Raw genomic sequence first — 57671 nt, forward strand, 5'->3', positions numbered from 1 at the left:
CCGGCGCGAAGATGCCCTGCGAGCCGCGCACGCCGGTGAAGTCGATCTGGCCGGGGCGGTCCAGCGCATTGCCGACCTGCGTCCACGTGACCAGGTCCTTCGAATGCATCACCGGCAGGCCGGGGAAATTCGTGAACGACGACGCCACCATGTAGTAGTCGTCGCCGGCGCGCACGATCGACGGGTCCGGGTAGTAGCCGGCCAGGACCGGGTTGACGAATTCGCCTGGCCGCGGCCTGGCCCGCTCCTGTGTCTGGCCGCTGTAGCTGAAGCGCTCGAAGCGCGCGCTGGCGGCCGGGTTGTCCGCGCCGTGCGCCGGGCCGGCCAGGAGAAGCGCTGCGAGGGATGCTGTTGGAAGTCTCATCGATGTAAACCCGAAAAAAAACGCGGCCCCGTGATGGCAGGGGCCGCCAACTCGCCGGAGCGAGACCATGAATCGTTACAGTGAAACTTGAAACTTGAAACTTGAAACGTGAAACTAGAACGCCGTGCGCAGCGACATCGTGTAGCTGCGGCCCGGCTTGTACTCGTCGTAGATCGCGTTGCTGAACTGCGTGTAGGTCTGGCTGATCGCGTTGTTCAGGTTCCAGGCCGACAGCGTCACGTCGGTGTTGTAGGCGAAATTGAACATGCGCTTCAGGTTCATGCTCAGCGACAGGTCGACCTGTTTGCGTTCCGTCGTGTAGGCATAGGCGCCACCCGGCACGGTGATACCCGTGCTGGTGTTGACCACGTGCGCGGCGGTGTGCTGGCGCGACACGCGGGCCGACAGGCCGTTGCGCTCGTAGTACAGCGTGAAGTTGTTGGTACGTGGCGGCACGCCGGCCACCGGCGGCGCATCCGCTGCCTCGTCCGTCTGCTTGGTATAGGTGAAGTTACCGGTAAAGCCGAAGCCTTTCACGGGCAGCATGTCCAGCGGCTGCTGCCACGTCAGTTCCACGCCGCGCACCTTCAGCTTGGTGTCGATGTTGTAGGGTTCCGTGACCTCGACCAGGTGGTTGGCCCGGCCGCCGCTGGCGGTGACGGCCTGCTGCTGCGCATCCGTCAGGCCGATTTCGCCATACAGCGCATCGAGCTCGGACAGCGTGTACTGCAGCACGCGCCTGCCGGGGCGGCTAGTGATGTCCTTGGCGAAGGCGCTGGCCGCCACGTAGGCCTCGCGGCTGAAGTAGTACTCGATGCCGGCATCGAGGTTGTTGGCGGCGAAGGGTTTCAGGTTCGGGTTGGTGAGGTTGCCCTGGCGCGCGCCCTGGTCGCCGATCGACAGGCGGGTCTGGCGCAGGTCGGCCGGGTTGGCGCGCGTCAGCGATTTCGAACCGGACAGCCGGAAGATCGTGTTCGGCGTGATGTTGTAGGCCAGCGTGGCCGACGGCAGCGTGTTGCTGTAGCGCGTCGTTTCATAGGCCCACGAGTCCAGGTTGGGATACAGGCCGCCATTCTGCAGGCCGGCGTTGCGCGGGTCCGCCACGAACGACAGGTCGCCGATGGTCTGTTTGGTGCGCGCGTGCCGCAGGCCGGCGTTGTAGCGCAGCGTACGGCCGAACACCTCGGCGCGGCCATTGATCTCGGCGAAGGCCGACGTCACCACCTCGCGGATATAGCCGCCGCTGCCGCTGTTGAAGCCCTGGTAGATATTGTCGCGGAAGAACTGGTAATCCGTGTCCTTGGCGAACTTGGGCCAGTCGACAGTAATGAAGCCGTGGTTGCTGGGGTGCGCGTACTGGGGCACGGCGGCATTCGGCACCACCGATCCCAGGTAAGCCAGCGGCGCGCCGCCCGCCGTGACGCCGGTACCGTAGCCGGGGTAGGCCGTGGCGGCATCGGCGATCGCCCCGGGCGTGCTGCGGCCGTCGCAGCCTGGGGTGCGCAGCTGGGTGTTCGGCGCGAACAGGCGTGCGTTGACGTTGTTGCCGCAGGCGACGTTCATCCACGCGTCAGCCACGCTGTAGCCGCGGTAGCGGCGCTCGATGTCGTCCCATGCGCCGCCCACTTTCAGCGCGAAGTCGCTGTCGCCCCAGTTCACGTTCAGGCGCGAACCCTTGGTGGTGTTGGTGCGCTCGTACAGGTCCATGCGCAGGCCGGACAAGCCCTGGCCGGCCTGGTACCAGCCGAAGTTGGCGGCGTCGTTCACGTCCAGGTTGCCCGTGTAGGTCGGCGTCTGTCCCGCCGTCGTGTTGTCGTAGGTGATGACGGAATTGGCCGACGGGGTGGCCAGCAGCACGGTCGGCATGTCGCGCCAGAACGTGCTCTTGGTGTAGTTGACGTGGCCGTCGATCGTCCACTTGTCCGCCGGGCGCCATTCGAAGCCGGGGTTGAAGCTGCGGAACACGGTTTTTTCTTCCATCGGCCGGAATTCCAGCGACCAGAACGTGTTGGCGAAGGTGCCCTTGGTGATCACGCAGCCCACGGTGCAATCGCTGCGGTCGAATTCCAGCCCGATCGGGATCGGCGTGTTGGCGCGGGTGCCCACGTTCATGCCTTCGGACAGCATGCTGTTTTCCTTTTGCGCGAACAGCGTGTCCAGGTAGATATCCCACTGGTCGTTCGGCTGCCACTGCACGCTGATGACTTCACCGGCGCGCTTGCGTTCGCCCTGGTAGACGATGTGGCGGCCCAGGCGGCCCATCAGCCCGTTGTCGATCTGCTGGAGCGTGGCGCCGGGGTTCAGCGCCAGCAGCATGTTGCGGTCGATCTGCTTGCCCGGCACCAGCAGCGATTGCGCATACGAGGGCAGGGAGGCCAGCGGCAGGCCTGACGGCACCGTGTCCGGCGTCGACTGCGAGCCGCCGCCGGTGCTGTTCGGCTTGTCCGCGGCGGTGGCCTGGAAGCCTTTCAATTGCAGGTTGCGCATGTCCACGGTCTGGAACGCGTCGGTCTTGTACTTGGTGTTCCCCCAGGCCACGCCGCCGAGGATGCCGAAGCGGCCGAAGGTGCTGCTTTTCCACGTGTTGCTGATCAGGGCCGAGCCGGTATTGCCCCATTTGCCATCCTGGTCGCGGTAATTGCCCGACAGCGTGAAGGCCGAGCGCAAGCCCGCCTTGTCGAACGGGCGCACGCTGCGCATGTTGACGGTGCCGGCGATGCCGCCTTCGATCACGCTGGCCTGCTGGCTCTTGTAGACGGTGGCGCTGCGGAACAGTTCGGACGGCAGGAAGTCCATGTCCACTTCGCGGTTGGCGCTGATGTTGCCGCCCCAGCTGCCGGCCGACGCCGACGCCATCGGCGCGCCATTGAGCAGCACGCGGGTGAACGCCGGGCCCATGCCGCGGATCGAGATGTTCATGCCTTCGCCGTCGATCGACGCGCGGGTGACCTGCACGCCGGGAATGCGCGACAGCGCGTCGGCGATGTTCGGATCGGGGAACTTGCCCATGTCCTCGGAGAACACGGTATCGGACAGGCCGATGTTGTCGCGCTTTTCAGCGGCCGACAGGCCCAGGGAGCTGCGGTAGCCGCTGACGGTCACTGTCGGCACGACCGGGGCCGTCGCGCTGCCCGCCACGCTTTGCGCTGCCGCGCTGGCACTGGTGCCGGCCGTGGTGGTCGCAGTGGTGCTAGCGGTGGCACTGGTACTGGCGGTGCCTTCCGCGCCAACCGGACCCGGCAACGTGCCAGCCTGCGACTGGGCATACACACTGCCGACGATGGTCGAGATAACGCTCAGCACGAGCGCGTCGCGGCCCAAGCGGCGCCGGGCGGCGCCTGCAACTTTTTTGTTCATCCATGTCTCCGTTATTGTGTGCCTCGAGGGCGCTGTCGGCCGGTGGTACCGTGCCGCATGTTTTTACTGGATTTCTATTGCTGGATTAACAACATCTTTGTCCGATAGTGCTGGTGTTCTTGTGTGGTTCCTTTCGTTTCGAATACGAGGGGTGATAGCGTTGATCAAAAAATGATATGCGCAACCATCAATCATCCGTGTGAGCGGTTGGCTTCCGTGGAGAAGGATTTTCAGCACACTGAAATATTTGCTGGCCGTGGAAGCGAATCTAGACCTTGTTTTATCGCTAATCCAATAACTTATAACGCCGGATCGATATTGAAATCGATATCAGCCTGCCTGATTCGCTGGTATCGTGGCGTAAGTCCATGGATTCAAATGAATAGCGCAATCATCACTTTTGGTAGCGCTTCCAAATTCTTTTTGCGCGACGAGTGTTAGATGACGTGTTTTTGCAACATCGTGCATGCTGTAAGCTCATGCTTTTGCACCAATATCATTGCAAGCCACCCATGCTGATCAACTGCGTCGCCTACCAGGAAGGCAAGAAACTGACCGATGTCCCCGTGGTGGACATCAGCGAGTACCTGAAAGAACCCGAGACCTTCGTATGGGTCGCCCTGCGCGATCCGGGTGTCGATGAAATCGCCGTCATGCAGGATGAGTTCAGCCTGCACGAACTGGCCATCGAAGACGCCGCGCGCGGCCACCAGCGGCCCAAGATGGAAGAGTACGGAGCGAGCATCTTCGTGGTGGTGCACATCGTGGAAATGGACCGCGACGAATTGACGGTCGGCCAGCTGGCCGTGTTCGCGGGTCCGAACTATGTGCTGTCGGTGCGGCGCGATTCGCACCAGGATTTCCTCGGCGTGCGTTCCCGGGCCGAGCGCGAACCGCACCAGCTGAACAAGGGCGCCGGCTTCGTGCTGTACGCGCTGGTCGATGCCGTGGTCGACCGCTACTTCCCCATCGTCGACATGCTCGAATCGGAGCTCGAATCGATCGAGGACCACATCTTCAGCCAGAAGGACGAGCAGCGCGCCAACGTCGAGCGCCTGTATGCGCTCAAGCGCAAGGCACTGGTGTTGCGCCACGCCGTAATGCCGCTGATGGATGCGGTGGGCCGGCTGCACGGCGGCCGGGTGCCGGCCGTGGTGGCGGAAACGCAGGACTACTTCCGTGACGTGCACGACCACCTGTTCCGCATCGCCGGCCGGCTCGACGCGGTGCGCGACACCATCAACACGGCGATCCAGGTGACGCTGTCGATGGTGGCCATCGAAGAAAACGACATCAGCAAGAAGCTGGCGGCGTATGCCGCGATCTTCGCCGCATTCACGGCCTTTGCCGGTGTCTGGGGCATGAACTTCGAGTACATGCCGGAGCTCAAATGGAAGTACGGCTACCCGTTCGCGCTGTGCACGATGGCCGTCGTGTGCGGCTACCTGTTCCGCCGCTTCAGGAAGGCCGGCTGGCTGTGATCGGCCGGTAGCGTACCCATTTGGTCGGAAAAAACCCTTTATGATGTAAGGAAATATTTACTATTTGTCATAAATCCGTCATACTTCGAACCCTCCAAGCAATGCTCCAGACGCAGCACTGATAACGCTAGCAGCACCGGTCATCGGAGCAGGTAGCCGTTCGGAAGATCCCCGCAGGCGCGACTCCCCACACCTCGTGTGGCCGCGCCGGGGCGCTCGCTGAGGAGGTCGAAGATGAGAACAATGGTATTGGAAGTGGTAGTAGCCGACGCGCCGGTGGACGAGGCGTGCCGGCGTGTCATGCAAAAACTGGTGGCGGCGGGCTGTGTGCAGGCCGACGTGCCATATTCCCTGGAACCCTTCCAGGTGGCGGAGCCGGACCTGCGCTACCTGTTGAACCACGGTGAAGTCTACGAGCCCGGCACCTCGCTGGTGATGCCGGTGCTGCGCTCGGTCTCGGTGGAGAAGAAGGGCGCCGACGTGGGAAAGGTCGCTTTTGTGCTGGCGGTCAATTTAAGCTGAACTAAGCTGGCTGACCCGAGCTGAGCCGAGCCGAACTGCGCTCAGCCGCAACGCGCCGCGCAGCTCCCTTCCTGGAACATCAATCCTTCGACGCAAGCCCGAACCGGGCCGGCCATCTCACGCCGCAGCGCGGCCGATGTCGGTCACGTGCTGGTGGATGGCGTTCTTCTCCAGCATGTGCAGCGGCAGGCTCACGAAGATGCCCATGCGCGCGCGGATCTGGTGGAATGCCCGGTGATAGGCGGCACGCCTGTGCTCTTCGGTACCCGTCGCCGCGGCGGGATCCTCGACATCCCAGTGCGCCGTGATCGGATGGCCCGGCCAGTACGGGCAAGCCTCGCCGGCCGCATCGTCGCAGACGGTGAAGATGAAATCCATCTCCGGCGCGCCCGGCTCGGCGAATTCGTCCCAGCTCTTGCTGCGCAGCTGGTCGAGCGGATAGCCGGTCGGCCGGATCTGCTCGAGTGCCAGCGGATCGACGCTGCCGGCCGGGTGGCTGCCCGCGGAAAAGCCGCGGAAGCGGCCGTTGCCCATTGTCGCGACGAGCGCTTCGGCCATGATGCTGCGCACCGCATTGCCGGTGCAGAGGAACAGAACGTTATAAACCTTTTCTTCCATCGGGATTCCTTCGGGATTGCGCTGCGCGGCAACGGGCGGTGCTCCGCCTCGTCATGCCGGCAACGGATTGCCAAAGGTAACCCGCGATCTTGACCGCGTGATGACATGCGCCACGCCTGCCCGCAGTCTGGCCGGGCCACGCTGGTGGCGTCAGATGCGCAGGTCGGGGTAGCGACGGAAGATGCGCCGGTACCACGGCAGTTGCCAGAACAGGCACCCGGCAGCGCGCAGCGCCTCGCGCTCGGGCATGCCGGCCGCGATCAGGCTGTCCGCGGCGCGCAGGTGGGCGACCAGCCGCAGCCCGTCGCGCAGCAGCCAGGCCGCCGCGGCCGATACCATGCCGAGCGCGATCCAGGCCATGCCGCCCGCGGCGGCGAGTTCGAGTCCGATCCGGTCCATGCTGGGCTGCCTTGTCGGTGTGGAGCAACCATGCCAGCGTAGGCGACGAATATGACGGCCGGATGACATGGCGGCGGCGCCCCGGCATCCGGTGTGCTCTGCTGATAGCGTTCGCCACAGATGAATCAAGTCCGCCATGAACCTACAAAGTCTGACGCAATAACTGAGGTCGAGGTCTCCGTCGCTGCTCCGCATTTCTGGCCTGAAGTGATGTCCGAATATGTCCCAATCGAGGACGTGACTGGACAGTGGTGCTGCGTTATCGTTCCTTCGGTACCGATCAACGTAGGAGGAAACCATGACGAAGCAGATGAAGGCAGGCACGGGCAAAGCAGCAGTGGGCAACATACCGATGACGCAGGATCGCGCCTCCGCTATCCAGAGCCGCACGATGAAAGACAAGGGCACGGTGTCAAAAGACGATTTCGCGGCCCGCGCTGCGCGCGCGGCGGTCCGCAATGGCAAGGCCAGTGGCGGACGATGAGGGGGCGAGAACGAGACGATGCCGAAAGACACTATCCAGCTGAATTCAGACAAGGTCCGCCTGCGGATCGCCATGGCCGGCGGGCCGATCAAGGCTCACGCCGTCGGAATGAGTGAAAAGACCATCCACCGCATCATGAAAGGGGCACGCACCAGCTTGGCTACGGCGCACCGGCTGGCAGCGAACCTCGGCACGACCGTCGAGGATCTGCAACTGCTGCCCGCACGTGACGAGGTGGAACGGCAGTTGCCACGTAACTGGCTATACGAGAGCGTCGCGCCGTTTGGGGACGTGCGCCGGCATATCCCAGCGCAGCTCGCCATCGGCGGCGACCACGATGGCTACATCGTCAACCGACCGCCGTCGGGCTGGCTAGACCCGCTCGACGCGTTGCTGAAGTGGCGCCCGCAAGGCGGCAGGAAGATCATCTTGCGCCGTGCGGCACATGCCTACGTGGTGGAGCTGCACTATTTCGAGTACACGACAGACCGCGAACAGAAACTCGAATATTACGGGGCGAGCGCCTGTCGATTCTTTGCGCTGGCGCGCGCTGGCGACGAGTTCAGGAAAGCGGCGTTAGATGACTTCAATGCCGACTGGATCTGGAGCGACCTGCAGCGCCTGGCGTTGGAGAGGGCCGATGTCGTCGATGTGGAGGGTTGCGTCGCCCCCGCGCACCCGCGCGACTACGTGCCGGTTGCACGCTTCTACGGTGGCCTGATCGTACGGCGCAGGATGGAAGGCGTGCGTGTGTTCGGCCAGTTGCATCGTGACTTCCGCCGGGCGCTGATCGAGTATCTAAAAGGACAGGATCCGCGCCGGGTACACGTGTCGACGTGCGGCTTGGGCATCCAGATCCGTATCACCCCCGTTCGGCCGGCGGAGTACGACCGGCATTGGCAGGACGCCGAATTGTGCATCGAGGTCGACCTCGCGTGGTGGACCCCGGATGGCCGCCTGGCACCCGCGCCTTGGCGCCGGGAACACCGCGAAAGCATCGCCGCCGCGCTCGGCGAGCGTAATTGGGCGTCTGTCTACTCCCCTGGCATTCCGCTGGCGTACCCGACGGAAAGTCCAGCCGACGACGAGGATCCACCGCTAGCGCCCGACCCGCACGTCCCGGTGCGAGTGGTCGAGGCGGTGAGGGCCTTGTACTGCCCGACGTCCGAACAGTAGGAGGTGTCCGTTGCTGCCGCGGCAGCGCTGCCAGAATCTTGTCCGCTACAACTGCCCTGCAACTTGTTCTGGTAGCAACGAGCTTCTATATGGGATTCTTCATCATTCAAATCTCATATCGTAAGCACCGGTCAATCCATCAGATCCTGCTTCGCCAAATATTTACAAGGTTCTGCTATGCAGCTGTCAAGGAAGGAAGAATTTGTCGAATAGCAGCGGTTACAACTGGAGCGCTGCCATTTCGCATTGCCCTGACCACCCACTGCTCGAACTTATCTTTGGTTGTCCCTTTTGCTTTCGCAGCGATCGCTAATAGCCCTTTGTTGTCGTACCACTTTAAAAGCTCGACCGCATCGCGATTATTGATGGCTTCAGCCAATGAGGTGTTGATCTCTCTAGCTAAGGAAGAAATGTTCAGCTCAGACGTTTTCTGAAGATAGATAACCTCCAGAGCGGCGATATCTTGAACATCGCTCAGGTCAATTTTTTTCAGGGCTCTGTCGATCCGACGTCTGCAATAGCGCATGACGCTGTCAAGCTGGTTTTTTGGCAGTGTTGCATGCGTGAACAACTCGTCGAGCATTCTGCTAATCAATTCCTCTAGGCTGCCCCCAGTATATCCCTCCGTCATTGCTATAGCCTCTAATACATTTGGCAGGAGGAACAGGTTCTCGATTTCGGAAACAGGCAGTGTCGCAATACCCTTGCTAATTAAAAATTGCTTATCGCCTTCGCTATAGTCGTCGGCATCAACAATGCCTGCACAGGTGACGCGCGTCAGTGAGCGGTTTGCTCGCATCGTAATTACGGCATGCATTACCTCTTCGCAAGATGCACGAGGAACGACGGTCCAGCCTGGATAACATGCTCGGTAAATAGCGCTGTCGAGACTACCTTCGGTGCCCTCAACGAATAAAATTGGCCTACGGCTTCCTAGAATTAGTGTCGCAACCTCTTCGGAAAAACCTGTTTGCTCAGGTACCTCTTCAATCTTCCACCCCGACTGAGGGCTGAATTCACGTAGAACATATTTCTGACCCGAGCGAGATGCAACGAACTCCAGATCGTGAGAAATCATAAGCAATGCACAGTCTTGGCGCGTAGCCTCCAATTCATCCCAAAGGCGAGACATTACAGCACGATGGATATGCAGTTCTGGCTCGTCAAAAATAATTAACGTATCGGCCGGCGCAGTAAGTGTTTGCCCAAGCAAGTAGAATATTGCGCGTTCACCATCGCTCATTTGGGAGCCGGAATAGTCTCCATGCCCCCCTGGTGCCTCAACCAAAACGTCGTCGCCGGTAATATTTAACTTTCGATGAGGTAGGATCTTGTCCCAAATCTCCGTCAGTTGTTCAAACTTGGTGCTTTTGGGGGTGGAATTATCCCCAGCCCTGGCATTTTTGTGTGTAATCAGAGAAGTATTTGCTTGATCGGCAAATAACGCTTGAAGCATAAAATCATAGTCATTCAGTAGGGCAACGGTTGGCCTGTTTCCCCAGCGATTTCCCTGTCGAAAGTGCACTGCTGATTGCTCTTCGGCGTATCCGTACCGAAGGCCGCGTAAAGCTCGCTGTTCGCTCACCTTTGGAATATCTGGATTCAAAGTTAAGGCACGATGAGCCGAAATTCTATGGCATCGCTCACCGAGAATTTCTTCGATCCTCACGGCGAGCCTGGTTTTTCCGCCACCATTTGCTCCTACGAAGTATACCGATGTCCCTGGATCAATAGAAAATTGTTTATCGCCTGCCGCGGTTTGTATTGAGAATTGAAAGGGCATATGCTTACAAAAGATTACGCTTTTAAGTATTAAATAGAGAAAATGCAGAATACATTATAGGAACATAACAAATTCCGTTAGTCCCATAGTTTCTTGATGTACTGTTTAAGTGGCCGAGAAGGACTGGAATCGTAAAAAGATTGCTTTAGAAAAAATTCTCCTACTCAGCAATGTCCGGTTCGAGCGGTGGCAGACTTTCACGAACCGCACGTGTCCACCAAGCTGTCGCAAACCTCATGTTGCAAGCTGCCGATCGAGACCGGTACTCCGAGCATCCGTAGCAAACATCAGCTGCGCAAAGAAACTGGCAAAAGCGGCCCGCCTCAAAGGGGACCTCGTGGCAAACCATATCGTCTGCCTACATCTGGGCCGTGCTTCACACTTCACACTTCACACCTCACACCTCACACTTCCCACTGCATCTTGACGGTCAGCGAGCCGTTGACCGCATTGCCCTCGCTGGCGCGGTCCCGAGAGTAGCCGACCGACAGCGAGCGGCCATGCCGCCACAGGTGCCGGTACAGCAGCGAGCGGTGCGAGCCCCGGTCGGCCGACGGCGCCAGCCCTGACACGCCATCATCGCGCCGCGACGACGAGGTGTTCTGCGCCAGCAGCCGCAGCGAGTCGCTGGCGGTGAAATGCAGCATGCCAAGCCAGCGCCAGCCGTTATCGGCGAAGGCGGGGCGGCCCTGCGTGCCGTCGATCCATGCGCGATTGACGCGCACATCCGATTCGATCGCCCAGGCGCGCCCGGCCGGGGCGAGCGGGAAGGGAAAGCGGAAGCCCGCATCGACGACGACGTTGCCGCCATGGCCCACCCGGTCGGCATCCACGTCGAGCTGCCGGCCCAGCGTGACCTCGGCCTTGAGGACCGGCATCCACGGCAGCGGCGACGACGCGAAGCCGAAGTGCAGGGCGCGCGTATCGTGCAGCTGGCGCCGCCGCGCGCGCGCTGCCGGTCGAAGCCCAGGTTGGCCCACAGGTCCGTCTGGCGACCGGAGCGGAACCAGATCCCGGGCTGGATTTTGCGTTCGACGATCTCGTTGGCCTGCTGCTCCAGCGTGGCATCGGACAGCGTGCGGATCTCGTGCAGGCCGAGGTGCGCCTCGAACTCGTACAGCTTCAGCGGCATGGCGCCGAACGGCACCTCGTGCTCGCCGAGGCGGCGATTCAGGTTGATGTCGGTCTTGACGACGCCGGCCTGCGGCACGAAACCGTTGTCGTTGACGAAGCCGGGCCCGATCGCCTCGATCTTCGCCTCGTTCCACCAGTTGTCGTTGATCTGCACCACCCGGCCTTGCGCGTAGCTGCCGTGCCGCACCGGCACCCTGACGGTGCGGGCGTGCGGCTCCTCGACAAAGCCGGCGCTGTTCTGCGAATGCATCAGCAGCCACGACGCCTGGTGGCCGTTGCCGCGCCACTGGCCGTCGAAGCCGGCCACCTCGTTGCTGCCGCCATCGCCATAGCCGCGCTGCGACACGAACGCGCCCAGCAGCATGCCGTCGCCATGCCAGCGCGCCCGCGCCATGCTGGCCAGCGTGCGCCGCGTCTGCGTATACTCGGCCGTTTCATACACGCGCCCGCGCATCACCACGCCGCCTTCCTCGTCGCGCAGGCTCACCGCCGTCGCATCCGCCTGCGCATTGCGCCACGTGGCGCGCAAGCCCCATTGCGGGCTGGCGATCGTGCGCGAGTAGAACGCCGACAGGGTCAGGCCCAGCACGTCGGCGCTCTCCAGGAAGAAGCCGCGCTTTTCCGGCAGCGACAGCGCGATGCGGCTGGCGCCGGTGGGCATCGGCTCGTCGATCTCCACCTGGGAAAAATCGGGATTGAGCGTGGCGTTGAAGACCCAGTCGGCGCGTGGCCGCGCGTTGATTTCCAGCCCCGCGCTGGCCTTGTTCGCATGCCGGCGGCCGGTGTCGTCGCGGTCGCGGTTGGCGCGCACGGTCAGTTCGGGCTTCAGTTCGAGGAACGACCGGTCGCGCACGGCCTGCACGGTGCCGGCCATGCCGCCGATTTCCTGCAGCGCGTCGATGTAGCTGAGCGAGCCGGTCTTCAGCGGCGTGCTGGTGAGCCGCAGCCCGCCCGCATGCGGCACGCTGCGCTCGACCATCAGGCGCCACGTCTTGCCGTCTTCGTACGGAAAGCGCAGGTTCGACATGGGCCAGCGGATTTCCATGCTGTAGCCGTCCGGCAGGCGCCGCACCGCCGCATCGATGGGGAAGTCCGGACCCAGGTCATCCTCGTCCTCGTCGGCGCGGTACATGCCGTCGCTGAGCACACCGTCGATATTGACGCGCACGAACTGGGCGGCGCGGCCATGGCCGGTGGGATCTAGCCAGATGCCGATGAAGTCCTGGTCCTGCGCCACCTTGTCGCGCCGCGCCAGCGAGCTGCGCATGCTGGCCGGCGTGCCGTCCCATGCGCGGATCCCGAAGATCAGCGCATCGCCATCGATCAGCAGGCGCACGGTGGTGCGCAGCCCCGGAGGCAGCGGCTTGCCGTTCTCCGGCAGGAACTGGTGGAAGGTGCCGAACTCGGGTGCGTCCTGCCACACGGTCTCCTGCAGGTCGCCATCCACGGTGACGAGCTGGTGGCGGTCGAGCAGCAGGGCGGGCAGCGACGCCAGCACCGCGCCGTCCTCGGCATGGACGGCGAGCGGCAGGGCGAGGAAGCAGGCGAACGAAGTGGCTTTCTGGATGAAATTCATGAACTGGAATGAGTGCGTACCGTCGGGCTGACGCGGCGCGGCAGTCTAGCATTAACTTTTTCATCATTCCATGTATAAATTGTCGCCAGGTGTCGGCGGTTCGAGCATGGCGTCCCGCTGGCCTATACTCGCGGTTCACCACCCAGCAAGGAAATGCCATGGCCAGCAGTGCACCGATCCGCATGCGCAAGGTCCTCGCGGCCGCTGATGGCGCGGCACCGCCGGGATTTCCGGATGGCGTGCGCGTCGTGCCGTTCCTTCCCGGGCTGCACGCTCGGCCCGCCCATGCGCTGCTGGCCGCCGCACACACGGACCGCGGCGAAAGCTTCGACGAGTGGTGGACGGCGTTGCGCGGCGACGCCGAGTTCGACGCCGACACCGTCTTCATCGCCATCGATGCGCAGGATTGCGTGGCAGGGGTCGCGATCTGCTGGAACGTGCCGTTCGTGAAGGACGTAGTGGTGGCGCCCGCATGGCGGCGCCGCGGCCTCGGCGCGGCACTGATGCAACACGCGTTCGCCTGGTTCGCGCGGCGCGGCCATCCGCATGTCGACCTGAAGGTCGACGGCGGCAATGTGGATGCACGGGGCTTGTACCGCCGCCTCGGCATGCGCGAGATGCCGGCGTGAGCGTGGACGGCTCAGTCCAACGATAGGCGCACCCGCAGCGTCGGCGGTAAAACGCGCGATGCCTTCAGCGTGGCCACGAAGGCATGTCCAAAACCTGGAATGTCTTAAATTTATACAGTACAATCGATCCACGACCATCGAAGAACCACGCGACATTCACCACAAGAGCGGAGACGCGCCAATGCCCATGAGCACCCCGATCCTGCAATTCGGTACCAGCCGCTTCCTGCAGGCGCACGTCGACCTGTTCGTCGACGAAGCGCTGGAACGGGGCGAGGCACTGGGCCGCATCGCGGTGGTGCAGACCACCGGTAACGCTCAAAGCCTGCGCCGCATCGCCGCGCTGGCGGCACCGGGCGGCTATCCCGTGCGCATCCGCGGCCGGGCCGCCGGGCAGGTGGTCGACGATGAGCGCCGCGTCACCGCCATCGCGGCGGGCTACGATGCCGCCACCGACTGGGCCGCCATCCGCACGCTGGTGGAGAGCACGGTCCAGGTGATCGTGTCGAATACCGGCGACCGCGGCTACGAGCTGTCGGCCGGGGATGGCCCGCACCTGATCGAAGGCGACACGCCGCCGCGCAGCTTCCCCGCCAAGCTGCTGGTGCTGCTGCACTGGCGCTGGCGTCACGGCGGCGCGCCCATCACGCTGTACCCGTGCGAGCTGGTGGCCCACAACGGCAGCGTGCTGCGCGAAGTGGTGGCCAGGCTGGCCCGCGCCTGGCGGCTGGACGAAGCGTTCACCGGCTGGCTGGGCAGCCGCTGCATCTGGGTGGATTCGCTGGTGGACCGCATCGTCTCCGAGGCGCTCGAACCGGCCGGCGCGGTGGCCGAACCGTATGCGCTGTGGGCGATCGAGGCGCAGCCGGGCATGGTGCTGCCGTGCCGCCATCCGCGCGTCGTCGTCACGGACCGGCTGGCAACCTATGAACGGCGCAAGCTGTACCTGCTCAATGCGGCGCACACCTTCCTGGCCGAGCGGTGGCTGGCGGAAGACCGCGCGGCCGATGAAACCGTGGCGCAGGCGATGGGCGATCCTGCCCTGCGGGGCGAGCTGGAAGCGCTGTGGGAAGGCGAGATCCTGCCTGTGTTCGACGGCCTGGGCGAAGGTGCCGAGGCGCGCGCCTACGTAGCGGACGTGCGCGAGCGCTTCATCAATCCTTTCCTGGCGCACCGCCTGGCCGACATCGCCCAGAACCACGCCGAGAAGAAGCGCCGCCGGCTGCTGCCGCTGGTCACGCTGGCCAGCGAACTGGAACTGGGCCTGCCGCAACCGCGCCTGTATGCCGCGCTGCACATGGAGGCCGCATGAGGATCGATGCGCACCAGCACTTCTGGCGCCTGGCCGCGCGCAACGGCGGATGGCCGCCGCCGGAGCTGGCCGCCATCCACCGCGATGTCGAGCCGGCCGACCTGCAGCCGCTGCTGCGCGCGCACGGCATCGACGCCACCGTGCTGGTGCAGTCGCTGCCCGACGAAGCCGATACCCGCTACATGCTCGGCCTGGCCGACCGCTTCGATTTCATCGCCGCGGTGGTGGGGTGGACGGACCTGAAGGCGCCCGATGCGCCGCGCCGCATCGCCGCGCTGGCGGCGCACGAGCGGCTGCGCGGCTTGCGGCCGATGCTGCAGGACCTGGAGGACGAGCGGTGGATCGACGACCCCGCACTGGGCCCGGCCGTGGATGCCATGCAACGCCACGGCCTGGCCTTCGACGCGCTGGTCCTGCCGCGGCATCTGCAGGCGCTGCTGGCCTTTGCCCGGCGCTTTCCAGAGTTGCCGATCGTCGTCGACCACCTCGCCAAGCCGGCCATTGCGGCCGGTGCCACGGCCGGGTGGCGCGACGATATCGCCGCGCTGGCCGCGCTGCCGCAGGTGCACTGCAAGCTGTCGGGCATGGTGACCGAGGCGGGGCGCGACTGGACCGTCGAGCAGCTGCGCCCCTGGGCGCGCCACGTGCTGGAGGTATTCGGCGCCGGCCGCGTGCTGTGGGGCAGCGACTGGCCGGTGCTCGACCTGGCGGCCGACTACGGCCGCTGGCTGTCGGCCAGCGAGGCGCTGCTGGGGCACCTCGACGAGACCGGCCGGCGCGCGGTCTTCGGTGGCAACGCCGCGCGGTTCTACCGTATTGCCGGGCCAGGGGCGGTCTGCTGATCCTTGTTGCAACCGGATAGCGACAATGAAGCTACAATTCCGCTGAACTTCCAGGACGCTTCCCGTGCCATCCTCGGCCGCATTTGCAGCGATGCACTTGCAGTGACGAGAGGGAGGGAACGATGATCCAGTTCAAGGGCGCCCAGGCGCGGGATGGTGCGGCGGGCGGCGCGCGGGCGGGTGCGCATGCAGGTACGCAGGCAAATACTCATACAAGGACGCACGCAAGTACGCGGCAGCCGGACCGCCGGCAAATCCTGGCGGGCGATATCGTCACGATGGAAGCGGGGCGGGCGGTGGTGCGGCAAGGCCGCGTATGCATCGACGGCGCCGCGATTGCCGCGATCCTCGCCGCGGGCGAGCCGCCGCCGGCCGGCTTCGGCAACGTCGCGGTGGTAGACACGGGCGGCACGATCTTCCCTGGCCTGATCGACCTGCACAACCACCTCACCTACAACATGCTGCCGTTGTGGCAGGTGCCGAAGCGGTACACCAACCGCAACCAGTGGCGCACGGAGGAAGCCAGCTACCAGTCCGACGTGGCGCGGCCCGCCAGCCTGCTGGCCCGGCATCCGGACGTCGACTACACGCGTGCGATCATCCGCTTTGCCGAATGCCGCAGCCTGTTCGGCGGCGTGACCACCGCGCAGGGCATGTCGCTGTCGTCGACGAACGGCATGCGCAAGCTGTTCGAGGGGCTCGTGCGCAATGTCGAACAGCCGGGTGAACACGGCTGGCCCACGGCCGGTTGCCAGACCCTGGATTACCGCCCCGATGAAATCGCCAGCAAGCTGGTCCCGGCGCTGGCGACCGGCATGCCGTTCCTGTACCACCTGAGCGAAGGCACCGACCGCGTGGCGCGCCAGCGCTTCCGCGACCTGCGCCTGGCCGATGGCAGCTGGGCCGTCGGCAAGACGATGATCTGCATCCATTGCGTGGGCCTGAAGTCGCGCGACTTCAACGTGATGGCGCGCACCGCCGGCATGGTGTGGTCGCCCACCAGCAACCTGCTGCTGTATGGCAGGACCGCCGACGTGGCCGCGGCCAAGCAGCGCGGCGTGCCCATCGCGCTGGGCGCGGACTGGAGCCCCAGCGGCTGCAAGAACCTGCTCGGCGAGCTGAAAGTGGCGCGCGCCGTCAGTACCAAACGGGGCGGCCTGTTCACCCCGCGCGAGCTGGTCGGCATGGTGACGTCGGTACCGGCGGCCATGCTGGGGTGGGGCAGTCACGTCGGCACGCTGGCCGCCGGCCTGCGCGCCGACCTGCTGGTCATCGAAGGCACGCACGCCGATCCGTACACCGCGCTGATCGACGCCGGGGAAACCGCGATCCGCGCCATCCTCATCGATGGCCGCATCCGCGTCGGCGAGGCGGAGGCGATGACCGTCGGCGATCCGCTGACCAGCGAGACTTTCGCCATCGGCGGCAAGCAATACCACATCGACCTGGTGGAAGAGGGCGACGACGCGATGGGCGGCATGACGCTGGCCGCCGCCGTGGACAAGCTGGCCTACGGGCTGGCGCACTTGCCGGAACTGGCGCAGGAGTCGGTGCAATCGCCTCCTGCACCACCACCACCGGCACCGGCACCGGCACGGCATGCCGCGTTCATGGCACGCGACGCGGCCCCGGAAGCGCGGCCGGAGTGGCGGCTGGACCTTGAAATGGAAGACGGCGGCCATGGCCATGGACATGGGCAGGGAAATGAGCAGGGAAGCGGGCATGGCCACGACGACGAACATGGCCACGGGCACGACCTGGCACCCGGCTTCGGACCTGCCCGATCCGCCGGGCTCGCCGGGCCGTTTTCCGCGCCGGCTTCCGCACCGTTTGCCGCGCCGTTCGCGGAAACCGTGCCGCGTGCGGAGGCGCCGGTCCGTCCGATGGCACTCGACCCGCTCACCGCGGTGGACGACGAGCGCTTCATCGAACGGCTGCTGGGCAATCCCAACCTGCCGGGGTATGTGAGGAAAAGCCTGCGGCAGTAGGCTGCCGAGCCAGGTCGTCGACCATCTCCACCGGCACTGTTTCAAAATTCGGGGACAGCCCCCTTTTTTTGGAAACATTTTGCGTTATTCCGGCGGCGCAGCGCGGCATCGGCGCATCACAGCCGACGGTGGTACGGGTCGCTGAGGTGGCCGCGCACGACTTCGCGGAAATGCGGCTCATCGAGGCCGAGCAGTTCCACGCAGGACCGCTCGCCAAGATGGCCGGACGATGCATGGTTGTTCTTCAGGTCGGTGAGCTTTTCCCGGTAGGACAGCAGCAGCGACTTGCGGATATGGTTGCCGGCAAACGGCAGCGGATGCTGGGTGGTATCGAGCACGTAGATGCCGACCTGGCTGGACAGCACGCAGGTGGGCATTCCCAATGGCAGCGCCGGCTTGAACAGCAGCACTGACTGGTGCCGGGCCGGTACGGGCAAGCTGGTGGCAAGCCATTGCGCCATCCTGCCCAGCACCTTGTCGAGGTCGGGAGGGTAGCCGCCGTGCGCGTGCTGCCAGTGCCGCAGCAACGCCTGTTCGGAAACAAAATACGTGAACGGATAGCCGGACGAGGCATACAGCCGCAACTGGAACATGGCATAGCAGCGGCCAAGCACATGCGCCGACTGCGGGCTGAGGTTGCGTTCGTCACGCTCGAGCAGGTCGGGCAACAGCAGCGAGGGCGCGTAGCTCAGCACGAGCACCTGTGCCTGCTCGCGCTCAGCCGCGCTCATGCCGTGTTCCGCCATTTCCAGCCGCGAACGGCGATACAGGTCGCCGATGAATTTCGTCACGCACGCGCCGGATGGAAACCCGCCGCTGTCATCGGACAGGCGGCGCACCCGTTCCCATGGGTGGACGAACGGCAAGCCGAGGAAATACAGGGCCAGCCAGGCCGCCGTCAAGCCTTCCATGAACATTTCGTTGCTGCGTGCCGCGAGGCAGTCGTCCGGATAGTCCAGCTTCGCCAGGCCGCGCTGCTGCCGTTCGTGATCGCAGCAGCGCCGTGTCTCGAGCAGCCAGGCGACCAGCTGGTCCGACGGCGCCTTGCTGTCTTCGCCCGTCAGTTCCATGGCAGTCAGGCGTGCCGTACAGGCAAGCATACGCTGCACCAGGGCGGCCGGGTTCGCCTTCAGCAGGGTCAGTTTCTTCCAGACATCCGGCAGGAACTGGGTACAGGCTGGTCCCGGGTCGCGCTGGATGACGTCGAGGACGGCCGTGCTGACGAGGCACACATCGTGCCAGAAGTCGGCCGTGTCCCGGTCCGCGTGGAGGCTGAAGAGGTTATCCACGATGGCGGCTCACAGCGATTCGTAGGCAAGATCGCACAGATGCGGGCCACTCTGGGAACGCGAGGCGAGCAGGGTGCCTGCGCGCGCCGCCACGCGACGGTGCACCAGTTCGGTAAACACCTCGACGCACAGTTTCCGGGCGATGTTCGAGTCCAGTACGGTCGGCCGGTGTGCGGCGTCGCCGGCTCCTTCGGCAAGACCGGGCTCGCGATGGGGGTTGACGCGAGCGTTAAGCAGGAAATCGGGCTTCGGCATTTCGATGAATTCCTGCAGCCCCAGCCCGTTCAGCAGGCGCTCCAGCGCAAGCGGATCGATCGATTGATGTTCGACGAATCCGTCATCGAGACACAGCGCCGCGTGGCGCAGCGTGCTGAACACGTATTCCTCGGCGCTGCTGCCGCGGTGGGCGAAGTGGCGGACATTGCTTCTCGCCCAGCCGCTCAGCGTGCGGCGGGCTTTCGGATCGCGCATGCTACGGGTAAGTTCGCGCACCGTCGAGTTGCCGTCCGAGCCACGCTCGATGACCTGGAAGACGTTCCGGTCGATCACGTGCATCCAGCTGGCCGCCTGGGCGATGCGCACGCGCAGATAGCGCGGCCGCGCGGTGGCGGGGGCGGGATCGCAGGTATCGTCAAGGCCTGGCGAGTCGGCAAGTCCGCCCGGAGACGAGGCACGGCGTTCGCGCACCATGTCGAACACCACGAGCTGCCAGGCGAGCCCGAGGAAATTGCGGAAAAACACGCCTTTCTGGTTGACCGACGTTGCGTTGCCATCGAACAGTGGCAATGGCATATGGCCGATGAACTGCACCTTTGCCTGGCACGCCATTAGCGCACTCAGCAGCGTGCCGGTCCCGCTCGCGGCGATGGCACCATACTGGGCCCATGGCTTCTGGCCGCGGCCGCATTGCCACCACTCCGGATCGATGTCGAAGTAGCGAATCACCGCATCGACGCGCCGCGTAGCCCGGCTGTACATTTCATAGACTTCGGTGCGCCACGAGGCCAGGCCGTCGGCATCGAGCACCCTGCCGACCAGCTCACTGAGATCACTCGCCCGGTTGCGCAAGTCCTCGCCGGTGGCGTCGAGCTTGTTTTCGGTCGCCACCAGCCCGCCGTAATGCTCCGCGGCGATGTAGATGGCGACCAGGGCCATGACGAAGACCGCCGGTTCGTAAACATCGCTCATCGCGAAAGTGAAGATCACCAAGGGGATGAGGGCGGGTACGCCCAGCACGTATTTCATGGACTCGGCAGGAATGCGCCAGCGGGCGGCGCCCGGCCCGGTATCGGGCGGTGCGGCATCGGACGCATCCCGGGACCGCGCAGCGTGCCGCTTGCATTCTTCCCGCCAGAAGCCATAGGCGCTCGCCGCGGAAAACGCGCTGAACCATAATACCGCCAGGCTGCCGACCAGCATCATCTTCAGCGTGACGGCATCGATGTCGTGCTTGCCATGAGTGCCGTGTTCCAGCAATGCCTCGATGCGCGCGAGCCGGGCATTGATATCGGCTGGCGGGGCGGGCGGCATGGCATGTGGATCGGGCGGGAAGAAGAAGGCCAGGGCCAGCAGCAGCGCCGTGACGAACGATGCCGCGTAGATGGTCAGCAAGCGCCAGAACTGCCGCCATTTTTCGTCGACCCGCGCGACTGGAACCGAAGACTCGTACATGATTCGACCCTTTCGCACTTGGGTACGGACGAGGGCGCGGACGAGCGCGCGGACGAAAGGCGCGCGAGGCGCACGCGCGTTCGATCAGGCGGCATCGAAAGGGCGCATACCAATCAGGCTACCATCCCGGCCGGACGGCGAGCGACTTTTTATCGCGGTGTTGCGGAAATTGAACTCGGCAACAGGAACCGTGGCCCGCGGCGCTGTTTCTCATCGTGGGTCAGGGCCGCCACGTTGGCGCCGGCGCGCAGCACAAGTGACCGTCCTCATGCGCGCGGCCGCGATCCAGTAGAATCGGGCCTCTCCAGCTAACGGCCAGCCACGTGACAGACCAGGACCAGCTTCTCGCCTTTACCCTCAACGGCGGTGCCACCGGCGCCCGTATCCGCGCGCGCGACTGGTCCGGCCACCCGCTGGGGCCATTGCCGCACTGGCCTTCGGCACTGCGCACCACGCTGGGCATCGTGCTCGGCTCGTCGTTCCCCACCTTCCTGGCGTGGGGCGACGCGAACTACCTGTTCCATAACGACGCCTACCTGCCGATGCTCGGCAAGCGGGCCGACAGCACGCTGGGCCTGCCCTACCAGGAAGTCTGGAGCGAGGTATGGTCCGACCTCGGCCCCTATGTGGCGCGGGTGATGGCCGGCGAATCGTTCTTCTTCGAGAACTACGCCACCACCCTGTACCGCAACGGCGTGCCGGAGCAGACCTGGTTCACCTTCTCGTTCAGCCCCGTGCGCGACGAGACGGGCATCGTGCGGGGCCTGCTGTGCACCGTGATCGAGGTCACCGACAAGGTGCTGGCGCTGGCCCGGCACAAGGAGGCCGAAGAGCGGCTCGCGCTGTCGCTGGAAGCGTCGGGCAATATCGGTACCTGGTCGGTCGACCTGGACACGTCGCTCACCTACGTCGACGAACGCTTCGCGCGGCTGTTCCAGGTCGATGCCGCCGCGGCGCGCTCGGGCACCGACCTGGCGCGGTTTACCGGCATGATCCACCCCGACGATCGCCCGGCGGTGCTGGCCGCCATCGAACACGCGATCGCTACCGGCACGCTGTACGACATCGAATACCGCATTCCGCAGCGTTCCGGCGCCGACGTATGGGTCAATGCGCGCGGCAAGCTGTTCGGCCCGGCTACCTCGACCGGGACGGAGCGGCGCAGCTTCGCCGGCATCGCCGTCGACATCACCGAGCGCAAGGTCGCGGAGCAGCGGCGCATCGCCAGCGAACGGCTGGCGGCCGAGGCTTCCGAGCGCGCAGCCGAAACCATGCGCCGGCTCGACGTGCTGCTCGACGCCGCGCCGGTCGGCATCGCCTACGTGGACATGGGCGGGCGGCTGCTGGTGGCCAACAGCTACAACCGCGTGATCTGGGGCGACCATCCGATGCCGGCCGACGTGGACGGGTACGGCGGCTGGCGCGGCTGGTGGCCGGAAGATTCGGCCCATGCGGGCCGCCGCGTGGCCGTGACGGAGTGGCCGGTTTCCCGCGTGCTGGATGGCGAGGAAGCCGCCGGCGGTGTCTTCGAGATCGAGGCATTCGGCGCACCCGGCTCGCGCAAGACCATCCTGGTGCGCGCCGCCGTCATTCGCAACGACGCCGGCGTGGCGGTAGGCGCCGTCGCGGCCAACATGGATATCTCGGCCCAGGTGGCGGCCGAGCGGGCGATGAAGGACAGCGAGACGCGCTTCCGGCTGATGGCCGACGACATACCGCAGATCGTCTGGGCCGCCAATGCCGACGGTGACAACGATTACGTGAACACGCGGTGGTTCGAATACACCGGCGAAGCGCTGCCGCGCCGGCAGGACTGGGACTGGCGCCCGCACATCCATCCGGACGACCTGCCGCTGCTCGAGGAAACCTGGCGCACCAGCCTTGCGACCGGCCGGCGCTTCGAGATCGAGCACCGGCTGCGGCACCATTCCGGCCAGTTCCGCTGGGTGCTGAACCGCGCGGTGCCGTCGACCGACGCCATCGGACCGGATACCCGCTGGCTCGGCACGCTGACCGACATCCACGACAAGAAGACCGGCGAGGAGGAATTGCGCACGCAGTCGCGGCGCAAGGACGAGTTCCTGGCCATGCTGGCGCATGAGCTGCGCAATCCGCTGGCGCCGATCAGCACCGCCGCGCACCTGCTGTCGCTGGGGCGGCTCGATGCGGCGAGTGCGCAAAGGACGAGCGAAGTGATCGTGCGGCAGGTGCGGCACATGACCAGCCTGGTCGACGACCTGCTCGACGTATCGCGCGTCACGCGCGGGCTGGTCGAACTGGACCTGGGAACGGTCGACCTGCCTTCCGTGCTGGCCAGCGCCATCGAACAGGTCAGGCCGCTGGTCGATGCGCGCGGCCATGCCCTGGCCGTGGACGCGGACAGCGCGCTGCCGCTGGTGAAGGGCGACCGCGTGCGCCTCGTGCAGATCGTCACCAACCTGTTGAACAATGCCGCCAAGTACACGCCGCCGGGCGGCAGCATCGGCGTGTCGGTCGCGGCGGCGGCGGGCAGCGTGACGATCGCCGTGCGCGACAACGGCGTCGGCATTGCCGCCCATGTGCTGCCCCACGTGTTCGAGCTGTTTACCCAGGCCGAGCGCACGCCGGACCGTTCGCAGGGCGGCCTGGGCATCGGCCTCGCGCTGGTGCAGAGCCTGGTGCAGCTGCACGGCGGCACGGTGGCCGCATCCAGCGCCGGGCTGGGGCAGGGCAGCACCTTCACGGTGACGCTGCCGGCCATCGGCGCCGATCATGCGCGCGCCGCATGAGCATTTCCCGAGAGATATCTGATTTCGTGATAATTGGTATGGCCAATATAAATTGGCCTGACCGGAGCGCCGGGTGGCATGATGCACCTGTCTCCTCCAATTTCCCAAGAATTGGAATTTTGCCGGCCTCAGCGCCGGCATTTTTTTTGGCGCTGTGCGCGATAATCAGGGGAACTTCCCGCCGGAATCACCGTCTGACTTCCTGTTGAGATACTTCATGTATATCAGGAGGCGACATCGGCACGGCGGAGGTTGGAGTACTGATCGAAGCGTTGATGCGGCAACCGCTTTCGGAAGATCAGGTCACGTTGCTGCAGGGTTTTCTGGCCAGCGTCGAGCAGCCAGGCCAGTGCCATCACTTGATCGAGGAAGCCGCCGGGAGGCCGCCATGTCCCCATTGCGGAGGCCAGCGGTCCCACCGTTGCGGACAGGCCAGCGGCTTGCAGCGCTATCGCTGCGTGATGTGCCGGCGCAGCTTCAATGCCTTGACCGGCACACCCCTTGCCCGTCTGCGCCTGCGCGACAAATGGCTGCGATACCTGCAATGCCTGATCGAGTCGACCCCTGTGCGCTCGGCAGCCAAGCGCGTGGCGGTGGCCAAGTCGACCAGCTTTCGATGGCGCCACCGTTTTGTGGCCGCCATTCTCCGGGCGCCCCGTCCGCAGCTGTCTGGCATCGTCGAGGCCGATGAAACCTACCATCTGGAATCACAGAAGGGCTCGCGCCACCTGGACCGCCCGCCCCGCAAACGCGGCGGGAAGGCCAGCCGGCGCGGCATCAGCAGCGAGCTGGACTGCATCCTCGTGGCTCGTGACCGCAACCGGCAAACGTGTGACTTCGTCACGGGCCGCGGCCCGGTCAGCGCCGGCCAGTTGATGAAGCACCTGAAGCCTGTGCTGGCGCCCGATGTGCTGCTCGTGACCGATGCCGCCAAGGCATACCAGGCATTCGCGAAGCAGGCCGGCATCACGCACGAAGCGATCAATGTGCGTGCCGGCATTCGTGCGCGCGGCGCACTGCATATCCAGGGTGTCAACGGATGGCATGGCCGCTTCAAGACCTGGCTGCGGCGGTTCAATGGCGTGGCGAGCCGCTACCTGGCCAATTACACCGGCTGGCTACGTGTGCTCGATGCCGCCGTGTTGACGACACCGCGGCAATGGTTACGCATTGCCGTGGCGCCAGCCTAGGGTCGTCGGCTCATTGTCGCGCCCGGCATGCAAGAAAGTTCCGTGACCAACGGCAAGGCTATGCAACGCGAACAGCGCCTTTTTTGGCGCTGTGCGCGATAATCAGGGGAACTTCCCGCCGGAATCACCGTCTGACTTCCTGTTGAGATACTTCATGTATATCAGGAGGCGACATGGGCACGGCGGAGGTTGGAGTACTGATCGAAGCGTTGATGCGGCAACCGCTTTCGGAAGATCAGGTCACGTTGCTGCAGGGTTTTCTGGCCAGCGTCGAGCAGCCAGGCCAGTGCCATCACTTGATCGAGGAAGCCGCCGGGAGGCCGCCATGTCCCCATTGCGGATGCCAGCGGTCCCACCGTTGTGGACAAGCCAGTAGCTTGCAGCGCTATCGCTGCGTGGCGTGCCGACGCAGCTTCAACGCCTTGACCGGCACACCGCTTGCCCGGCTGCGCCTGCGCGACAAGTGGCTGCACTACCTGCAATGCATGATCGAGTCGATCCCCGTGCGTTCTGCGGCCAGCCGAGTGGCGGTGGCCAAGTCGACCAGCTTTCGATGGCGCCACCGTTTTATCGCCGCTTTGCTCCGTGCACCCCGTCCGCAGCTGTCCGGCATCGTCGAAGCCGATGAGACTTATCATCTCGAATCACAAAAAGGCTCGCGCCACCTGGACCGCCTGCCGCGCAAACGCGGCGGCATGGCCAGCCGGCGCGGCATCAGCAGCGAGCTGGACTGCATCCTCGTGGCTCGTGACCGCAACCGGCAAACGTGTGACTTCGTCACGGGCCGCGGCCCGGTCAGCGCCGGCCAGTTGATGAAGCACCTGAAGCCTGTGCTGGCGCCCGATGTGCTGCTCGTGACCGATGCCGCCAAGGCATACCAGGCATTCGCGAAGCAGGCCGGCATCACGCACGAAGCGATCAATGTGCGTGCCGGCATTCGTGCGCGCGGCGCACTGCATATCCAGGGTGTCAACGGATGGCATGGCCGCTTCAAGACCTGGCTGCGGCGGTTCAATGGCGTGGCGAGCCGCTACCTGGCCAATTACACCGGCTGGCTACGTGTGCTCGATGCCGCCGTGTTGACGACACCGCGGCAATGGTTACGCATTGCCGTGGCGCCAGCCTAGGGTCGTCGGCTCATTGTCGCGCCCGGCATGCAAGAAAGTTCCGTGACCAACGGCAAGGCTATGCAACGTGAACAGCGCCCCTTTTTTTGCCCGCGAGCGCGGCGCTACAACACCGACAGCGGATCATTGATGGGGGAGACGATCAGCCAGGTGCGGCCGGGATGGCGAAACGAGGTGGCAACAAATGCGAACGCTTCGCATTTCCCGAACCAACGTTCAAATTAGTTCGACTTATATATTCCAGGCAGACGTTCTACACTTGCCGTGGCGAGACAGCTCGCACAGTGTTTCGACAGCGCCTGCCCCATGGCGCGCTTCCCTTCGCGGTGGTCCGGTTTCCCGGCCGCCGCTTTTTTTTGGGCGCTGCGGCTGCGTGGCATGTCGCCCGCAACCCAGAAACACTGAGCGAACCGCATTTTCGCCTGCTTTTGCGAACTGCGCCAGCCCCGCTGAGCAGTACGGGCCATCGGCACGTGGCGAACGGCGATTCCGCTCAGCCGCCGGGCTGTTCCCAGCCGCCGCCCAGGGCCAGGAACAGCGCCACCTGGTCGGCGGCGACCTGCGCATCGGAGGCGGCCAGCGCGCTGTCGCCGGCGGCCAGCGTGCGGTCGGCGTCCAGCACGGCCAGGAAATCGATCTTGCCGGCCTCGTACAGCCGGTGCGACTGCCACGCCGCCAGCGCGCTTTGCTCCTGCGCGGCCCGCAGCGCGGCATTGCGATCGAGCTCGCGGGCATACACGGTCATCGCGGTTTCCGTTTCGCGCAGCGCGTTCAGCACCAGGCCGTCGAAGCGCGCCAGCGCGGCCGCCGTCGCACTTTCCGCTTCGGCCACCCGGGCATGGCCGGCACGCGTCGGCAGCGTCCACGACACCAGCGGGCCCAGGCTCCAGCGCAGGGCATTGCCGGCGCCGAGCCGGTCCAGTGCGCCGGTGCTGCCGGCCGACAGCCCCAGGCTCACGCTGGGATACAGCTCGCTGGCGGCAACGCCGATACGTGCCGTGGCGGCGGCCAGGCTGCGTTCGGCACCGCGCAGGTCCGGGCGGCGGCGCAGCAGGGCGGCGCCATCGCCCACCGGTACCGGCTGCGCCAGCCGTGGCACGGCGGCGCAGGCGATCTCGCTGTCCGCCATCTCGGTGGGCGCGCGGCCGGTCAGCGCGGCCAGCGGAACCGCGCGGTACGGCCTTGCGCCAGCAGCGGCGGGATCGCCGCGCGCAATTGTTCCAGCTGGGCGCGGGCGTCGTCGAGCGCGGTGCCGCGCCCGGCACGGATGCGCCGCCCGGTCATTTCCACGAAACGCTGCTGCAGTTCGACGGACCGGCGCGCCACGTCGAGCTGGTGGCGCGCGCCGCAGGCATCGACATAGGCGCGGGCCGTGTCCGCCGCCACGGTGACGCGCGCCAGGTCGAGCGCCGCTTCGGCCGCCGCGCTGTCCGCGCCGGCCGCTTCGACGCCGCGCCGGATCTTGCCGAACAAATCGAGCTGGTACGACACGCTGATGCCCGCGTCGTGGCTGTAGCCATCCGCCAGCGGCTGCGGCAGGCCCTTTGCCGCCGCCGAGGCGCGGCCATAGGCCGGCGCGCCGGTCGCACCGATGACCGGGTCGGCGGCACCTGCTGCCTCCTGCTGCACCGCGCGGGCACGCGCCAGGTTCGCGGCCGCCACGCGCAGCTCGGTATTGGCGGCGAACGCCTTGCCCACCAGCGCATCGAGCGAAGCGTCTCGATACAGCCGCCACCAGTGGGGCGGCAGCGGTTCGCTGCGCAATGCCGGTTCATCGGCGCTGGCGAACGGCGCGGCGGCCGCGGGCCGCTGTATCGCCGCCTCTTCGGGGACACGGTAGTCGGGGCCAACGGTGCCGCAAGCGGCGAGCACGGCCAGCGACGCGTACAGCGGCAGGCGGATCAATCGGCGCATGGCGGCCTCCTCACGAACGCCTGGCGGGATTGCCGCCGGCGACAGCCGGCCGCGCCGTGGCGGGCGCTGGAACCGGGACGGCGGCATGGGCTGCTCGAACATCGACCGTCACGGCCTGCCCGGCCACCAGGCGGACGCCGGCCGGCAGCGCATCGAGCTTCACGCGCACGGGGATGCGCTGCGCCAGGCGCACCCAGTTGAACGTGGGGTTCACGTTCGAGAGCAGGTTGGCCGACGTGCTGCGCTCGCGGTCCGCGATTCCGCCGGCGAAACTCTCCACATGGCCGTGCAAGACCTGTGCCGCTCCCATCGGCGTCACCAGCACCGGGTCGCCGATGCCGATCGCGTCCAGCTTGGTTTCCTCGAAATAGCCTTCCACGTAGTACGAATCGCGGTCGATCAGCGCCATCACGGCGTGGCCGGCCGTTACGTAGCCGCCGGCCTGCAAGTCCAGGTTCGTGACGGTGCCGTTCACGGTGGAGACCACGCGGGTGCGTTCCAGGTTCAGTTTCGCCACGTCGCGGCCGACGATGGCCTGGCCCAGGGCGGCGCGCAATTCGTCGACCCTGGCCGATGACTGCTCGCGCACTTCCTGCGCCACCAGGTCGCCCAGCCCGGCGTTGCGCCGTGCATCCCTGGCTGCCTGGTCGAGGGCCACCCGCTGCGCCTGCACCGCGGCCTCGGCCTGCCGCAGGGCCAGCGCGAAGCGCGCGCCGTCGATCTCGAACAGCACGTCGCCCGCCTTCACCTGCTGGTTGTCGCGCACCAGCACTTTCGTGACCTGGCCGGTGACGTCCGGCGCCACCTGCACCACGTCGGCCTTCACGCGGCCATCGCGCGTCCAGGGTTCCACCTCGTAGTGCTGCCACAGGCGCCAGCCGAGGGCGCCGGCGGCCGCCAGCGCGGCCAGTGTCACGAGAAAGCGCGCCACGGCCAGCGCCGGGGCTTTGAAGGTCGAGTCAGTTGCCATGATCAGGGTGTTTCAATAGCCGAAGCGGGTTGCCAGGATGGATAGGCCGCCCAGGAGAATGCCGAACAGCGCGCAGTCGAACAGGGCGGGATGCCACACCAGCCGGTAGAAGCCCAGCCGCAGCAGCAGCTTGCCGAGCACGCGGGTGCCGGCCAGCGCGGCCAGCGCCAGCAGGAGCAGGGTGGGCACGTACAGGCCGTGCAGGCTGATTTCAGCGCTCATCGGGAGATCTCGGGAGTGGGTTCGTAAGGTGCGGCGCGCGGGAACAGGTCGCGCCGCATGCTGGCCAGCGCCGCCGCCGCCGTGGCCCAGTCCTTGCCGCCGTCGCCACCGGCCGACCGGCAGACGCCGCGTAGCGTGCCATCGAGCTGCGCCAGCAAGCCCTGGCCGGAAGGCGACGCGGGACTGTTCGAGAGCTCCGCCGCGCGCACGCCGCTGAAATGAGCGGCCAGCCGCTCCAGCAGCGCGGCCAGCGGCACGCCGCGCGGTTCCAGCTGCGGCGCCAGGCCACGCAACTGGGCGATGTGCAGGCCCACGCGCAGTTCGCGGATGTTTTCCAGCGCGGCGGCACGCACTTCCGGCGCCGCTTTCGCCAGCGCCAGGCGGGGCATCAGCAGCGCCACCCGGTCGACCACGCGCGCCGAGACTTCCAGCAGCGCCGGCGCGCGCGGTGCCCGGGCCATCTGCACCAGCTCCGCGCGGGCGCGGGCCAGCATGCGGCGTGCCATCCACGGCGCATCCACGGTGCGGATCGCGCGCGTGACCACCGCCGCGGCGATGTAGCCGGCCAGTTGCGCCAGCAAGCCGTTGGCGAACGATGCCATGTCGAGCTGGTTGGTGTCCTGCAGCGCCAGGGTGCTGGCGATGCCGATCACGAATGTCAGCGCATTGCCGTAGGTGGCAGGGCGCGCCATGTACACGCCCAGCAGCAGGAAAGCGGGCGCCAGCGCCAGTACCAGCATTTCATAGCTGTGCACCGCCGGCAGCACGACAAGGATGTAGAACGCCGATACCGGCACCGACCACAGCGTGTACTTGACGAAGCCGGTGATGGCCGGGACCGGGTCGTCCATCGTCGCGAAGAAGCAGCAGGCCACGCCGGCCAGCATCGGGGCGGCGGCGCCGGCCGGCCAGCCGGTCATGATCCAGAAGGCGCAGCAGGCCAGGATCGCGATCGCCGCCGCCAGCGCCGAGCGCAGCGCCATGCCGTGGTCGCGATGCAGCAACGAAGGTTTCAGGTGCGGCGGGCTGGCCGGCGCCGCGCCATGCATCACGGCGTCGATGCTGTCGCGCAGTTCCAGGCTTTCCTCGCAGGCCGTGACGAGCGCCGCCAGCCGCTGCGCCAGGTTCAGCTGGAGGATCGTGCGCCACGCGGCATCGGGCCCGAGTTGCGGCGCCAGCGCATCGAGCCGCGCCCGCAAGGCCGCCGCGCGCGCCGGGTTTGCGCTCCGGCCTTCGGCGATCCATTCGGCCACGTCGTCCAGCATCGCCTGCCACACCGGTTCCACCGGTCCGGTCGCCGCCAGCGCCTGCAGCCGGTCCTCGACGGCCAGCAGCAGCGGCACCATCACAGCCAGGCGGTCATGCAGCGCATGCACCATCGCGCCGGTCCAGCGCAGGTGCGAGGTATCGAACGGCAGGTGGGTGGACATCACGCGCATGTCGCTGATCTCGGCCGCCAGCGCCAGGCGCACATGGGTATCCCGGTTGCCGGCGGAGCTCGGAGAATTGGCCGGCAACGATCCGGCGGGCGGCATGCCGGACTGGATTGCATCAGCGTAGAGCACGTCGAGCGTCCAGCGCCGGGCATCGCCGATCGCGCGGTCCAGGCGGGCCAGCAGCGCGGGGCCGACACCCTGCGGGAATACCAGCGAGTGGACCAGCGTGGCGGACAGGATGCCGACGCCGATTTCCTCGACGCGGGCCAGCGCCGTATCGAACACGGTGGCGGGATCGGCCACCGAGGGAAAGCCGATCAGGCCGGCCGTGTAGCCGGCCAGCATGAAGATGTAGGAACGCGGCGTGCGGTCGAGCAGCGACACGTACAGGCACGCCGCCACCCAGCACGCCAGCGCCAGCGACAGCAGCTCCGGCGCATTGGCCAGGTTCGGCACCAGGGCCACCGTTGCCGCCGAGCCGACCAGCGTGCCGCACACGCGGAACAGCGCCTTCGAGCGCACGGCGCCTGCCAGCGGGCTGGCGACGATGTAGGCCGTCATCATGGCCCAGAACGGGCGGGGCAGGCCGGCCGCCATCGACACGTACAGCGCCAGCATCGACGCCGTGAAGCACTTGGCGGAGAACAGCAGCTCGCGCGGCTGTGCCAGTTTCAGCAGCATCGGCGTTCAGCCCTTCGCGCGGACCGCCAGGGCGGAATCGAGGTGCGCCAGCACGCGCACGCAGGCTTCGACGTCGGCTTGCGGCAATCCGTCGAACAGCTCGCGGCGGAACGGCAGCAGCAATTCCTCCAGCTGCGCGGCGCAGTGGCGGCCCTCGGCCGTGAGGTGCAGCGTTTTCGCGCGCCGGTCGGCCGGATCGTCCTGCCGCGTGACGAGGCCGGCTGCGACCAGCTGGTCGATGATGCGGACCAGCGACGGCGGTTCGACGCCGAGCGCCTCGGCCACCGTACCCGGCCGCACGCCATCGCCGAGGCGGGCGATCATCACCACCGGCCAGCCGCTGGCGTGCGACAGCGCGAAGGTGCCGGCCACCCGGTCCGCGGCCGCCTTGTAGGCGCGCGCCGCGTGGATCAGCGTATGGGTGAGGGACATCAGGGTCTTGTCGAGTTGCGTCATGGCGGCGGCGTTCGATTAGGATGCGAAAGTTTAGCATCCTAAGTATATCGACGCAAGCCGGCCGGGCGGCGGTGCGCCACCGCGGCCGGCAGTGGCATAGGCGGGAGCCTTCGCTAGCGGCTGCCTGCGCCGTCCAGCAGTGCGCCGACGCTGTGCACCACCCGCTCCAGCAACGCTTCGTCATACGGCAGCCAGGGGACGGCGCCGAGCCGTTTCTTCGCCGGTTTCACCGACAGCTCGACCTGCGCGCCGTCGCGCCAGACCTTGCCGGTGCGCAGGCTGACCCTGGCATCGCCCACGTGCACATGAAAACCCTGCACCGACACCGTGCCCGCCGCCACCTGGGCGGACAGCACGCGCTCCAGCACCTGCCGCCGCATGCCATCGATGCCGGCCTGGTCGCGCAGCAGGAACAGGCGCCGGGTGCGCTCGTCCCAGGTCGACTGGCCGTCGTCCGTCTCCAGCGCGATGGCGGAGACGCTGACCAGCAGGTCGACGGCGCGGCAGGTTTCCGAATACACGCGGGGCGGTACGTCGCGGGCCGCCACCTGCTGCGCACCGCGCAGGAAAGCGATCGGTCCGCTGGGGACGATGCCAGCATAGCCCGGGTACAGCCGGCCGATGCCGAACACTGCCCGGATGTCGCCGAACTGGCGCACCATGCCCTCATATTCCAGGCGCCAGCCATCGCGCCCTGCCATGCCGATCAAGCGCCGGCCGTCCAGTTCATAGCCGCGAAAGACATCGCCCGGATCGGCGTCCGGCGGCGGCACGTAGCATTCCCTGAACACCTGGCGCAACGGCTGGCGCAGTTCGCGCCGCAGCAGGTGCGTGCGCCACGCATCGCGCTCTTCGGCGGCTGCTTCCACGGGATGCCAGAGCACGACGCCGGCATCCCCGGCGATCCGAACGGCCTGGCCCAGCACATCGACCGGCTGGTCGTTCTCGTCGAGCATGAAGGATGCGGCAGTGCGCCAGACCAGTGTCCTGGCGAAGGCTGCCGCGGCGTCGGTGCCGAGCAGGCGTTCGCGCCACTCGCGATATGGCAGCTCGACCGGGCGGCTGAAACATGCTTCCAGCAGCGCGGCCAGCATGGCACGCTGCTGCTTCGGTTCCAGCCCGGTCAGCCGCAGCGCGATTTCCGGCCTGGTCGCCAGCCGGCGTTCCGCCGGTTTCAGGTGGCGCGCCAGTTTTTTTTCCAGCCCGGCATGGCGCACCACTTTCAGGGCCGCGCGCAGGGCAGCCACGCCTTCGGGCGTCGGCACCGCCTCGGTCAGGTAACCCAATGCGATGGTCAAGGCCTGCGAGGGCGCGCTGCGCGCGGCCGTGGGGGCCACGCAGGCGAGCGGCAGCAGCCGGCCGATGACGGCGCGGTACCAGGGCTCGTCGCCCAGCGCGCCCACCCGCGCGGCGAGGGCCAGCACGTGGCCGTCGTCCGAATCGTAGTAGTCGGCCTTGTAGGGGAGTTCGCCGGCGTGCATCCGTTCCAGCACCTGTGCCGCTTCTTCCAGCACCGCGCGCGCGAATGCCGCATAGGCCGGATCGCCAACCATGGCTTCCGACGGGTGGGCCCGGCCTTCCTCGTCGCCACCGCGATACCAGAACGGGCCGCCGCCTGCCAGTGTCATCAGGGCCGCGGGTGCCGCCCGGGCCAGCACGGCCAGTTCCCGGGCCGGCAGGCCATCGTTGTAATGCTCGCGCATGCTGTCCAGCAGGCGGGCGGCGAGACGGCGCGCTCCGGCAACGCGCGCCATCGCCAGGATGCCATAGCGCAGGCGAGGCCAGTATTCGACAGGCGGCAGCATGTGCGCAAGCTGCGCCTCCAGCATGGCCGCTTCCTCGGCGGACGCGGGTGCAACGGCAAGGTAACCCGCCTGCATGACGAGCCAGTGGAAATCGGTGTCGCAGGTCGCTGGCGTGCTCCTGTCGCGCGGCGGGATGACGCGCAGCGTGGCGCACAGCAGGGCGGTGTCCAGGTGCGGCACCAGGCCAAGCTTGCGTGCCCGCTCCAGTATGTCCAGCGCCTGCTGGCGGCGGGCCGGATCGCCGTCCCGCACCTGCACGGCCTGCTGCAGCAGGGGCCAAAGCCTGCCCAGTTCATCCGGCGTCAATCCTTCCAGGTCGAGCGGCGGGCCGGTGAAGCGTTCATGGTCGGGGGCGGGGCCGGCAAGGCGGGCGTGCAGTTCGGCGAACGTGGTCATCGGCGGATCCGGTCGGGTGGACCCGTGATTGTGGCGGATGCGGGCCGCGCACATTCTCGCGGATTGTCACGGGGACCTTCTTTCGCTGGCCGGTTGGCGGGAACAACGCGCGTCGCGCGCATGCGCCCAAAGGCAAGCGGCGGCTGGCCTCATCATGAGGCCAGCCGCCGCCATCGATCGAAACGGCTGGATTGTCAGCCCGGTCTTCAGCCCGGTCGTCAGCCCGGTCGTCAGCCCAGCGGATTGATGACGAACGCCGGCATCTGCGCCTTGTCGGACGCGCATTCGAGGAACTTGTCGGCTGTCTTCAGCGCCTCGTCGATCGTCACGTCCATGTCGAGGTAGCGGTAGGTGCCCAGGCGGCCGATGAAGGTCACGTTGGGTTCCTCGTTCGCCAGCCGCACGTACTTCTCCAGCTGCACCTTGTCGCGCGCCAGGCGGATCGGGTAGTACGGCGTATCCTTTTCCTCGCACTGCCGGCTGTACTCGAAGTAGCAGACGGTTCCTTCGTGCTGTTCCCACGGCGAGAAATGCTTGTGCTCCGTGATGCGCGTGTAGCGCTGGGCATTGTCGCAATAGTTGATCACCGCGTTGCCCTGGTAGTCGCCCTTGTCGCGGTGCACTTCGAAGTCCAGCGTGCGGTAGGGCAGGCGGCCTTCGCGATGGCCGAACCAGGCGTCGATCGGGCCGCTGTAGAACACGTGGTCGTAGTCGCCTTTCTGGTCCGGGTTGAAGGCCGTGTTCAGGTGCATGGTGATGCCCGGCACGTCGAGGATCTTTTCAACGATGGCCGTGTAGCCATCCTTCGGCATGCCCTGGTACTTGTGGCTGAAATAGTTGTCGTCGTAGTTGAAGCGTACCGGCAGCCGCTTCAGGATGCTGGCCGGCAGCTCGGTCGGCTGCAGGCCCCACTGCTTGACGGTATAGGTCTTGAAGAACGCTTCATACAGTTCCCTGCCCACGAAGCGCAGCGCCTGGTCTTCGAAGGTGACCGGGTTCTCGATGGTCTTGTCGCCCAGCGAGGCCAGGAATTCCTGCGCTTCGGCCGGCCGGAACGTCTTGTCGAAGAACTGGTTGATCGTCAGCAGGTTGATCGGCAGCGTGAAGACACGGTTGTTCGTGATCGCCTTCACGCGGTTCACGTATGGCATGAACTGGGAAAACTCGTTGACGAATTTCCACACCCGCTCGTTATCGGTGTGGAAGATATGCGGCCCGTACACGTGGACCAGCACATTGGTTTCTGCATCGCGCTCGGAATGGCAATTGCCCGCGATATGGGATCGTGATTCGAACACTTCGACTTGGTAGCCCGCTTTCGCGAGCTGGTGCGCGATTACCGCGCCGGAGAAGCCTGCCCCGACAATAGCTACGTTCTTTGTCATCACGCTCACTCGAATTATTTAATGAATTATTGAAGGAATCAACCAGGAAACTGAAAATCATGCAGGTCGCCCTGCGTTGTCGCTTGCGACTCCGGATGCCGCCCGACGTGGAAAGATTACCATGTAAAAAAAACAAGCGTTGCACGGTTAACTTGGCAAATTCATCAGTACCCGCCGGGTGCCGTTGCCCGGCGTCTCCTCCCGTGTGTCCCGCCGGTGTGTCCTGTTTGTACGCGGCCGCACATCCGGCGCCGCGGCGCTCGCCTATCATCGGCCCCGTCTGGGAAAAGGGGGCAGAGTGGCTGGAGACGTATTGATCATCGGCGGTGGGCTGGCCGGGCTGGCGTGCGGCGTCGCGCTGGCCGACCATGGCTTGCGCTGCCATGTGTTCGAGGCGGCCGGACGGCTGGGCGGGCGCGCATCGAGCTGGCAGGACGAAACCACCGGCGACACGGTGGACATCGGCCCGCACATCGTCCATTCCGAGTACCACAACATGCTGGCGTTCCTGCGGCGCCTCGGCACCGAGCACCTGGTCACCTGGCAACCGGGCAAGGTGCTGGCACTGTCCAGCAAGCCGCGGCCCGTGCACCTGCGGCACGCGCCGCTGCCGCCGCCACTGAGCCTGGTGCCCAGCGCGCTGCCGGCGCCCGGCCTCACGATGCTGGACAACCTGTCGATGGCGCGGGTGGGCTGGAGCGGCATGCTGTTCCACGAGGCCGACGTGGCGCGGCTCGACGGCATCAGCGCCGAGCACTACCTGAGGGACAAGGGTGTCAGCGAGCGCATGATCGACTGGTGGTGGCGCTTCGCCGCGATGGTGGTGACCAACGTGCCGCTGGAACGCTGTTCGGCCGCATCGCTGATGCGCATCCACGCGCTCCTGAGCAATGCCCGTGGCTTGCACTTCGGCTTTGGCGCCGTGGGCCTGGCCGAGCTGTACGCCGAACAGGCCACGCGGATCATCACGGCCGCCGGCGGTTCGGTGTCCGTCGGTGCCCCGGTGGCCGGCTTCACCGGCGGCGAGCGCGTCGACGGCATCGTGCTGGCCGATGGCACGCGCCTGGCGGGCGACGTGGTCAGCGCGCTGCCGCCGACGGCGCTGAAGGACATCGTGCCGCCCGCGTGGCGCACGCTGGCGCCGTTCGGCCAGCTGCCCGCGTTCGAACCGAGCCCGTACATCTGCGTCTACCTGTGGTTCGACCGCGCCTTCGGCGTCGAGCGCTTCTGGTCGCACCTGTACTCTCCGCAGCGCCTGAACTACGATTTCTACGACCTGCGCCAGATCCGCGCGGGCTGGCAGGGCCGGCCGACGGTGATCTGCTCGAACATCATCCACAGCCACCGCGCGCACCACCTGGGCGACGACGAGATCGTGCAGGCCACGCTGCGCGAGCTGGCCGAGGGCGCTCCCGCTGCGGCGCAGGCACGGCTGGTGCATGCGCGTGTGCACCGCGTGCCGATGGCGATTCCCTGCCCGGTCACGGGCTTCGAGGCGGCGCGGCCGGCGACCGGCAGCCCGGTGCCGGGGCTGGTGCTGGCCGGCGACTGGGTGCGCACGCACCTGCCATGCACGATGGAAAGCGCCGTGAAGTCCGGCTTCATGGCCGCCGAGCGCGTGCTGGCCGGGCGCGGCGTACAGGCGCGGCTGGCCATCCCGGTGCGCCCGTTCGATGGCTTGACGTGGCTGCTGCGCAAGCTGGCCCGTGTACCCGCCAGCCCCGATCCCGCGGCGCGGCCGTGATGCTCAGGGCACGATGGTGATGCTCAGGGCACGATGGTGATGAACAGGTAGACGGCGAAGATCACCACGTGCACCATGCCCTGCATGATGGTGGTGCGGCCATTGCCGAGCGACAGCGTGGCCACGATGATCGACAGCAGCAGCAGCACGGTGGACTTGGTGTCGATGCCCAGCGACAGGGTCCAGCCGTTCACCAGCGACACGATCGCCACCGCCGGAATCGTCAGGCCGATACTGGCGAGGGCCGAACCGAGCGCCAGGTTCAGGCTCGTTTGCAGCCGGTTCGCGCGCGCCGCCTGGAATGCGGCGATCCCTTCGGGCAGCAGCACCACCGCGGCGATGATGATGCCGACCAGCGCCTTCGGCGCGCCCAGCGCCAGCACGGCCGCTTCCAGCGGCGGCGACAGCGACTTGGCCAGCAGCACCACGCTGCCCAGGCAGGCCAGCAGCAGCGCGCCGCTCCACCAGGTGACCTTCAGCGGCGGCGGCGGCGCATGCACCGCTTCGTCGCCGGCGGCCAGTTCGGGCAGGAAGTAATCGCGGTGCCGCACGGTCTGCACCAGCACGAAGGTGCCGTACAACACCAGCGAAATGACGGCGATGAACACCAGCTGGCTGCTGCTGTAGACGGGGCCCGGCGTGCTGGTGGTGTAGTTCGGCAGCACCATCGTCAGCACGGCGATCGCCGACAGCGTGGCCAGCGCCGCGGACACCCCGGTCTGGGTGAAGCGCTGCTCGCCATGGCGCCGCGCGCCCGCCAGCAGGCAGATGCCGACCATGCCGTTCAGGATCAGCATCACCGCGGCATACACGGTATCGCGCGCCAGCCCCGTGGTCGATTCGCCGCCGGCGATCATCAGCGACACGATCAGCGCGACCTCGATCGAGGTCACCGCCACCGCCAGCACCAGCGTGCCGTACGGTTCGCCGATCCGGTGCGCCACCACTTCCGCGTGGAACACGGCGGCCAGCACGCCGGCGAACAGGCCGGCGGCCAGCAGCACGATGTAGGTACCGCCCAGCATGTCGCCGAGGCCGGCGGCCTTGCCGGCCAGCAGCAGCCACGCGGCGGCGGGCGCGGCGATCGTCCACGCGGGCAGGGAGTTGGATATTTTCATGGCGCTCTCTCGGTCGTTGACGTCGGTCACCGCCCCTGGCGATGCAGGGCCGGTCCGGGCGCAGTGTACACGCCCGGCCGCAGTGACCGGCACGCGCCATCGCCGTCGCGCCGGCCGGTTCGCCGCCGCGCCTTGTGCCTACAGCGTCCGGAACGACACGCCGACCATGATGCGGCGGCCGGCATAGGCGTAGTCCAGCAGGTTCGGCACGCCATCGCCGAGCGGTGCGTAGTGTGCCTGGCTGTTCGACGTGGTGGCATTGCCGATATTGCGGCCTTCCAGGAAGAACTCCACGTCCGGGCGCCACTTCCAGCCGATCTTGGCATCGATGAAGCGCGTGGCATCCTTGAAGTTCGGCGAGCCGGGCGAATAGATCTTCGGCGTCGAGTTGTTCACGTTCACGCCCTGCGCCGGGTAGTTGATCAGTTCGCGCGGGGTCTGGCCGCACGGTGAGATGCAGGTGAACCAGGCCGCGGCACCCTGCAGCGCCACGCGGGCCGACAGCCGGCCATCGTCGTACCACAGCGCCACGTTGTACTGCGATTCCGATTCGCGCGCCGGCGGCAGCGGCGTGCCGGTCAGCAGGTCGACGATGGCGGCATTCACGTGCTTCGACTTCACCTTCGTGTAGTTGGCATCGAAGCCGGTGTTGGCCAGGAAGCCGGGCAGGAACGTGAACGCCGTCTTGGTGCTGAATTCCGCGCCCTTGCGGGTCGACACGGGGCCGTTCACATAGGTCGAGTAGCTGAACGGCAGGTCGGACAGCTTCACCCCCGTCTGCGGGTCCACCAGGTCGGAGCCGGCGAACAGCTGGCCGCCGCTGACGCCCTCGGTGATGAACTGGCCCACCTTGCCCTTCTGCGTGAAGTAGGCCAGGCTGAACATCGTGTCGCGGTTCGGGTAGTACTCCAGCGACAGGTTCTGGTTGACGTTCTTGCGCGCCTTCAGCGCCGGATTGCCGATCGTGCCGTTGCAGCGCTGCGTGCCGTCCGCATCCAGGTCGGCCGCGCGCTCGTCGTAGATGCAGGTACTGGCCGGCAGCAACTGCTGGATCGGCGGCCGCGCCACCGTCTTCGCCACGCTGTAGCGCAGCACCAGTTCGTCCGGGCGCAGCCACGTGGCCAGGTTCAGGCTGGGCAGCACGTCCGTGGTGGAGGCGTCGACCGAGGTATTCTGCACGATCGACGATTGCACGTAGCCGGCCGAATTGCTCGGGTCTTCCGGGTCGTACAGCGCCGTCTTCGAATACGAGGTGAACGTCATCGTGCCGGTGCCGTTGACGCGGCTGCGCACGTAGCGCACGCCCACGTTGCCGTCCAGTTCCAGGCCGAACGGCAGCTCGCGACCGGTGAACGGCACATGGTCCAGGCCGAAGTCGGTCATCAGGTAGAACGCGTCGATGCGTTCCTTGAGCTTGTTGACAGGCTGTTCGTACACCTTGCCGTCGGTCGCCGTGCACGTCTTCACGCAATCCCAGTTGCGGTTGGCGAAGTTGGTCAGCTCGACCGCCCTGGCGATGTCGATGCCCATCCAGTTCTGCGGCAGGATCGCCGGCCGGTCCTTCGCACCGTGGAAGAACGAGGTGCCGGTCGCCGGCTTGGTCAGCGTTTGCGCGATGATGTTCTGGAATTCCTGTGGCGTCAGCACCAGCGTGCCGTCGCGGCCCGAGCGCGGGTCGCCCGGTGGATTCATGCCGTACTGGCAGGCGTCGCCGCCCGGCGCCAGCGAGGCGCCGGTGTTCTGGCAGCCTTCGAAACGGTTGTCGACGCGCGCCTGCGGCAGGTAGATGCCGGGCACGTAGCCTGGGGTGCCGTAGGTGCCCTGGGCCGCCCGGACCGTCCGGTCGCCGGCGCCGCCTTCCCATGAGTTGCTGTAGCTGTCGCGCAGGTTGAAGCCGGCCTTGATGCGCTTGAAGAACGGGATGCTGTCCGGCGTCATGTACGTCACGTCCAGCTTGGCCGTGCGCTCGCCCGTTTCGCGGATCTGCGGCAGCCACAGGATGCCGGTCGCCGTGGTGCGCAGCGGCTGCACGGTGGCCGGATAGTTCGGCCGGTAGATCGTGTTGGTGTTGCCCAGCTTGGCCTCGCCGACGGTGCGCGGGAACAGCGCCGCATAACCGGCCGGGTCGGCCTGGTTGACGCCGGCCGGGAAATCGAAGCCCCACAGGCCGCTGGGATCGAGCTGGAACGTGGTGGGCCCCGTATTCAGCGTGTAGCTCATGCGCTGCTGCACGCGGCGGAAGTCCGAGCGGGCGTCAGCGAAGAAGAATTCGGCGGTCAGGCCGTTGTTGCGGTACGTGCCGCCGGTCTGCAGGTAGCGGCTGATGGTGCGGGCGAATTCCAGCGTCTGGTCCGGGATCGCCTGGCCATCGGAGACCGTGAAGCGCGTCAGGTGGTGGCTGGAGTCGACCAGCACCGAGGCGGGATCGATATTGGTGACGGCACCCGGGATCGGATAGTTGTTGGAACGCGTGGAATAGCCGCCCGGGTACTGGAAGAACCCGGAGCCGGGTACCGCGTTGCGGATATTGTTGGCGGCATCGTCGGCGAACACCACGCCCGTGTAGCCCGGCGTGATCAGCGGGTTGGGCAGCTGGTTCGGATTCTTCACGAGGCCGAGCTGGTAGGTCATCTGCTCGATGCGCGTTTCGCGGCGGTTGAAGCTGCCCTTGGCGTACACGGTGAGCCGGTTGTTCACCTTGAAGTCGCCACGCAGGTCCAGGTTGTCCTTGCGGTCGTGTTCCTTCTTGATGAAGTAGCGCACGTTCGATGGCGTGTAGTCGTTCCACTGGTTCAGGCAGGTAAGCAGCTCGTTGCCGCGCTGCGCCCGCGCCGGGCCCTGGCTGTTGGTGGGTATCAGCGCCAGCTGCGCGGGCGACAGGTCGGGGAACAGGTTATGGCAATCCTGTTTCGTCTGCGCGCCGGCCGACTTGGTGACCAGCGAGAGGGGCGATTCGGAGTTCAGGCAATTGCTGCCGCCCATCGGCGTGCGCAGGATCGGCGTGGTGGCCGTCATGTCGTCGCTGGCCACGGTGCTGGGCAGGAAGGCATAGGTCTTTTCCGGCGAGCCGTCGAAGTCAAGCAGGCGGTAGTAGCCCTGCTGGGCCGTCTGCGACACCTGCATCGAGTGGGCCTCGTTGTTCAGCGTGCTGTGCGAGGCGTTCAGCATCAGGCCGAGCCGGCCGTCCAGGTACTTGTTCGCCAGGATCAGGTTGGCGTCCGGCTTCCATTTCTTGTCGAGCGAATTCTGGCTGCCGCCCAGGCGCAGCGAGGCGAACGGCTTCTTGAAGTCCAGGCCGGTACGCGTCTTGATGACGATGCCGCCGCCCAGCGCGCCTTCCGTCATGTCCGCCGTCGAGCCTTTCACCACGTCGACGCTCTTGATGAGGTCAGCGGACAGCTGGCGGAACTCGGTGCCGCGGCTGTTCGGGCCACCGGTGGCGCCGGCATCGGTACCGCCGGCCGATTGCACGCTCTGGCCATCGAGTTCCACGCGGGTCAGGTCGGCGCCGTTGCCGCGCACCGAGACCGTCACGCCTTCGCCGTAATCGCCGCGATCCAGCACGATGCCCGCCATGCGGGAGATGGCTTCCCCCACGTTCCGGTCGGGCAGCGAGCCCACGTCTTCGGCGACGATCGAATCCATCGAGGTGGCGGCGTTTTTCTTGCGCTCGATGCCGGACTGCTGCGAAGCCCGAGTGGCCACGACCTCGACCCGGTGAACCGGGCCGTTGTCGGCCGCCGCACCGGACCCGGCCGGCGATTGCTGGGCCAGCGCGGCCTGGCTGGCGGCCAGCGACAGGAGAGCCAGCGAGACGGCGTGGGTTGATCGCTTGACTTCGAACTTGGTCTTGCTGGGACGGCTGGCGGTACGATTCATGGTCTCCTCCGGTTGGTATTGGTACCCCGCACGGGCGTGCCGGGGCCGGCGGCCTGGCGGGCCGCTATTGTCTGGAATGGATACGGAACGGCCCGGTGGTCCGGGTCGGGAAGTGACTACCGCGCCGCCAGTCGCGGCGCGTGGCGCACTAGAGCGTGCGCACTACAGGGGCCGCCACCCGTCGCTGCCGCCGAGGATGTTCGCCACCGTGTACTGGCGCGCTTCGGTCTCGCTCAGCTGCCGCGACCAGGCGACCCGCTTGCCCGGGTTGGCGCCGTCGCCGCGGCTGTTGTACTCCACGTAGCGCGCGGTTTTCTCGTTGTCGGGCTTGCCCCAGTTGTGCCAGCCCTCGGGCCGGATGTGGGCGCCCATCGTGGTATTGATGAAGGCCACGGCGCCGTGCGGGCGCCACGGCCGGCCCAGGAAGGCCAGCGGGGTAGGGGCCCTGGCGTCGATCTTGCCGGCCGGGTCCACCCACGGCGCCGGATCGCTGGTCAGTGTGCTGTCAAGGAAGACGAAGCCGTGCGGCCGCTCCGCCGGCGTGCTGGCGGCCGTCACGTAGCCGCCGTTCCTGCTCTTGATCTCGCACCGGTCGAAGACCGCCGTGGCGCTGCCGTAGATGAAATCCACGCGGCCCTCGATATGGGTGTCGCGGAAGTAGTGCCGCCCGTTGTTCAGCATGACCGTGTCCTGCCAGCCCATCAGGCGGCTGTTCGTGACGACGGCGCGGTCGCCATCGATGCGCAGCGCCAGCGCCTGGCCATGGTCGCCGGAGGTGTTCCGGAAGGTCAGCCTGTCGGCGCGGAAGTCGTCGGCCAGCACGACCAGGGCCGTGCCCTTGTGCCGCGAGTCGGTGCCAGGTGGCTGCTCCTCGTTCGTGTTGGCGTGCCAGGTCAGGATGGTGGTAGCCGCTGCCTCGCCTTGCAGGGTAACGTTTTTCTTTTCCTTGCGCAGGATCTTCTGGCCATCGTACACGCCCGGTTTCACCAGGATCACGGTGCGTTCCGGGCTGTTGTCCGGCACGGCCGCGAAGGCTTCCTGCACCGTGCGGACATCGCCGCTGCCGTCGGGCGCCACGACGATGGTGCGGTCCTTCGCGAGGGCACCGGTGGCGCCGCACAGCATTGCCAGGATGGCGCAGGCGAGGGCGTGCGGGATGGGTCTGGTCATGTCTCCTCCGTGGTATTTTTCATAATTGGTTTCAAGGAATCGTACCAATAAGGCCGTATGAAAATGCGTTTCTGGTAAAACGTTTTTTCTCAACGATCACGACAGTGTCGTAAAAATGGTTACGCAAACAATCACGTCGATGAGCGCTGTAACCATCCGCAAAAAAGCCGTTGACGGTATTGAATATATTTAATACATTGGATGGTGTCCGTGTTGATGGAGATGGCCGCGATGGTCCAGGATCCGGCGCCGGTGGCGCCCCCCCAGTTTTCCCAGCTGTTGCTGATGTCCGCCGAGGACAATTGCCTGATCGCCCGCATGCAGCTGGCCGCCGGCGACGTGGTCGACATCGACGGTATCCCCGTCACCCTGCCGGAAGCCGTCCCGCTGGGCTACAAGGTGGCGCGCGTGGCGCTGGCCCCGGGCGCCAAGGTGCTGCGCTACGGCGCGCTGATCGGCACCGTCACGGCACCGGTCGCGCAGGGCGCGATCCTGCACACGCACAACCTCGCCAGCGACAACATTCCGACCTATACCCTGGCCGACGACAGCAAGTCCTTCATCGGGAGTACCCACTGATCATGAACGATCCCGTTTCGCCGCCGGCGCTGGCCGGCTACCTGCGCGACGATGGCCGCAAGGGCATCCGCAACGTCGTGGCCGTGATCTACACGGTCGAATGCGCGCACCACGTGGCGCGGCTGGTGGTGAATGCCTTCCACGGCCAGCCGGTGCACCTGATCGGCTTCCCCGGCTGCTATCCGAACGACTACGCCGACCGCATGATGAAGCGCCTGGCCACGCATCCGAACGTGGGTGCCGCGCTGATCGTGGCGCTGGGCTGCGAAAGCTTCAACCGCCGCGGCCTGGAGGAAACCGTGGCGGCCAGCGGCCGGCCGGTGCACACCATCACGATCCAGGAAAACCGCGGCACGCGCACCAGCGTGGCCGACGGCGTGGAATGGGTGCGCTGGGCGCTCGAAGCGCTGGCCGCGCAGCCGCGCGTGCCGATGCGGATGGATGAACTGGTGGTCGCCACGATCTGCGGCGGCTCCGACAGCACCAGCGGCATCACCGCCAACCCCGCCGTCGGCGTGGCGTTCGACCAGCTGGTGGGCGCCGGCGCCACCTGCATCTTCGAGGAGACGGGTGAGCTGGTGGGCTGCGAATTCCACATGAAGCGGCGCGCCGCCACGCCCGAACTGGGCGACGCGATCGTGCGCTGCGTGGACAAGGCGGCGCGCTACTACACGGTGCTGGGCCACGGCAGCTTCGCCCCCGGCAACGCCGACGGCGGCCTGACGACGCAGGAAGAGAAGTCGCTCGGCGCCTACGCGAAAAGCGGCGCGTCGCCGATCGCCGGCATCCTGAAGCCGGGCGACCAGCCGGCAACGGGCGGCCTGTACCTGCTCGACGTGGTGCCGGACGGCGAAGTGCGCTTTGGCTTCCCGAATATCTCGGATAATGCCGAGATCGTGGAATTGCTGTCGTGCGGCGCGCACATCACCTTGTTCACCACCGGCCGCGGTTCGGTGGTCGGCTCGGCCATCGCCCCCGTCATCAAGGTGTGCGCCAATCCCGCCACCTATGAACGGCTGGCCGAAGACATGGATGTCAACGCCGGCCGCATCCTGGCCGGCCAGGCCTCGCTGCAGCAGGTGGGCGGCGAGATCGTCGAGCTGGTGGCGCGGGTGGCGAACGGCGAGGAGACCTGTTCCGAGGCACTGGGCCACCAGGAATTCATCCTCACCTATAAACAGTTCGAGCCTTCCGGGCCGGGCTGCTATCCGCTGAAGGCCGCCTGATGCATATTCATGCTACGCGCGGCATCGGGCGCGCTTCGGGCGGTGCCATCCCGGCGACTTGCATGGGCCTCGGCTGCGCCCAGCTGGGCGGCCTGTACGAGGCGATCGACGACGCCGCCGCGCAGGCGATCGTCGATACCGCCTGGGAGCTGGGCATCCGCTATTTCGATACGGCCCCGTATTACGGTTTCACGCTGTCCGAACATCGCCTGGGCGCGGCGTTGCGGGGGCGGCCCCGCGGCGACTACGTGATCAGCACCAAGGTCGGGCGGCTGATGGACCCCGACCGCTCGGTGCGGCCCGGCGACTGCGGCTGGGCCGCGCCGCTGCCGTTCCGGCCCCGTTTCGACTATACCTACGACGGCATCCTGCGCTCGCACGAACACAGCCTGCAGCGCCTGGGCCTGGACCGCGTGGACATCCTGTACGTGCACGACATCGGCCGGGTCACGCACGGCGCCCGGCATGGCTTCCACTGGGACCAGCTGACGAACGGCGGCGGTTTCCGCGCGCTGGTGAAGCTGCGCGACGAGGGCGCCATCCACGCGTTCGGCCTCGGCGTCAACGAATGGGAAGCCGTGGCCGATGCGATGGCGGTGTGCGACCTGGACTGCGCGCTGCTGGCGGGCCGCTATACGCTGCTCGAACAGGCGTCGCTGGCACCGCTGCTGGACCGCTGCGTGGAGCGGGGCGTGGGGATCGTGATCGGCGGACCGTTCAATTCCGGCATCCTGGCCGGCAACCGAAAATTCAATTACGAGGACGCGCCGGCCGGCATCCTGGCCCGGGTCGAGGCGATCGGTGCCGTCTGCCGCGAGGCCGGCGTGCCGGTGCAGGCCGCCGCGCTGCAATTCCCGATGGCCCATCCGGCCGTGGTCTCGTGCATTCCCGGCGCGCAAAGCCCGGCGCAGCTGCGCCAGAACGCCGCCTGGTTCGCGCAGGCGATTCCAGCCGGGCTGTGGGCCACGCTGGCCCGCGAAGGCTTGATCGACCCGCGCGCGCCCGTGCCGCTGCCTGCCTGACCCTTCATATGAATTCTCCTGTTCAACGACCACCCGAGTAATCTGCAAAGGAAACCCATGAAATTGCTGCGCCACGGCCCGAAGGGCGACGAGAAACCCGGCCTGCTCGATCCGGAAGGCCGGATCCGCGACCTGTCTGGCCACATCGCCGACCTGACGTCGGCCCACCTGGGCAAGGAAACGCTGGCTCGCCTGAAAGCGCTCGACTGGCGCACGCTGCCCGCCGTGGCGACAGCCGGTGCGCCGGCGCGCCTGGCGCCGATCGTCGCCGATACGGGCAAGCTCATTTGCGTGGGCCTGAACTACTCCGACCATGCGGCCGAATCGGGCATGGCGGTGCCCAGCGAACCGGTGCTGTTCATGAAGGCCACCAGCGCGATCGTCGGCGCCAACGACGCGGTGGTGCTGCCGCGCGATTCGGCCAAGAGCGACTGGGAAGTGGAACTGGGCGTCGTCATCGGCACCCGCGCGCGCTACGTGGAAGAAAGCGAGGCGCTCGACTACGTGGCCGGCTATTGCGTGGTGAATGACTTGTCCGAACGCGAATACCAGCTGGAGCGGGGCGGCCAGTGGGACAAGGGCAAGGGCTGCGATACTTTCGGCCCCGTCGGCCCGTGGCTGGTCACCGCCGACGAAGTGCCGGACCCGCAAAATCTCGACCTGTGGCTGGAAGTGAACGGCAAGCGCTACCAGCAGGGCAGCACCCGCACGATGGTGTTCACGGTGGCCCAGCTGGTCAGCTACATCAGCCGCTTCATGACCCTGCATCCGGGCGACATCATCAGCACCGGCACGCCGCCCGGCGTGGGCCTGGGCCAGAAACCCGATCCCGTGTACCTGAAGCCCGGCGACGTGATGCGCCTGGGGATCAGCGGCCTGGGCGAGCAGCAGCAGACCGTGCATGCGTGGAACGAGGAACTGATCGACGCGTGAGCGCGCTCCTTTCCGATTGAAGGTAGTTGTTCTGACCCGAACAGGGCCGCGCAATGTACGCGGCCCCCACTGGAGACGTTAGACATGACCGTACCGGCCGCCCGGCGTTCCTACAAGTTCGCCTTCATGATGCTGACCACGCTGTTCTTCCTGTGGGGCTTCGTGCATAACCTCGATCCGATCCTGATCCCGCACCTGCGGCGTTCGTTCAGCCTGACGGTGCTGCAGGCCGCGCTGGTCGATTCGGCCGTCTACATCGCCTACTTCGTGATGGCGCTGCCGGCCGGCCTGCTGATCCGCCGGGCCGGCTACCGGTGCACGATCATCGCCGGCCTGGTGCTGTTCGGCATCGGCTCGCTGCTGTTCCTGCCGGCGGCCGACACGCACCGCTACGTGGTCTTCCTGGCGGCGCTGTTCATCATCGCGTGCGGCCTGACCTTGCTGGAAACGGCGGCCAATCCCTATGCCGCCCTGCTGGGCCGCCCCGAGCGGTCCACCCAGCGCCTGAACCTGGCGCAATCGTTCAACGGCCTGGCCGCGGCGGTGGCGCCGATCGTCGGCGCGCGGCTGATCCTGGTCGAGGGGGCGACCGACCAGCAGCTGCAGGCGATGACGGAAGGCGCCCGGCAAGCCGCGCTGGCGGCCGAAGCGGCCAGCGTCAAGGGACCCTACCTGGTGCTGGGCTTGGTGATCTTCGCCATCGCCGTGGTGTTCTACTTCATCCGGCTGCCGGAACCGGAGCGCAAGGCGGCCGATCCGGACGAGCGCGTGGCCGGCGCCATCGGCCAGGCATGGCAGCACGGGCCGATCCGGCGCGCCGTCATCGCCCAGTTCTTCTACGTGGGCGCGCAAGTGTGCGTGTTCAGCTTCTTCATCCTGTTCGCCGCCAGCGCGGCCGGCCTGTCGCAGATCGCCGCGGCCGATTACCTGGGCTGGGGGTGCGGCGTGGCGTTCGTGGCCGGGCGCTTCGCCGGCACGTGCGCGATGAAATACGTGGCGCCGGCCCGGCTGTTGCTGGTGTATGCGCTGATCTGCTCGGGGCTGTGCGTGGTCACGATGTTCGCCAGCGGCATGGCCTGCGTGGCGGCGGTGATCGGCATCGTGTTCTTCATGTCGATCATGTTTCCCACCATCTTCGCGCTCGGCATCAAGGATGCGGGTGCCGGCACGGAAATGGGCAGCAGCCTGATCATCATGGCCATCGTCGGCGGCGCGCTGCTGCCGCTGGCATTCGGCTTCATCAGCGACGTCACGCACAGCATCCAGCTGGGCTATGCGGTGCCGCTGGTGTGCTTCCTCGTCGTCGCCTGGTTCGCCCGCACGGTGCTGGCCCACGAACGCAGCGCGGCGCCGGTTCCTCCCCTTACGAACGGAGCGTTGAAACGTGTTTGAACTGAACGACAAGAAAGCCGTCATCACGGGCGCCGGCAGCGGCATCGGCAAAGCCATCGCCAGGCTGTTCGCGGCGCGGGGCGCAACGGTCCACGTGCTCGATGTCGCCGAGGACGCGGCCCGCGAGGTGGTGCAGGAGATCCGCCGCGATGGCGGTTCGGCCACCGCGCACGCCTGCAACGTGGCCGCGCAGGCCGACGTGCTGGCCACCTTCGCCGCCATCGGCCCGCTCGACATCCTCGTCAACAACGCCGGCATCGCCCATATCGGCAAGGCCGACACCACCGCCGAGGCGGACTTCGACCGCGTGATGGCCGTGAACGTGAAGGGCGTCTACAACTGCCTGCACGCGGCCATCCCTCGGCTGCGCGAGAACGGCGGCGGCGTGATCCTCAACATGGCCTCGGTGGCCGCGTGGGTGGCCGTGGCCGACCGCTTCGCCTATTCGACCGGCAAGGGCGCCGTGATGGCGATGACGCTGTCGGTGGCGAAGGATTACCTGGCCGACCGCATCCGCTGCAACTCGATCTCGCCGGGCCGCGTGCACACGCCGTTCGTCGATGGCTTCCTGGCGAAGAACTACCCGGGCCGGGAAGCGGAAATGTTCGAGAAGCTGTCTAAGACGCAGCCGATCGGGCGCATGGCCCGGCCCGACGAGGTGGCGGCCCTGGCGCTGTACCTGTGCAGCGACGAAGCATCGTTCATCACGGGCACCGATTACCCGATCGATGGCGGGTTCATCACGCTCAATACCTGAGGCCCGGGATTGACTGAAAAGCATCGCCAGCGGTAAGATCGCCGATCCAGCCAGCCTTCAGCAACAGCGCCAGCCGACAATCGCCTTCCTGGCCTCGTACCGCTGAAAGATCCGCATGCAGTCAATCCTCCCGCCGCGCCGGCGTTTCGCCGCGATGCTCGCGGCACTCGCCGCACAGGGCGCTTTCGCCCAGCCGGCACCGGAATCCGAAACCGAAACCGTTGTCGTCTCGGCCACGCGCTCGCACCTGACCGCCGACGACGCGCCGCAAACGGTGCTCGTCATCGGCAAGGAAGACATCGCGCGGCAGCTGGCGATTTCCGGCAATTCCTCCGACGTGCTGGCCAGCCTGCTGCCATCGTTCGCGCCCAGCCGCGGCAAGATGACGGGCAGTGCCGAAACGCTGCGCGGGCGCACGCCGCTGATCCTGGTCGACGGCGTGCCGCAATCGAACCCGCTACGGCCGACCGGGCGCGAAGCGCACACCATCGACTACGCGCTGGTCGAGCGCATCGAGGTGATCCAGGGCGCCAATGCCGTCAATGGCCTGGGCGCCACGGGCGGCACCATCAACATCGTCACGCGCCGGCCCGGCCGGGGCACGCTGAGCCAGTCCGTCGACGTGCAGGCCACCTTGCCGACGTCCGATATCGGCGCCGACACGACAAACTACAAGGTGGCCTACCGGCTGGAAGGGCGCGGCGAAGCGTTCGACTACCTGTTCGCGCTCAGCTACGAAGACCAGGGCCTGCACCTGGACGGGCAGGGCCGGCCGCTCGGCACCGACAATACCCAGGGCGACCTGATGGATTCGCGCGCCTACGACGTGCTGGCCAAGCTGGGCTACGACATCGATGCGGACCAGCGCCTGCAGCTGTCCGTCAACCGCTACCGGCTGAAATCGAAGGCCGGCTACCTGGCGGTGGCGGGCGACCGCGCGCGCGGCATTCCAACGCTTTCGGTGGAAGGAGAGCCGCCGGGCACGCCGCCATGGAACGATGTCTGGACCACGGCGCTGACCTACCGGCACGGCGACCTTGCGGGCATGGAATTGTCGGCGATGGTGTTCAACCAGGAATTCGAAGGGCTGTTCGGTGCCGACAACTCGGCAACCTTCCAGGATCCGCTGATCGCGCCGGCCGGCACGCTGTACGACCAGTCGCGCATCACGGCGTCGAAATACGGCAGCAAGGTGGGGCTGACGAAGGCCGGCCTGCTCGATGGACGGCTGAAGCTGACCGGCGGTGTCGACACGCTGTACGACGAGGGCGAGCAGGACCTGTACGGCACCGGGCGCACCTACGTGCCGCCCTCGACATTTTGCAACGTGTCGCTGTTCCTGCAGGGCGAGGCGCAGCTTACCGGTGCGCTGGCGCTGCATGCGGGCGTGCGCCGGGAGCGCTCCGACGTGCGCATCGACAGCTATACGACGCTGGCCTCGTTCCGCCGCGTGGCCGTCGAGGGCGGCAAGCTCGATTTCAACGAAACGCTGAGGAACGCCGGCCTGGTGTTCAAGCCGCTACGCCAGGTCAGCCTGTTTTCCAGTTATTCGGAAGGCTTCGGCATGCCCGATATCGGCCGCGTGCTCCGCTCGATCAATACGCCGGGTGTCGGCGTGGCGCGCATGCGCGACCTGCAGCCGATCCTGACCCGCAGCGCGGAAGCCGGCGTGCGGGTGCGCGAAGGCGCGTGGGACCTGGACGCCAGCTGGTTCCGCTCCCGTTCGGACCTGGGCGCCCGGGTCGCCACCGTCAACGGCGCGTTCGTGATGGCGCGCGAGAAGACCCGCATCGACGGCTTCGACGCCGCCGCGGCCTACCGTTTCGACAAGGCGCACCGGGCGCGGATCGCCTATGCGCGCACCAACGGCCGCTACGACAGCAACGCCGACGGCACGCTCGACGCCAGGCTCGATGGCCTGAACGTGGCGCCGGACCGCGTGATCGCCAGCTGGACGGCCGACTGGAACGGCCGGCTGTCGTCGTTCGTGCAGGCGCAGCACGCGTTCAGCGCGAGCTTCGACGATCCGGCCATGAAGTTCAACGGCTACACGCTGCTCGACGCCAGCGCGAACTGGAAGCTGCCGAAGGGCGAGTTGCGCTTCGCCGTGGCCAACGTCTTCGACCGGATGTACATCACGTACTTCTCGCAAAGCGCGCTGGTCGAGCCGAAGCGCTATTTCGCCGGCCGGGGCCGGACGGTGAGCCTGGGGTATGCGCTCCGTTTCTGACGGCCCGCTTGCCGTGGCGCGCATTGCGCTGCGGGCCGCCGCCATCGTTGGCGGCGGCTACGCCTGCACTGCCCTGGCCGTGACGCTGGGCGCGGCGCTGCTGGCCAGGGCCGGCATGGCGCGGTCCGAGGCGGTGGTGCTGATGGCGATGCTGGGCTTTCCGCTCTACCTTGGCCTGCTGCTGTGGGGCTTTTCGCTGCGGCGGGTGAGCACCTGGTGGCTGGTATCCGGTGCCGCTGCCGCGACGTTCGCACTGTTGCGCATCACCCTCGGCTGACCATGGAGACGACGTTCCGCAAGTCGATGGCGCCGCTGCATACCTGGGCCGGCATGCTGCTCGGCGCGGTGCTGTTCGCCGTGCTCTGGACCGGCACGCTGATCCTGTTCCGCGGCGAGATCGACCAGTGGATGATGCCGCAAACGCGCCTTGCCGCGGGGCCGGCACCCTTGTCGCTGGACCGCGCGGCCCGGCTGGTGCTGCCCCTGGTGCCGGCCGGCGCCACGCAATGGCGCATCGACCTGCCGACCGCCCGTACGCCGGTGGCGGTGTTCAGCTACCGGCTGCCCGATGGCGAGGAGCATACCCGGCTGTTCGACCCCGTGCGCTACCGGCTGTTGCCGCAGCCGGGCACGGACGGCGCCTCCGGCTTCCTGGTGCCGCTGCATTACAGCCTGCACCTGGCATGGGCCGACACCGGCAAGTGGCTGGTAGGCCTGGCCGGCATGGCGATGCTGGTGCTGCTGGTCTCGGGTGTCGTCATCCACGCCAGGCTGGTTGCGCAGCTGTTCACGTTCCGCCCGCGCAAGGGGCTGCCGCGCAGCGCGCTGGACCTGCACAACCTCTCCGGCGTACTGCTGCTGCCGTTCCACTTCATGCTCGCCCTGTCCGGGCTGGCGATCTTCATCACGGTGTTCTTCCCCCAGGCACACGTGGCCACCTATGGCGCCAAGCCGAAGGCCAAGTCCGCGTTCATGGCCGAGGCCTACGGGCGGCATGCCGGCAGGAAGACCGGCGAGCCGGGCACGCTGGCTTCGCTGGACGCGATGCGGCGCGAGGCCGAACGTCTGTGGGGTGGCGAACAGCCATACTTCGTGCGCGCCTGGCAGCCGGGCGATGCGGTCGGTGTGATCGAGTTCCGCCGCTCGTATGCGCGCGAGGTGACGATGAACCTGGACCAGCTGTACTTCGACGCCGCCACCGGCCGCCTGGTGCGCCGCTTCGAAGCCGGCCCGGTGATGACGGCGCAGCGCGTGCTCTCCGGCGTGCATTTCGCCCGCTTCGACCACGGCATGCTGCGCGCGCTGTACTTCGCCGGCGGGCTGGGAGGATGCGTGCTGGTCGCCACCGGCTTCCTGTTCTGGCTGGAGTCACGCCGCAAGCGGCATGCGCGCCATGGCCTGGGCGGCGTGCGGCTGGTGGAGATGCTGGCGGTCGGCGGGATGACGGGTCTCGTGCTGGCCACGCTGGCTTACCTGGTCGCGAACCGGCTGCTGCCGGCGGATGCCGGTTTGCCGGAGTGGGACCGCGCCGCGCTGGAACGTGCCGCGTTCTACGCTACCTGGTCGATCGCCTTCCTGCATGCCTGGCTGCGGCGCACGGCCGCCTGGCGCGAACAGTTGCTGGGCATCGCGGCGCTGGCGCTGGTGGCCATGCTGCTGAACTGGCTGACGACGGGCGAGCACCTGTTGCATACGCTGGCGAACGGCCGGTACGCGGTGGCCGGTGTCGACCTCGCGCTGCTCGCGTTTGCCGGCGCCGCATGGCATGCGGCGCGCCGCATCGGTGCCGGCCGGGGCAGCGGCACGGATCGCAGCAAGAGTACTGGTGGCAGCGACGGCGCGACGGGCACCAACGGTACCCGTGATACCAGCGGTGCGCGGGCCGGGGAGGGGACCAGTGCCTGAACTGCTGGCGACTCTCGCAGCCTTCGCCATGTGCGCCCTGGGCTGCGCCGTGCTGGCCCTGTCGCAGCGCGAGCACTGGCACGCGACGGGCAAGCTGCCGCCGTATCTCGGCCCGCGCGCGTTGCGCAGGCTGCGCGTGGCCGCCTCGCTCCTCCTGGCCGGCGCGCTGGCTCCTTGCGTTGCCGCACATGGCGCCGGCTTCGGCACGCTGCTGTGGGCGCTGCTGGTGTCCGCCGGCGGGGGCGCCGTGGCGTTCGTGCTGGCGTGGCGGCCGCGCTGGCTGGCGCCGCTGGCGATTTTGGCGGCGACCCTGTTTGCCTAGACAGGTTGCCGCCTGGCGCGCTGCATGTGCTGTGCAGTTGAGCCGTAAGCGGCCCGGTTGCCGGTCCGTTAAGGGTCCTTTAAAGCCTTGCTCCCATAATGCCTATTGTTGTAATGAGAATTATTCGCATTTAATATGGTATTTGGCGTTCGAGCCAGGCTTCAGAAAAGGATCACAGATGCATGCAACCGCCGACAACTTCGACCAGCTGCTACAGGAACACGCCGCATTGTTGCGGACCCATGGCGAGGTACAGGCGCGCTGCTCGGAATTGATCCGGGCGCAGGCGCTGGAAATCGCCCGGCTCGATGCGCAGGCGATGCGGCTCCGCGCCGAACTGGTCAAGCGGGACACCGCGCTGGCATGGGCGAAGGATGACCAGGCCGCGCTGGAACACGCCATCCCAGGCTTGCCGAAGCGCGCGGCGCTGGCCCGGCACGTCGAAGCGCTGCAGGCGCGCGTGCGCGAGCTGTCGGACGAACTGCAGCAGCGCGACGTACGGCAGGCATTCGCGCCCGTACTGGCCTCGCACGCCGACGACCTGGCCGGCCTCGAAGAAGACCTGGCCGCCGCCGACCTGGTGATCTGCCAGACCGGGTGCATGAGCCACGGCGCCTACTGGCGCGTGCAGGACCATTGCAAGCGCACCGGCAAGGCCTGCGTGCTGGTCGAGAATGCCGACGCGCTGCACATCGTGCGCATCCAGCGCAGCGGCGAGGGGGAGGGCGCCGCGCTGGTGGCGTCGCAGCAGGGTTGATGCGCGATGGATCAGCGCCGCTGCCGCCGCAACGAAGCGCCCAGTAGCGCCAGACCGCCCAGCATCATCGCCCAAGTGTGCGGTTCCGGTACCACGGTCACCGGGAAGCTTTCCAGCAGGGTCGCATCGTTGAACTGCATTCGCAGCGTGTGCGACGAATCGACGGTGCCGCCGCAGCACACGTTCGCATCGAGCATCGCGCCCACATAAAAGCTCTGGCCGGGCATGAGGATGGTCGAGAGCGACACGGTCAGCGTGCCCGTGTCATACAGGAACTGCTGGTCGCGGGCGAGGATATCGGGCAGCGTCGCGCAACCCCATCTGGGTACCGTGGCGATCATCGGGCAGCCGCTGAAGGTCGCTGCCGCCTGGTCGTAGTCGAAGACATAGTTCGCCGTGTCGAACAGGCTGATGGCCATCATCGAGTGGTTTTGCGTTCCGCCGCCGGCACCACCCGAGAATTGCGAATCGAGCGTGGCGGTCAGCGTCAGGTTGAACGGTGTCGACCCCGTGTAGCGGTAGCCTTGCACTCCCCAGATCGTGCCGTCGACCGTGGACGTGCCGCCGTACGGTCCCGCGCTCTCGTAGGCGGGATTGCTCGACGCATAGGCTTTCAGCACGGGTAGATAGGAGCCCGTATCGGCTTCGGCCCGCGTCCATGCCGAACCGCGGGCATCCTCGATCGAGGCGCTGGCGCCGGTCGACCAGTGCGCCCGGGTGCCTTCATGGAAGTCGCTCCGGTCACCGCATGCGGTGCCCGAGGCGTCATAAGCGCAGTTGGCAGTGAAAGTGAAGCTGTCTGCGGCAAAGCTTGTTTGCGTCAGTACGGCATGGGCGGCGCCGGCAACGAGGCAGCTCGACAGTGCCATGGCAAGAAGTGGAATCCGCATGATTGGTTTCCCATGAATGTTGAGGTGTGGTTACAGCAGAGGCCGATTCTAGCAGCGCCGCCGTCACTCCTTATATGCACGCGAATATGCACATGACAAAAAAACATGGGCGCCGCAACGCTATCGCCATGCAAGCAACCCATGGTCCTGGTCCCACGCAAGGTCGTGCCAGGGAAAAAGTATCTGTAGTAAGCTCCCCGCTTCACACAACGGATACGACATGCAGGACCAGACCCCCACATTCGAAGAGGTTGCAGCGGCCGCGGGCGCCCTGCACAACGATGGCAATCCAGTGACGGTCGAGGCGGTTCGCGACGCCCTCGGCAGCGGTTCGCCATCGGTCATCCACAAGCATCTTGCCGCCTGGCGTGCCGACAACGCGCCGCCACCGGAGCCTCCCAAGGCGGAGATTCCCGAACCCCTGGTCGCCGCGCTCGCCGATTGGGCCCGGCAGTTCGCCGAGCAGTCCGGTGCCGGCAACCGCGACCGGCTCGCGCAGGCCGAGAGCGACCTGGAAGCGCTGGCCCGCTCGGGCGAAATGCTCGAGGCCGAGCGCGACGATCTGCTGTCGCAGCTGTCCACGGCGAATGCGCTGGCGGCCGAGCGTGCCGAGCAGATCGAGCGGCTGACGATCGAATTGCGCGATGCCCGCGAAGTGGCCACCAATGCGCTGGTCGGCAAGGCCAAGGATCAGCTGGCGATCGATGGCAAGGACCGCCAGCTGGCGGACCTGCGTGCGCAGCTGGAGCGCAGCGTTGCGTCCGCCGCGTCGGATTCGGATGCCCGGCTGACCGCGGAGATGGAACTCGTCGGTGCCGTGACGGCGCGCGACAACTACGCCTCCGAGCTGAAGGCCTTGCGCGCGCAGCTGGAATCGCTGAACGCGGACCGCACGGCCCTGCGCGCCGAGGTGGATGGCTTGCGGACCCGCCGGGCGTAATTTGCCGGGAGGGGCTTGCGGAGGGGCAGGCAGTTTGCTATAGTTCTGTCCCTCGCAGCAACGTGCCTACACGAAAGTGACGACGGCAAGTTGATGTGGGATAAAAAGAGAGGTTGACGAGCTGCACGAAACACCGCATAATCTCATCTCTCTGCTGCTGACAAACACAACGATTTGTCGCCGGATGGAACGAAAGTTCACGAATCCGCAGCAAGCCCGAAGTTGAAATACTTGGGCAGAATTCTTTAACAATCAACAGTCGATAAGTGTGGGCGTTTGATGTGATGTGCCCTGAACTTCGGTTCAGACAGCTCAAAATATATAGCATCAAACGCTTACACAAGTAATAAACGTGACTATCTAACGATAGTTCGTCAGTTATTTGAGTGAGTGAATTTCTCCCAGTGGGAGGAATTCAAGACTCCGACCAATTGGTCGGTAAACAGAGATTAAACTGAAGAGTTTGATCCTGGCTCAGATTGAACGCTGGCGGCATGCTTTACACATGCAAGTCGAACGGCAGCACGGGCTTCGGCCTGGTGGCGAGTGGCGAACGGGTGAGTAATATATCGGAACGTGCCCAAGAGTGGGGGATAACGTAGCGAAAGTTACGCTAATACCGCATACGATCCAAGGATGAAAGCAGGGGACCGCAAGGCCTTGTGCTCCTGGAGCGGCCGATATCTGATTAGCTAGTTGGTGAGGTAAAGGCTCACCAAGGCGACGATCAGTAGCTGGTCTGAGAGGACGACCAGCCACACTGGAACTGAGACACGGTCCAGACTCCTACGGGAGGCAGCAGTGGGGAATTTTGGACAATGGGGGCAACCCTGATCCAGCAATGCCGCGTGAGTGAAGAAGGCCTTCGGGTTGTAAAGCTCTTTTGTCAGGGAAGAAAAGGGTACGGCTAATATCCGTGCCTCATGACGGTACCTGAAGAATAAGCACCGGCTAACTACGTGCCAGCAGCCGCGGTAATACGTAGGGTGCAAGCGTTAATCGGAATTACTGGGCGTAAAGCGTGCGCAGGCGGTTTTGTAAGTCTGTCGTGAAATCCCCGGGCTTAACCTGGGAATGGCGATGGAGACTGCAAGGCTAGAGTTTGGCAGAGGGGGGTAGAATTCCACGTGTAGCAGTGAAATGCGTAGAGATGTGGAGGAACACCGATGGCGAAGGCAGCCCCCTGGGTCAAGACTGACGCTCATGCACGAAAGCGTGGGGAGCAAACAGGATTAGATACCCTGGTAGTCCACGCCCTAAACGATGTCTACTAGTTGTTGGGTCTTAATTGACTTAGTAACGCAGCTAACGCGTGAAGTAGACCGCCTGGGGAGTACGGTCGCAAGATTAAAACTCAAAGGAATTGACGGGGACCCGCACAAGCGGTGGATGATGTGGATTAATTCGATGCAACGCGAAAAACCTTACCTACCCTTGACATGTCAGGAACCTTGGAGAGATCTGAGGGTGCCCGAAAGGGAACCTGAACACAGGTGCTGCATGGCTGTCGTCAGCTCGTGTCGTGAGATGTTGGGTTAAGTCCCGCAACGAGCGCAACCCTTGTCATTAGTTGCTACGAAAGGGCACTCTAATGAGACTGCCGGTGACAAACCGGAGGAAGGTGGGGATGACGTCAAGTCCTCATGGCCCTTATGGGTAGGGCTTCACACGTCATACAATGGTACATACAGAGGGCCGCCAACCCGCGAGGGGGAGCTAATCCCAGAAAGTGTATCGTAGTCCGGATTGTAGTCTGCAACTCGACTGCATGAAGTTGGAATCGCTAGTAATCGCGGATCAGCATGTCGCGGTGAATACGTTCCCGGGTCTTG

44 protein-coding genes, 1 rRNA gene and 1 pseudogene (2 of these 46 only partly in view) are annotated in these 57671 nt (G+C 66.2%); 25 read left to right on the top strand and 21 right to left on the bottom strand.

The features are described from left to right. Both OU994_RS13695 and OU994_RS13700 read right to left on the bottom strand, forming a co-directional pair. Window positions 1-364, bottom strand: partial view of a glycoside hydrolase family 43 protein gene (locus OU994_RS13695; protein WP_281611201.1) — the 5' end (the start) only. The gene continues 1316 nt to the left of window position 1, outside the view; only the first 364 of its 1680 coding nucleotides appear in the window; the start codon lies at window positions 362-364; the stop codon falls past the left edge of the window. Window positions 365-478: 114 nt separating this feature from the next. Beyond that, window positions 479-3721, bottom strand: a complete 3243-nt coding sequence (locus OU994_RS13700; RefSeq protein ID WP_281611202.1) for a TonB-dependent receptor — start codon at window positions 3719-3721, stop codon at window positions 479-481. 512 nt (window positions 3722-4233) lie between these two features. Between OU994_RS13700 and corA the strand changes: the two genes are divergently transcribed. Continuing rightward, the gene (corA, locus tag OU994_RS13705) at window positions 4234-5202 is read left to right on the top strand and encodes a magnesium/cobalt transporter CorA (protein WP_281611203.1); all 969 of its coding nucleotides are present in this window, start codon (window positions 4234-4236) and stop codon (window positions 5200-5202) included. Window positions 5203-5436: 234 nt separating this feature from the next. Beyond that, entirely contained in the window at window positions 5437-5724 is a 288-nt protein-coding gene (locus OU994_RS13710) for a hypothetical protein (RefSeq protein ID WP_131146410.1), read from the top strand. A 117-nt stretch (window positions 5725-5841) separates the two neighbouring features. Here the strand turns inward: OU994_RS13710 and OU994_RS13715 are convergent, their stop codons facing one another. Together OU994_RS13715 and OU994_RS13720 are read right to left on the bottom strand one after the other, a co-directional pair. Beyond that, on the bottom strand, window positions 5842-6342 hold the full coding sequence (locus OU994_RS13715) for an arsenate reductase ArsC (protein ID WP_281611204.1): 501 nt from the start codon (window positions 6340-6342) through the stop codon (window positions 5842-5844). 150 nt (window positions 6343-6492) lie between these two features. Continuing rightward, entirely contained in the window at window positions 6493-6741 is a 249-nt protein-coding gene (locus OU994_RS13720) for a hypothetical protein (protein ID WP_281611205.1), read from the bottom strand. A gap of 298 nt (window positions 6742-7039) precedes the next feature. Here OU994_RS13720 and OU994_RS13725 point away from each other — a divergent pair, with 298 nt between their 5' ends. Next, window positions 7040-7225, top strand: coding sequence for a hypothetical protein (locus OU994_RS13725; protein ID WP_281611206.1), 186 nt, complete (start codon window positions 7040-7042; stop codon window positions 7223-7225). Window positions 7226-7243: 18 nt separating this feature from the next. Next, window positions 7244-8401 carry a hypothetical protein gene (locus OU994_RS13730; RefSeq protein ID WP_281611207.1) on the top strand — a complete coding sequence of 386 codons (1158 nt, stop codon included), beginning with the start codon at window positions 7244-7246 and terminating at the stop codon, window positions 8399-8401. A 175-nt stretch (window positions 8402-8576) separates the two neighbouring features. Here the strand turns inward: OU994_RS13730 and OU994_RS13735 are convergent, their stop codons facing one another. Both OU994_RS13735 and OU994_RS13740 read right to left on the bottom strand, forming a co-directional pair. Continuing rightward, window positions 8577-10184, bottom strand: a complete 1608-nt coding sequence (locus OU994_RS13735; protein WP_281611208.1) for an AAA family ATPase — start codon at window positions 10182-10184, stop codon at window positions 8577-8579. Window positions 10185-10614: 430 nt separating this feature from the next. Next, window positions 10615-12894: a hypothetical protein gene (locus OU994_RS13740; protein ID WP_281611209.1), complete on the bottom strand. Its 2280-nt coding sequence runs from the start codon at window positions 12892-12894 to the stop codon at window positions 10615-10617. A 158-nt stretch (window positions 12895-13052) separates the two neighbouring features. Here OU994_RS13740 and OU994_RS13745 point away from each other — a divergent pair, with 158 nt between their 5' ends. From OU994_RS13745 to OU994_RS13760, 4 genes are all read left to right on the top strand, one after another. Beyond that, window positions 13053-13523, top strand: a complete 471-nt coding sequence (locus tag OU994_RS13745) for an N-acetyltransferase (protein WP_281611210.1) — start codon at window positions 13053-13055, stop codon at window positions 13521-13523. Between the two features lie 187 nt (window positions 13524-13710). Further along, a complete protein-coding gene (locus tag OU994_RS13750; RefSeq protein ID WP_281611211.1) occupies window positions 13711-14835 on the top strand; it encodes a mannitol dehydrogenase family protein in 1125 nt (374 codons plus the stop codon). Next, on the top strand, window positions 14832-15677 hold the full coding sequence (locus OU994_RS13755) for an amidohydrolase (protein WP_281611212.1): 846 nt from the start codon (window positions 14832-14834) through the stop codon (window positions 15675-15677). The genes OU994_RS13750 and OU994_RS13755 overlap by 4 nt, the downstream gene beginning before the upstream one ends. Before the next feature lie 122 nt (window positions 15678-15799). Then, the gene (locus OU994_RS13760; protein ID WP_281611213.1) at window positions 15800-17665 is read left to right on the top strand and encodes an amidohydrolase family protein; all 1866 of its coding nucleotides are present in this window, start codon (window positions 15800-15802) and stop codon (window positions 17663-17665) included. A gap of 116 nt (window positions 17666-17781) precedes the next feature. Here OU994_RS13760 and OU994_RS13765 read toward each other — a convergent pair whose 3' ends face one another. Both OU994_RS13765 and OU994_RS13770 read right to left on the bottom strand, forming a co-directional pair. Beyond that, complete coding sequence (locus OU994_RS13765; protein ID WP_281611214.1) at window positions 17782-18954, bottom strand: hypothetical protein; 1173 nt, start codon at window positions 18952-18954, stop codon at window positions 17782-17784. A gap of 9 nt (window positions 18955-18963) precedes the next feature. Continuing rightward, entirely contained in the window at window positions 18964-20625 is a 1662-nt protein-coding gene (locus OU994_RS13770; RefSeq protein WP_281611215.1) for a hypothetical protein, read from the bottom strand. Between the two features lie 323 nt (window positions 20626-20948). Between OU994_RS13770 and OU994_RS13775 the strand changes: the two genes are divergently transcribed. Beyond that, window positions 20949-23393 (top strand): PAS domain-containing sensor histidine kinase, encoded by a 2445-nt coding sequence (locus OU994_RS13775; RefSeq protein ID WP_281611216.1) that lies wholly within the window; start codon window positions 20949-20951, stop codon window positions 23391-23393. A 224-nt stretch (window positions 23394-23617) separates the two neighbouring features. Here OU994_RS13775 and OU994_RS13780 read toward each other — a convergent pair whose 3' ends face one another. Beyond that, complete coding sequence (locus tag OU994_RS13780) at window positions 23618-23749, bottom strand: hypothetical protein (RefSeq protein WP_281611217.1); 132 nt, start codon at window positions 23747-23749, stop codon at window positions 23618-23620. Between the two features lie 84 nt (window positions 23750-23833). On the opposite strand from OU994_RS13780, the gene OU994_RS13785 reads away from it, so the two are divergent. After that, window positions 23834-24583, top strand: coding sequence for an IS1595 family transposase (locus tag OU994_RS13785; protein WP_281611218.1), 750 nt, complete (start codon window positions 23834-23836; stop codon window positions 24581-24583). Window positions 24584-24744: 161 nt separating this feature from the next. On the opposite strand, the gene OU994_RS13790 is transcribed toward OU994_RS13785, so the two are convergent. Then, on the bottom strand, window positions 24745-24876 hold the full coding sequence (locus tag OU994_RS13790; protein WP_281611219.1) for a hypothetical protein: 132 nt from the start codon (window positions 24874-24876) through the stop codon (window positions 24745-24747). Window positions 24877-24960: 84 nt separating this feature from the next. Between OU994_RS13790 and OU994_RS13795 the strand changes: the two genes are divergently transcribed. Further along, window positions 24961-25710, top strand: a complete 750-nt coding sequence (locus tag OU994_RS13795) for an IS1595 family transposase (protein WP_281611220.1) — start codon at window positions 24961-24963, stop codon at window positions 25708-25710. Between the two features lie 493 nt (window positions 25711-26203). On the opposite strand, the pseudogene OU994_RS13800 reads toward OU994_RS13795, so the two are convergent. From OU994_RS13800 to glf, 7 genes and pseudogenes are all read right to left on the bottom strand, one after another. Further along, a pseudogene (locus OU994_RS13800) lies at window positions 26204-27624 on the bottom strand (efflux transporter outer membrane subunit). Between the two features lie 10 nt (window positions 27625-27634). After that, window positions 27635-28594: an HlyD family secretion protein gene (locus OU994_RS13805; RefSeq protein ID WP_281611221.1), complete on the bottom strand. Its 960-nt coding sequence runs from the start codon at window positions 28592-28594 to the stop codon at window positions 27635-27637. Window positions 28595-28606: 12 nt separating this feature from the next. Beyond that, the gene (locus OU994_RS13810) at window positions 28607-28816 is read right to left on the bottom strand and encodes a DUF1656 domain-containing protein (protein ID WP_281611222.1); all 210 of its coding nucleotides are present in this window, start codon (window positions 28814-28816) and stop codon (window positions 28607-28609) included. Continuing rightward, window positions 28813-30933, bottom strand: coding sequence for an FUSC family protein (locus tag OU994_RS13815; protein ID WP_281611223.1), 2121 nt, complete (start codon window positions 30931-30933; stop codon window positions 28813-28815). The genes OU994_RS13810 and OU994_RS13815 overlap by 4 nt, the downstream gene beginning before the upstream one ends. Window positions 30934-30939: 6 nt before the next feature. After that, window positions 30940-31389: a MarR family winged helix-turn-helix transcriptional regulator gene (locus OU994_RS13820; RefSeq protein ID WP_131146394.1), complete on the bottom strand. Its 450-nt coding sequence runs from the start codon at window positions 31387-31389 to the stop codon at window positions 30940-30942. 113 nt (window positions 31390-31502) lie between these two features. After that, window positions 31503-33590, bottom strand: a complete 2088-nt coding sequence (locus tag OU994_RS13825; RefSeq protein WP_281611224.1) for a DUF4132 domain-containing protein — start codon at window positions 33588-33590, stop codon at window positions 31503-31505. A 230-nt stretch (window positions 33591-33820) separates the two neighbouring features. Then, entirely contained in the window at window positions 33821-34975 is a 1155-nt protein-coding gene (gene glf / locus OU994_RS13830) for a UDP-galactopyranose mutase (protein ID WP_281611225.1), read from the bottom strand. 313 nt (window positions 34976-35288) lie between these two features. On the opposite strand from glf, the gene OU994_RS13835 reads away from it, so the two are divergent. Further along, complete coding sequence (locus tag OU994_RS13835; RefSeq protein ID WP_281611226.1) at window positions 35289-36719, top strand: FAD-dependent oxidoreductase; 1431 nt, start codon at window positions 35289-35291, stop codon at window positions 36717-36719. A gap of 23 nt (window positions 36720-36742) precedes the next feature. Here the strand turns inward: OU994_RS13835 and OU994_RS13840 are convergent, their stop codons facing one another. The 3 genes from OU994_RS13840 to OU994_RS13850 form a co-directional block, all read right to left on the bottom strand. Continuing rightward, on the bottom strand, window positions 36743-37837 hold the full coding sequence (locus tag OU994_RS13840) for a calcium:proton antiporter (RefSeq protein WP_281611227.1): 1095 nt from the start codon (window positions 37835-37837) through the stop codon (window positions 36743-36745). A gap of 138 nt (window positions 37838-37975) precedes the next feature. Beyond that, window positions 37976-41716 (bottom strand): TonB-dependent receptor, encoded by a 3741-nt coding sequence (locus OU994_RS13845; RefSeq protein ID WP_281611228.1) that lies wholly within the window; start codon window positions 41714-41716, stop codon window positions 37976-37978. Window positions 41717-41878: 162 nt separating this feature from the next. After that, a complete protein-coding gene (locus OU994_RS13850; RefSeq protein WP_281611229.1) occupies window positions 41879-42886 on the bottom strand; it encodes a pectinesterase family protein in 1008 nt (335 codons plus the stop codon). Window positions 42887-43117: 231 nt separating this feature from the next. Between OU994_RS13850 and OU994_RS13855 the strand changes: the two genes are divergently transcribed. From OU994_RS13855 to OU994_RS13905, 11 genes are all read left to right on the top strand, one after another. Next, entirely contained in the window at window positions 43118-43465 is a 348-nt protein-coding gene (locus OU994_RS13855; protein ID WP_281611230.1) for a UxaA family hydrolase, read from the top strand. A 2-nt stretch (window positions 43466-43467) separates the two neighbouring features. After that, window positions 43468-44691 carry a UxaA family hydrolase gene (locus OU994_RS13860; RefSeq protein ID WP_281611231.1) on the top strand — a complete coding sequence of 408 codons (1224 nt, stop codon included), beginning with the start codon at window positions 43468-43470 and terminating at the stop codon, window positions 44689-44691. Continuing rightward, window positions 44691-45713 carry an aldo/keto reductase gene (locus OU994_RS13865; protein WP_281611232.1) on the top strand — a complete coding sequence of 341 codons (1023 nt, stop codon included), beginning with the start codon at window positions 44691-44693 and terminating at the stop codon, window positions 45711-45713. Before OU994_RS13860 ends, OU994_RS13865 begins: the two co-directional genes overlap by 1 nt. A gap of 57 nt (window positions 45714-45770) precedes the next feature. Beyond that, window positions 45771-46646, top strand: a complete 876-nt coding sequence (locus tag OU994_RS13870; protein WP_281611233.1) for a fumarylacetoacetate hydrolase family protein — start codon at window positions 45771-45773, stop codon at window positions 46644-46646. A gap of 84 nt (window positions 46647-46730) precedes the next feature. Continuing rightward, a complete protein-coding gene (gene fucP / locus OU994_RS13875; RefSeq protein WP_281611234.1) occupies window positions 46731-48038 on the top strand; it encodes an L-fucose:H+ symporter permease in 1308 nt (435 codons plus the stop codon). Next, window positions 48031-48795: an SDR family NAD(P)-dependent oxidoreductase gene (locus OU994_RS13880; RefSeq protein WP_281611235.1), complete on the top strand. Its 765-nt coding sequence runs from the start codon at window positions 48031-48033 to the stop codon at window positions 48793-48795. The genes fucP and OU994_RS13880 overlap by 8 nt, the downstream gene beginning before the upstream one ends. 115 nt (window positions 48796-48910) lie before the next feature. Then, a complete protein-coding gene (locus tag OU994_RS13885; RefSeq protein WP_281611236.1) occupies window positions 48911-51025 on the top strand; it encodes a TonB-dependent receptor in 2115 nt (704 codons plus the stop codon). Further along, the gene (locus OU994_RS13890) at window positions 51009-51302 is read left to right on the top strand and encodes a hypothetical protein (RefSeq protein ID WP_281611237.1); all 294 of its coding nucleotides are present in this window, start codon (window positions 51009-51011) and stop codon (window positions 51300-51302) included. The genes OU994_RS13885 and OU994_RS13890 overlap by 17 nt, the downstream gene beginning before the upstream one ends. A 2-nt stretch (window positions 51303-51304) precedes the next feature. Further along, a complete protein-coding gene (locus OU994_RS13895; RefSeq protein ID WP_281611238.1) occupies window positions 51305-52930 on the top strand; it encodes a PepSY domain-containing protein in 1626 nt (541 codons plus the stop codon). Beyond that, a complete protein-coding gene (locus OU994_RS13900; protein WP_281611239.1) occupies window positions 52923-53252 on the top strand; it encodes a DUF3325 domain-containing protein in 330 nt (109 codons plus the stop codon). The genes OU994_RS13895 and OU994_RS13900 overlap by 8 nt, the downstream gene beginning before the upstream one ends. A 178-nt stretch (window positions 53253-53430) precedes the next feature. Continuing rightward, window positions 53431-54009, top strand: a complete 579-nt coding sequence (locus OU994_RS13905; RefSeq protein ID WP_131146377.1) for a DUF2325 domain-containing protein — start codon at window positions 53431-53433, stop codon at window positions 54007-54009. An 11-nt stretch (window positions 54010-54020) separates the two neighbouring features. Here the strand turns inward: OU994_RS13905 and OU994_RS13910 are convergent, their stop codons facing one another. Then, the gene (locus tag OU994_RS13910; RefSeq protein WP_281611240.1) at window positions 54021-54899 is read right to left on the bottom strand and encodes a PEPxxWA-CTERM sorting domain-containing protein; all 879 of its coding nucleotides are present in this window, start codon (window positions 54897-54899) and stop codon (window positions 54021-54023) included. A 220-nt stretch (window positions 54900-55119) separates the two neighbouring features. Between OU994_RS13910 and OU994_RS13915 the strand changes: the two genes are divergently transcribed. Together OU994_RS13915 and OU994_RS13920 are read left to right on the top strand one after the other, a co-directional pair. Further along, window positions 55120-55839: a DNA-binding protein gene (locus OU994_RS13915; protein WP_281611241.1), complete on the top strand. Its 720-nt coding sequence runs from the start codon at window positions 55120-55122 to the stop codon at window positions 55837-55839. A 451-nt stretch (window positions 55840-56290) separates the two neighbouring features. Then, window positions 56291-57671 (top strand): 16S ribosomal RNA (locus OU994_RS13920) (it continues 150 nt past the right edge of the window).

The organism is Pseudoduganella sp. SL102, from assembly GCF_027856995.1.
In the GTDB taxonomy this organism is placed as follows: Bacteria; Pseudomonadota; Gammaproteobacteria; order Burkholderiales; family Burkholderiaceae_D; genus Rugamonas; species Rugamonas albidiflava.

What these genes read in the sequence shown, in the direction of transcription:
- OU994_RS13700 (WP_281611202.1), bottom strand. Translation starts at nt 3,721, where the DNA reads ATGAACAAAAAAGTTGCAGGCGCCGCCCGGCGCCGCTTGGGCCGCGAC.
- corA (WP_281611203.1), top strand. Translation starts at nt 4,234, where the DNA reads ATGCTGATCAACTGCGTCGCCTACCAGGAAGGCAAGAAACTGACCGAT.
- OU994_RS13710 (WP_131146410.1), top strand. Translation starts at nt 5,437, where the DNA reads ATGAGAACAATGGTATTGGAAGTGGTAGTAGCCGACGCGCCGGTGGAC.
- OU994_RS13715 (WP_281611204.1), bottom strand. Translation starts at nt 6,342, where the DNA reads ATGGAAGAAAAGGTTTATAACGTTCTGTTCCTCTGCACCGGCAATGCG.
- OU994_RS13720 (WP_281611205.1), bottom strand. Translation starts at nt 6,741, where the DNA reads ATGGACCGGATCGGACTCGAACTCGCCGCCGCGGGCGGCATGGCCTGG.
- OU994_RS13725 (WP_281611206.1), top strand. Translation starts at nt 7,040, where the DNA reads ATGACGAAGCAGATGAAGGCAGGCACGGGCAAAGCAGCAGTGGGCAAC.
- OU994_RS13730 (WP_281611207.1), top strand. Translation starts at nt 7,244, where the DNA reads ATGCCGAAAGACACTATCCAGCTGAATTCAGACAAGGTCCGCCTGCGG.
- OU994_RS13735 (WP_281611208.1), bottom strand. Translation starts at nt 10,184, where the DNA reads ATGCCCTTTCAATTCTCAATACAAACCGCGGCAGGCGATAAACAATTT.
- OU994_RS13740 (WP_281611209.1), bottom strand. Translation starts at nt 12,894, where the DNA reads ATGAATTTCATCCAGAAAGCCACTTCGTTCGCCTGCTTCCTCGCCCTG.
- OU994_RS13745 (WP_281611210.1), top strand. Translation starts at nt 13,053, where the DNA reads ATGGCCAGCAGTGCACCGATCCGCATGCGCAAGGTCCTCGCGGCCGCT.
- OU994_RS13750 (WP_281611211.1), top strand. Translation starts at nt 13,711, where the DNA reads ATGAGCACCCCGATCCTGCAATTCGGTACCAGCCGCTTCCTGCAGGCG.
- OU994_RS13755 (WP_281611212.1), top strand. Translation starts at nt 14,832, where the DNA reads ATGAGGATCGATGCGCACCAGCACTTCTGGCGCCTGGCCGCGCGCAAC.
- OU994_RS13760 (WP_281611213.1), top strand. Translation starts at nt 15,800, where the DNA reads ATGATCCAGTTCAAGGGCGCCCAGGCGCGGGATGGTGCGGCGGGCGGC.
- OU994_RS13770 (WP_281611215.1), bottom strand. Translation starts at nt 20,625, where the DNA reads ATGTACGAGTCTTCGGTTCCAGTCGCGCGGGTCGACGAAAAATGGCGG.
- OU994_RS13780 (WP_281611217.1), bottom strand. Translation starts at nt 23,749, where the DNA reads ATGGCACTGGCCTGGCTGCTCGACGCTGGCCAGAAAACCCTGCAGCAA.
- OU994_RS13790 (WP_281611219.1), bottom strand. Translation starts at nt 24,876, where the DNA reads ATGGCACTGGCCTGGCTGCTCGACGCTGGCCAGAAAACCCTGCAGCAA.
- OU994_RS13805 (WP_281611221.1), bottom strand. Translation starts at nt 28,594, where the DNA reads ATGGCAACTGACTCGACCTTCAAAGCCCCGGCGCTGGCCGTGGCGCGC.
- OU994_RS13810 (WP_281611222.1), bottom strand. Translation starts at nt 28,816, where the DNA reads ATGAGCGCTGAAATCAGCCTGCACGGCCTGTACGTGCCCACCCTGCTC.
- OU994_RS13815 (WP_281611223.1), bottom strand. Translation starts at nt 30,933, where the DNA reads ATGCTGCTGAAACTGGCACAGCCGCGCGAGCTGCTGTTCTCCGCCAAG.
- OU994_RS13820 (WP_131146394.1), bottom strand. Translation starts at nt 31,389, where the DNA reads ATGACGCAACTCGACAAGACCCTGATGTCCCTCACCCATACGCTGATC.
- OU994_RS13825 (WP_281611224.1), bottom strand. Translation starts at nt 33,590, where the DNA reads ATGACCACGTTCGCCGAACTGCACGCCCGCCTTGCCGGCCCCGCCCCC.
- glf (WP_281611225.1), bottom strand. Translation starts at nt 34,975, where the DNA reads ATGACAAAGAACGTAGCTATTGTCGGGGCAGGCTTCTCCGGCGCGGTA.
- OU994_RS13840 (WP_281611227.1), bottom strand. Translation starts at nt 37,837, where the DNA reads ATGAAAATATCCAACTCCCTGCCCGCGTGGACGATCGCCGCGCCCGCC.
- OU994_RS13845 (WP_281611228.1), bottom strand. Translation starts at nt 41,716, where the DNA reads ATGAATCGTACCGCCAGCCGTCCCAGCAAGACCAAGTTCGAAGTCAAG.
- OU994_RS13850 (WP_281611229.1), bottom strand. Translation starts at nt 42,886, where the DNA reads ATGACCAGACCCATCCCGCACGCCCTCGCCTGCGCCATCCTGGCAATG.
- OU994_RS13855 (WP_281611230.1), top strand. Translation starts at nt 43,118, where the DNA reads ATGGTCCAGGATCCGGCGCCGGTGGCGCCCCCCCAGTTTTCCCAGCTG.
- OU994_RS13860 (WP_281611231.1), top strand. Translation starts at nt 43,468, where the DNA reads ATGAACGATCCCGTTTCGCCGCCGGCGCTGGCCGGCTACCTGCGCGAC.
- OU994_RS13865 (WP_281611232.1), top strand. Translation starts at nt 44,691, where the DNA reads ATGCATATTCATGCTACGCGCGGCATCGGGCGCGCTTCGGGCGGTGCC.
- OU994_RS13870 (WP_281611233.1), top strand. Translation starts at nt 45,771, where the DNA reads ATGAAATTGCTGCGCCACGGCCCGAAGGGCGACGAGAAACCCGGCCTG.
- fucP (WP_281611234.1), top strand. Translation starts at nt 46,731, where the DNA reads ATGACCGTACCGGCCGCCCGGCGTTCCTACAAGTTCGCCTTCATGATG.
- OU994_RS13885 (WP_281611236.1), top strand. Translation starts at nt 48,911, where the DNA reads ATGCAGTCAATCCTCCCGCCGCGCCGGCGTTTCGCCGCGATGCTCGCG.
- OU994_RS13890 (WP_281611237.1), top strand. Translation starts at nt 51,009, where the DNA reads ATGCGCTCCGTTTCTGACGGCCCGCTTGCCGTGGCGCGCATTGCGCTG.
- OU994_RS13895 (WP_281611238.1), top strand. Translation starts at nt 51,305, where the DNA reads ATGGAGACGACGTTCCGCAAGTCGATGGCGCCGCTGCATACCTGGGCC.
- OU994_RS13905 (WP_131146377.1), top strand. Translation starts at nt 53,431, where the DNA reads ATGCATGCAACCGCCGACAACTTCGACCAGCTGCTACAGGAACACGCC.
- OU994_RS13910 (WP_281611240.1), bottom strand. Translation starts at nt 54,899, where the DNA reads ATGCGGATTCCACTTCTTGCCATGGCACTGTCGAGCTGCCTCGTTGCC.
- OU994_RS13915 (WP_281611241.1), top strand. Translation starts at nt 55,120, where the DNA reads ATGCAGGACCAGACCCCCACATTCGAAGAGGTTGCAGCGGCCGCGGGC.